The 42,832-nt window shown below is 75.2% G+C and carries 36 protein-coding genes; 7 read left to right on the top strand and 29 right to left on the bottom strand.

All coding sequences use genetic code 11. From position 1 onward, the window contains the following. The 5 genes from hisF to ACYVQV_RS17285 form a co-directional block, all read right to left on the bottom strand. Positions 1-446: imidazole glycerol phosphate synthase subunit HisF (gene hisF, locus ACYVQV_RS17305; protein WP_461024566.1), on the bottom strand; the 446-nt coding region annotated here is incomplete at its 3' end. An 89-nt stretch (positions 447-535) separates the two neighbouring features. Beyond that, positions 536-1,705 (bottom strand): barbiturase, encoded by a 1,170-nt coding sequence (gene bar, locus ACYVQV_RS17300; protein WP_461024565.1) that lies wholly within the window; start codon positions 1,703-1,705, stop codon positions 536-538. Between the two features lie 95 nt (positions 1,706-1,800). After that, positions 1,801-2,736 carry a carbamate kinase gene (locus ACYVQV_RS17295; protein ID WP_461024564.1) on the bottom strand — a complete coding sequence of 312 codons (936 nt, stop codon included), beginning with the start codon at positions 2,734-2,736 and terminating at the stop codon, positions 1,801-1,803. A gap of 110 nt (positions 2,737-2,846) precedes the next feature. Further along, complete coding sequence (locus ACYVQV_RS17290; protein ID WP_461024563.1) at positions 2,847-4,343, bottom strand: carboxyl transferase domain-containing protein; 1,497 nt, start codon at positions 4,341-4,343, stop codon at positions 2,847-2,849. Then, positions 4,340-5,551 carry a CaiB/BaiF CoA transferase family protein gene (locus tag ACYVQV_RS17285; protein WP_461024562.1) on the bottom strand — a complete coding sequence of 404 codons (1,212 nt, stop codon included), beginning with the start codon at positions 5,549-5,551 and terminating at the stop codon, positions 4,340-4,342. The genes ACYVQV_RS17290 and ACYVQV_RS17285 overlap by 4 nt, the downstream gene beginning before the upstream one ends. Positions 5,552-5,699: 148 nt before the next feature. Here ACYVQV_RS17285 and ACYVQV_RS17280 point away from each other — a divergent pair, with 148 nt between their 5' ends. Then, the gene (locus ACYVQV_RS17280) at positions 5,700-6,293 is read left to right on the top strand and encodes a nucleoside/nucleotide kinase family protein (protein ID WP_461024561.1); all 594 of its coding nucleotides are present in this window, start codon (positions 5,700-5,702) and stop codon (positions 6,291-6,293) included. 185 nt (positions 6,294-6,478) lie between these two features. On the opposite strand, the gene ACYVQV_RS17275 is transcribed toward ACYVQV_RS17280, so the two are convergent. The 3 genes from ACYVQV_RS17275 to ACYVQV_RS17265 are packed head-to-tail and all read right to left on the bottom strand — an operon-like array spanning position 6,479 to position 11,360. Next, complete coding sequence (locus tag ACYVQV_RS17275; protein WP_461024560.1) at positions 6,479-7,330, bottom strand: SDR family oxidoreductase; 852 nt, start codon at positions 7,328-7,330, stop codon at positions 6,479-6,481. After that, the gene (locus ACYVQV_RS17270) at positions 7,327-9,267 is read right to left on the bottom strand and encodes a hydantoinase B/oxoprolinase family protein (RefSeq protein WP_461024559.1); all 1,941 of its coding nucleotides are present in this window, start codon (positions 9,265-9,267) and stop codon (positions 7,327-7,329) included. The genes ACYVQV_RS17275 and ACYVQV_RS17270 overlap by 4 nt, the downstream gene beginning before the upstream one ends. After that, complete coding sequence (locus ACYVQV_RS17265) at positions 9,264-11,360, bottom strand: hydantoinase/oxoprolinase family protein (RefSeq protein ID WP_461024558.1); 2,097 nt, start codon at positions 11,358-11,360, stop codon at positions 9,264-9,266. Before ACYVQV_RS17265 ends, ACYVQV_RS17270 begins: the two co-directional genes overlap by 4 nt. A 153-nt stretch (positions 11,361-11,513) precedes the next feature. Here ACYVQV_RS17265 and ACYVQV_RS17260 point away from each other — a divergent pair, with 153 nt between their 5' ends. Beyond that, complete coding sequence (locus ACYVQV_RS17260) at positions 11,514-11,885, top strand: hypothetical protein (protein ID WP_461024557.1); 372 nt, start codon at positions 11,514-11,516, stop codon at positions 11,883-11,885. Positions 11,886-11,921: 36 nt separating this feature from the next. On the opposite strand, the gene ACYVQV_RS17255 is transcribed toward ACYVQV_RS17260, so the two are convergent. Beyond that, a complete protein-coding gene (locus tag ACYVQV_RS17255) occupies positions 11,922-12,596 on the bottom strand; it encodes a hypothetical protein (protein WP_461024556.1) in 675 nt (224 codons plus the stop codon). Between the two features lie 81 nt (positions 12,597-12,677). Here ACYVQV_RS17255 and hrpA point away from each other — a divergent pair, with 81 nt between their 5' ends. Next, positions 12,678-16,667 (top strand): ATP-dependent RNA helicase HrpA, encoded by a 3,990-nt coding sequence (gene hrpA / locus ACYVQV_RS17250; RefSeq protein WP_461024555.1) that lies wholly within the window; start codon positions 12,678-12,680, stop codon positions 16,665-16,667. A 153-nt stretch (positions 16,668-16,820) separates the two neighbouring features. Here the strand turns inward: hrpA and ACYVQV_RS17245 are convergent, their stop codons facing one another. From ACYVQV_RS17245 to ACYVQV_RS17210, 8 genes are all read right to left on the bottom strand, one after another. Next, positions 16,821-17,756, bottom strand: coding sequence for a carbon-nitrogen hydrolase family protein (locus ACYVQV_RS17245; protein ID WP_461024554.1), 936 nt, complete (start codon positions 17,754-17,756; stop codon positions 16,821-16,823). Continuing rightward, positions 17,753-18,445 (bottom strand): SRPBCC family protein, encoded by a 693-nt coding sequence (locus tag ACYVQV_RS17240; RefSeq protein WP_461024553.1) that lies wholly within the window; start codon positions 18,443-18,445, stop codon positions 17,753-17,755. The genes ACYVQV_RS17245 and ACYVQV_RS17240 overlap by 4 nt, the downstream gene beginning before the upstream one ends. Continuing rightward, positions 18,442-20,931 (bottom strand): aerobic carbon-monoxide dehydrogenase large subunit, encoded by a 2,490-nt coding sequence (cutA, locus tag ACYVQV_RS17235; RefSeq protein ID WP_461024567.1) that lies wholly within the window; start codon positions 20,929-20,931, stop codon positions 18,442-18,444. The genes ACYVQV_RS17240 and cutA overlap by 4 nt, the downstream gene beginning before the upstream one ends. Before the next feature lie 8 nt (positions 20,932-20,939). Next, a complete protein-coding gene (locus ACYVQV_RS17230; protein ID WP_461024552.1) occupies positions 20,940-21,548 on the bottom strand; it encodes a (2Fe-2S)-binding protein in 609 nt (202 codons plus the stop codon). Further along, entirely contained in the window at positions 21,545-22,426 is an 882-nt protein-coding gene (locus ACYVQV_RS17225) for an FAD binding domain-containing protein (protein WP_461024551.1), read from the bottom strand. Before ACYVQV_RS17225 ends, ACYVQV_RS17230 begins: the two co-directional genes overlap by 4 nt. Positions 22,427-22,502: 76 nt before the next feature. After that, positions 22,503-22,694, bottom strand: coding sequence for a hypothetical protein (locus ACYVQV_RS17220; protein ID WP_461024550.1), 192 nt, complete (start codon positions 22,692-22,694; stop codon positions 22,503-22,505). 68 nt (positions 22,695-22,762) lie between these two features. Then, complete coding sequence (locus ACYVQV_RS17215) at positions 22,763-24,232, bottom strand: uracil-xanthine permease family protein (RefSeq protein WP_461024549.1); 1,470 nt, start codon at positions 24,230-24,232, stop codon at positions 22,763-22,765. A gap of 268 nt (positions 24,233-24,500) precedes the next feature. After that, on the bottom strand, positions 24,501-26,288 hold the full coding sequence (locus ACYVQV_RS17210) for a PucR family transcriptional regulator (protein ID WP_461024548.1): 1,788 nt from the start codon (positions 26,286-26,288) through the stop codon (positions 24,501-24,503). Between the two features lie 35 nt (positions 26,289-26,323). Between ACYVQV_RS17210 and ACYVQV_RS17205 the strand changes: the two genes are divergently transcribed. The 4 genes from ACYVQV_RS17205 to ACYVQV_RS17190 are packed head-to-tail and all read left to right on the top strand — an operon-like array spanning position 26,324 to position 31,627. Then, positions 26,324-27,265: an oxamate carbamoyltransferase subunit AllH family protein gene (locus tag ACYVQV_RS17205; protein ID WP_461024547.1), complete on the top strand. Its 942-nt coding sequence runs from the start codon at positions 26,324-26,326 to the stop codon at positions 27,263-27,265. Then, positions 27,262-28,806, top strand: a complete 1,545-nt coding sequence (locus ACYVQV_RS17200) for an FdrA family protein (RefSeq protein ID WP_461024546.1) — start codon at positions 27,262-27,264, stop codon at positions 28,804-28,806. The genes ACYVQV_RS17205 and ACYVQV_RS17200 overlap by 4 nt, the downstream gene beginning before the upstream one ends. Positions 28,807-28,823: 17 nt before the next feature. Continuing rightward, positions 28,824-30,278 (top strand): YlbE family protein, encoded by a 1,455-nt coding sequence (locus ACYVQV_RS17195; RefSeq protein ID WP_461024545.1) that lies wholly within the window; start codon positions 28,824-28,826, stop codon positions 30,276-30,278. Positions 30,279-30,334: 56 nt separating this feature from the next. Then, positions 30,335-31,627, top strand: coding sequence for a GNAT family N-acetyltransferase (locus tag ACYVQV_RS17190; protein WP_461024544.1), 1,293 nt, complete (start codon positions 30,335-30,337; stop codon positions 31,625-31,627). Between the two features lie 13 nt (positions 31,628-31,640). Here ACYVQV_RS17190 and ACYVQV_RS17185 read toward each other — a convergent pair whose 3' ends face one another. The 12 genes from ACYVQV_RS17185 to ACYVQV_RS17130 all read right to left on the bottom strand — a co-directional run. After that, positions 31,641-32,111 carry a PH domain-containing protein gene (locus ACYVQV_RS17185; RefSeq protein ID WP_461024543.1) on the bottom strand — a complete coding sequence of 157 codons (471 nt, stop codon included), beginning with the start codon at positions 32,109-32,111 and terminating at the stop codon, positions 31,641-31,643. A gap of 1 nt (position 32,112) precedes the next feature. Beyond that, positions 32,113-32,958 (bottom strand): ATP phosphoribosyltransferase, encoded by an 846-nt coding sequence (hisG, locus tag ACYVQV_RS17180; protein ID WP_461024542.1) that lies wholly within the window; start codon positions 32,956-32,958, stop codon positions 32,113-32,115. Positions 32,959-33,031: 73 nt separating this feature from the next. After that, positions 33,032-33,295 carry a phosphoribosyl-ATP diphosphatase gene (locus ACYVQV_RS17175; protein ID WP_461024541.1) on the bottom strand — a complete coding sequence of 88 codons (264 nt, stop codon included), beginning with the start codon at positions 33,293-33,295 and terminating at the stop codon, positions 33,032-33,034. Positions 33,296-33,429: 134 nt separating this feature from the next. Continuing rightward, the gene (pnuC, locus tag ACYVQV_RS17170; protein WP_461024540.1) at positions 33,430-34,164 is read right to left on the bottom strand and encodes a nicotinamide riboside transporter PnuC; all 735 of its coding nucleotides are present in this window, start codon (positions 34,162-34,164) and stop codon (positions 33,430-33,432) included. 101 nt (positions 34,165-34,265) lie between these two features. Then, positions 34,266-34,586 carry a hypothetical protein gene (locus ACYVQV_RS17165; protein ID WP_461024539.1) on the bottom strand — a complete coding sequence of 107 codons (321 nt, stop codon included), beginning with the start codon at positions 34,584-34,586 and terminating at the stop codon, positions 34,266-34,268. 171 nt (positions 34,587-34,757) lie between these two features. Further along, complete coding sequence (gene rpe, locus ACYVQV_RS17160; RefSeq protein WP_461024538.1) at positions 34,758-35,417, bottom strand: ribulose-phosphate 3-epimerase; 660 nt, start codon at positions 35,415-35,417, stop codon at positions 34,758-34,760. Positions 35,418-35,478: 61 nt separating this feature from the next. Beyond that, the gene (locus tag ACYVQV_RS17155; protein WP_461024537.1) at positions 35,479-37,029 is read right to left on the bottom strand and encodes an RsmB/NOP family class I SAM-dependent RNA methyltransferase; all 1,551 of its coding nucleotides are present in this window, start codon (positions 37,027-37,029) and stop codon (positions 35,479-35,481) included. After that, the gene (gene fmt / locus ACYVQV_RS17150; protein ID WP_461024536.1) at positions 37,026-37,994 is read right to left on the bottom strand and encodes a methionyl-tRNA formyltransferase; all 969 of its coding nucleotides are present in this window, start codon (positions 37,992-37,994) and stop codon (positions 37,026-37,028) included. Before fmt ends, ACYVQV_RS17155 begins: the two co-directional genes overlap by 4 nt. A gap of 3 nt (positions 37,995-37,997) precedes the next feature. Next, complete coding sequence (def, locus tag ACYVQV_RS17145; RefSeq protein ID WP_461024535.1) at positions 37,998-38,543, bottom strand: peptide deformylase; 546 nt, start codon at positions 38,541-38,543, stop codon at positions 37,998-38,000. A 130-nt stretch (positions 38,544-38,673) separates the two neighbouring features. Next, the gene (locus ACYVQV_RS17140) at positions 38,674-40,809 is read right to left on the bottom strand and encodes a primosomal protein N' (RefSeq protein WP_461024534.1); all 2,136 of its coding nucleotides are present in this window, start codon (positions 40,807-40,809) and stop codon (positions 38,674-38,676) included. Positions 40,810-40,895: 86 nt separating this feature from the next. Beyond that, a complete protein-coding gene (gene metK / locus ACYVQV_RS17135; RefSeq protein ID WP_461024533.1) occupies positions 40,896-42,095 on the bottom strand; it encodes a methionine adenosyltransferase in 1,200 nt (399 codons plus the stop codon). 65 nt (positions 42,096-42,160) lie between these two features. Next, positions 42,161-42,832 (bottom strand): phosphopantothenoylcysteine decarboxylase domain-containing protein (locus ACYVQV_RS17130; protein ID WP_461024532.1); only part of this gene is annotated, 672 nt, incomplete at its 5' end.

Genomic DNA, 42,832 nt, shown 5'->3' with positions numbered 1-42,832 from the left:
GTGGTCACCTCGAACCCCGAGTCGGTGCTGGTGCCCTCCGCGCAGCGGCGCACGTCCAGGGACACGACGAGCACCTGCGCGCCGAACCGGTCGGCGACCTCGGCGACGAGCTCGGGACGGGCGATCGCCGCGGTGTTGACGCCGACCTTGTCGGCGCCGGCACGCAGCAGCCGGTCCACGTCGTCCACCGTCCGCACCCCGCCGCCGACGGTCAGCGGGATGAAGACCTGCTCCGCGGTGCGCGCCACCACGTCGTACGTCGTGTCCCGGGCGGCCGAGGACGCGGTCACGTCGAGGAAGGTCAGCTCGTCGGCACCCTCCGCGTCGTAGCGGCGCGCGAGCTCGACCGGGTCACCGGCGTCCACGAGGTTCTCGAAGTTCACGCCCTTGACGACGCGGCCCGCGTCGACGTCGAGGCAGGGGATGACGCGGACGGCGAGGCTCACGGCAGGAGCCTACGGGGGACGCGAGGCGGCCCGGTGAACCACCCTGGGGTGGTCACCGGGCCGCCTCGTGGTCCTGGTGGGGCCGCAGATCAGGCCTGCGGGGCCGCCGGGGCGCGGTAGCCGGTCGGCTCGCCCTCGCCGAGGTCGACGATGGCGGCGACGGGACCGCCGCCCTCGGGGCCCTGGTGGGCGGCGGACACCGACACGAAGACGGCCGGGTCGCCGGTCACGGACGCGGTGACCCCGCCGACGGCCGCCTTGATCTGGCGGTGCCAGTGGACGTCGGAGTCGTCCAGCATCGCGTTGCGCCGACCGCGCACGGTGCCGTCCTGGCTCGCCTCGCACTTGAGGAAGACGTTGACCAGGCGGCCGTCCAGGTCGCTGCTGCGCGGGCGCTCGGGCAGGTCGAGGCCGGCGTCCTTGATGGCCTCCCAGATGCCGTCGGCGTCCAGCGCGTCGCGCATCACCGAGTGGCCGATGCGGTAGCGGCCGCCCACGCCGGTGGCGTTGCCGACGACGACGACCTGCGCCTGGTCGAGCTCGACACCGGAGGAGCAGGAGGCCACTGCGGAGTACAGCTCGCGGTCGTGCATGACGTCCTCGTCCTTCGGCATGTCGATCTCACCGAGCGCCACGGCGATGCCCAGGGCGGTGCAGCCGTTGGACAGGTCCATCGACTCGTGGGTGTGCTCGGTCCAGACCGTCTTGCCGCGCGACTTCGCGTCGCGGATCGTGTGGATCGTCAGCAGCGGGGTCTTGGTCTGCACGTAGTGCACGTCCGCGGGGTCGGTGATCCCGGCGCGCTCCATGGCGACCTTCACGGCGTCCGCGACCTTCTCGACCATCGCGACGCGCCCGATGTCCTCCGGCGCGAGGGTGTCGCTCATCGCGAACCCGACGGTGAGGCGCTGCTCGGCCTTGCTCGCCTCGTCCACCGACGCCGGGTCGACGGTGGCGAAGACGGTGGCGTGGGGCGAGATGACGCCGTCGGTGCCGCCGGACCACACGATCGGGACCTGCTTGACCTCCTCGGCCGAGCGGGTGCCCTTCTCGACGAGCACCTCGCGGAACGCCCGGTCGGCGATGATGCGGGTGTAGTCGTTCACGCCGCCGTTGCCCTCGGTCTTGCCGATCACGGCGATGACGCGGTCCGCGTCCATGACGCCGGAGTCGATGAGCTCGGCCAGGCCCGAGGCGTCGGAGACGTTGAGGATGGGGACCTTGCGGACCTCGATCGGCTGGGGGGTGGTCTGGCTCACGTCGTTCCTCCTGTGGGGTCGTGCGGCTGTTCGTGGTCTCGGTGCGTCCGGTGGGGCCGTCGGTCGGGCTGGCGGTCGGGCTCTCAGTCGGGCTCTCAGTCGGGGTGGACGGCGGTGCCGACGTCGCCCTTCACGGCCTCGTCGATGCGGGTCAGCGACGTGATGACCGCCAGCGAGCCGCCGCCCTCGACGAAGCGGCAGACGGCATCGACCTTCGGGCCCATCGAGCCCGAGGCGAAGTGCCCTTCGTCGGCCAGACCCCGCAGCTCGGTGGGCGTGGTCCGGCCGATCGGGCGGGCGTCGGGGGTCCCCCACGACGCGACGGCGTGGTCGACGTCGGTGGCGACGACCAGCGCGTCGGCGTCGACTGCGCGGGCCAGCAGGACGGCGCCGAGGTCCTTGTCGATGACGGCCTCGACGCCGCTCAGCGACCCGTCGGCGTCACGCACCACGGGGATGCCGCCGCCACCGCCGGCGACGACGAGGAAGCCCGCCCCGAGCAGCGTCGACACCGCGGGGGCGTCGACGCACTCCAGCGGCTCGGGGCTCGCGACGACGCGCCGCCAGCCCCGCTCACCGCGGTCCTCCCAGGTCTGGCCGTGCTCGACCATGACCTTCGCCTCGGCCTCGGGCAGGTACCGGCCGATCGGCTTGGTGGGCCGGGTGAAGCCGGGGTCGGCGGCGTCGACGAGGGTGCGGCTGACGAGGGCCGCGGGCCGCTGGTCCACACCGGCCTCGCGCAGCGCGTCGTCCAGGGCGTCGAGGAGGATGAAGCCGATCGTCCCCTGCGTCTGCGCGCCGCACCAGTCGAGCGGCACGGGCGGGACGACGGCCGCGGACAGCTCGTTCTTGACGAGCAGGTTGCCGACCTGCGGCCCGTTGCCGTGGGTGAGGACCACCTCGTGGCCGGCCGCGGCGAGCCGCGCCACCTCACCGGCGGCGGCGCGGACCGCGGCCACCTGGTCCTCGGGACGGGCAGAGCCGTCGGCCGACGTCATCGCGTTGCCACCCAGGGCGATCAGGACCCGCATGGCTGCGACGCTAGGCGACCTGCACCACACCCGGCTTGGGCTGTGGTTGCCGTCGATCCCCCCGGACCTTTGGCAACCTGCGCCGCGTCGCGCGCCACGTCACCGCCGGGTCAGGACAGGCCGAGCCGCCGGTACCTGTCGATCCGGCCCCGCCACCGCTGGTCCGGGTCCGCCTGCAGGAGCAGGACCAGCTCGCGCTGCAGCACCTGGCCCACCCGGCGGCAGAACTCCTCCGGCTCGTCGGCGGCGTCGGGGTGCTCGGCCACGACGCGGTCGACGACCCCGTTGGCCAGCAGGTCCCGCGAGCGCACGCCCTGCTCCGCCGCCATCTGCGGCGCGTGCTCGGTGTCGCGGTGCACGATCGCGCTCGCCCCCTCCGGCGGCAGCGGGGACAACCAGGCGTGCTCGGCCGCCACGACGCGGTCCGCCGGGACCAGGGCGAGCGCTCCCCCGCCCGTGCCCTGGCCGACGAGCACCGACACGGTGGGCGCCTCGAGGGTGACGAGCTCGGCCAGGCAGCGCGCGATCTCCCCCGCCATGCCGCCCTCCTCGGCCTCCTTCGACAGCGCCGCGCCCGGGGTGTCGATGACCGTCACCAGGGGCAGCCGCAGCTCGCGGGCCAGGCGCATCCCGCGGCGGGCCTCGCGCAGCGCGGCCGGGCCCATCGGCTGGTCCGCGGTCTGGCCGCGGCGGTCCTGGCCCAGGACGACGCACGGCGCGCCGCCGAACCGGGCGAACGCCAGCAGCAGACCCGGGTCCGCCTCACCCTCGCCGGTGCCGTTGAGCGGCACCACGTCCGTGGCGGCGTAGCGCAGCAGCCGGCGCACCCCGGGGCGGTCGACCCGCCGGGAGATCGTGATCGACTCCCACGCCGGCACGTCGCGCAGCGGCTCCTTCGGCACCTCCGGCACGTCCGGCAGGCCCTCGGTCGGGGCGAGCAGGACGTTCAGGGCCCGGTGCACGACCTCGGCGAGCGCCTCGGGCGGCAGGACGGCGTCCACGAGGCCCTTGGCGTGCAGGTTCTCGGCGACCTGCACGCCCTCGGGGAACGGCTGGCCGTGGAGCATCTCGTACACGCGCGGGCCGAGGAACCCGATGAGCGCACCCGGCTCGGCGACGGTGACGTGCCCGAGGGACCCCCACGACGCGAGCACCCCACCGGTCGTGGGGTGGCGCAGGTACACCAGGTAGGGCAGCCCGGCCGCCTTGTGCGCGGCGACCGCCGCGGAGATCTTCACCATCTGCAGGAAGGCGACGGTGCCCTCCTGCATCCTCGTGCCACCGGAGACCGGGGCGGCCAGCAGCGGCAGGCCCTCGGCCGTTGCGCGCTCGACCGCGGACACCAGCCGCTCGGCCGCGGCGACGCCGATCGACCCGGCGAGGAAACCGAACTCGCAGGCGACCACGGCCACCCGGCGGCCCCGGATGCGGCCCTCACCGGTGACCACGGACTCGTCCAGGCCCGTCTTCTCGCGTGCGGCGGCGAGCTCGGCGGCGTACCGCTCACCCGCCGGCACCTGCACCGGCGGTTCGTCCCAGGAGCGGAACGAGCCGTCGTCCAGGCACAGGTCGAGCAGGTCGGTGGCCGACAGCCGGGTGCCGCTCACGCGTCACCACCGTCCTGCGCGAGCCAACGGCGCACGGCGTCGGCGTCGGCGTCCAGCAGCGGCGGTGCGGTGTGCGCCGTCCTCGTGGTCTCCTGCTCGCCGTCCGGACCCGCGTCGAAGAACCGCAGCGGCGGGCCGGGCAGCTGGATGCGCCCGAGGGTGGGGTGCTCCACGTCGACCAGCAGACCCTGCGACCGGGTCTGGTCCCACGCGTACACCTCGTCGAGGGTGCGGACCTTGCCGGCCGGGATGCCGACCTCCGCGAGCCGGGCCAGCAGCGGCTCGGCGTCGTGGGCGGCGAACGCCTGCTCGACGACCTCGATCACCCGCTCCCGGGCGGCGACCCGCTCCCGGTTGGTCGCCAGGCCCGGGGTCTGCGGGTCGACCCCGAACGCCGCGCAGAACCGCTGCCACAGCGACTCGCTGCCCACGGAGATCTGCACCGCGCCGTCGCGGCAGCGGAACAGCCCGTACGGGGCGATCGACGGGTGGTGGTTGCCCTGGGCGCGAGGCACCTCGTTCGCCACGGTCCACCGCGTCCCCTGGAAGGCGTGGACACCGACGATCGCCGCCAGCAGCGACGTCCGCACGACCTGCCCCCGGCCGGTCCGCTCCCGCTCCAGCAGCGCGGCGAGGACGCCGTACGCGCCGTACATGCCGGCGAGCAGGTCGCCGATCGGGACGCCGACGCGCTGCGGGTCGTCCGGCCCGGACCCGGTCAGGGACATCAGGCCCGCCTCGCCCTGGGCGATCTGGTCGTACCCGGGCCGCCCGCCCTCCGGGCCGTCGTGCCCGAAGCCGCTGACGGACAGCACGACCAGGCGCGGGTTCAGCTCGGCCAGGCGGGCCGTGGAGAAGCCCAGCCGGTCCATCACGCCGGTGCGGAAGTTCTCCATCAGCACGTCCGCGCGGCGCACCAGCGCCTCCAGGGTGGCGCGGCCCTGGTCGGACTTGAGGTCCAGGGCGACGGACTCCTTGTTGCGGTTGCACGACAGGAAGTACGTCGCGACCGCCTCGGCGTCGTCGGCGCCCTCGGGGGTGACGAAGGGCGGTCCCCAGCCGCGGGTGTCGTCGCCGGTGCCGGGGGTCTCGACCTTGATCACGCGGGCGCCGAGGTCGGCGAGCATCATCCCGGCGTGCGGACCCGCGAGGGCCCGGGTCAGGTCGACGACGACGGTTCCGGCGAGGGGGCCTGCGCTGTGCGACATGGGGTGATCCTCCGACGGGGCGCGGACGCGATCACCGGCAGGGTTCGCCGGTGCTCGGCCGCCCAGCCTGGCAGACCCTTCCGTGCGAGCCGGTCCTCGCGCCGCCACCGTCGCCGGTCGCCGCCGCCCGGCCCGTAGGCTCCTGCCCGTGCTGGACGTCGGTCCCCCGGGGACGGAGCTGGACCTCGACGTCCTGCTGGGCGGCGCGGCGCGCACCCACCCGCGCGCGGGGCGGACGCGGGTCGTGGCCGTCGACGGTCGCAGCGGGGCCGGGAAGACGACGCTCGCCCTGGAGCTGGCCCGGCGCGCAGGGGCCCCGCTGGTGCGGATGGACGAGCTGTACCCGGGCTGGGACGGCCTGGACGCGGCCGTGCCGCTGCTGGTCGACGGCGTGCTGGAGCCCCTGCGCACCGGACGCACCCCCGCGTTCAGGCGCTGGGACTGGGCCCGCGACGTGCCGGGCGAGGTGCGCACGGTGCCGGTGGGCGACGTCCTCGTCGTCGAGGGGGTCGGGTGCGGCGCGGCGGCCTGCCGGCCGTACCTGACGACGCTGCTCTGGCTGACGGCGCCGACCGCCGTCCGCCACCGCCGGGCGATGGACCGCGACGGCGACGGCTACCGGCCGCACTGGGACCGTTGGGCGGCCCAGGAGGAGCGGTACCTCGCCACCGAGCACCCGGCCGAGCACGCCGACGTCCGGGTCGACACCGGCACCGACGGCCGGCGGCTCCTCCTGCCCTGAGTCCTCGCCCGACCAGCCCGGCCCGCCACATCCCGACCTCCCGACCTCCCGACCAGCACAAGATCGTCAGACGTTCGTGGTCGTGATCACGACCACGAACGTCTGACGATCTTGGTGGATGCGGGGCGGCGGGGCGGCGGGGCGGCGGGGCGGCACGGAGGGCGAGGAGCGCGGCGAGCCGCGGGTCAGGCGAGCTCGCGGACCAGGACGTCGCGGACGTCGGTCCCGGGACGCTCCAGCAGGGCGGTCAGCACCCGGGAGCCCGCGGGCAGGCCGTACCGGTCGTAGTGGGCGAACATCGCCAGCAGCCGCCGACGCGCGTCGTCGGGCAGGGCCGCGCCGGGACCCTGCGCCCACGCCGTGGGGTCGATGCGACGCGCCCGGACGCGGCGGCCGAGGACCTGGGCGGCGGCGTCCGCGACGTCCGCGACGGAGACGAGCCGCGGACCCCCGAGCTCGTAGGTCGCCCCGTGGTGGCCCGGCCGCGTGAGCGCCTGGACGGCGACCTCGGCGACGTCCAGGAGGTCCACCAGCCCGAACGGGGTCGTCACGTCGTACGGGACGGCGAGCTCGGGCTCCTCACCGCGCAGCGGCTCCACGAGGTTCTGGGCGTACGCGCACGGCTGCAGGACCGTCCAGCCCAGGCCCGACCGGCGCACGAGGTCCTCGCTAGCGGCCTTGTCCACGTGGTGCGGCATGGACGGCGCGTACGGCTGCGCGACCGAGTGGTAGACGACGCGCCGCACCCCCGCGGCCGTGGCGGCCTCCAGCGCGCGGCGGACCATCCCCGGCTCGTCCGGTGCCACGTTCGGCGCGAGCAGGTAGAGCGCATCGGCCCCGGCAAGGGCGGTCCGGAGCCCCTCCCCCGTGGCCAGGTCGGCAGGCGCGGGGGTGACGCCGTCGTCACCACCGCGCGCCGCGCCGCTGCGGGACGGGTCCCGGGACACGGCCCGGACGGTGACACCCGCGCGCCGCAGCGCCGCGGTGACCGCGCGACCGGTCTTGCCGGTCGCGCCGGTCACCGCGACGACGGTCACAGCCAGTCCACCTCGGCGGCCGCGCGGCCCTCCGCGAGCCGGGCGTACCCCGGACCGCGGTCGAAGAACGGCTCGTCCGGGCGCTCGGCGCGCAGGCGCTCGCGCAGCTCGTCCGACGCGGCCTCGTCGACGACGGGCTCGTCCGCGGAGCCGGTGACGACGACGCCGTAGTCCGCACGGGCCCCGTCGACGCTCACCTTCCCCCAGCGCACGTCCCGGGCGACCTCGTCGTACGGACGCTCGAGCGGGTCGCCCCAGCCGCCGCCACCGGTGGTGCGGATGCGGATCACCTCGCCGGCCCTGACCGGCTCGTCGTCCGCCAGCGCCTCGACGTCCCGCTCGTTCGGGCCGCCCGGGTCGATGGTGACGCTGAACGGCTTGCCGGCCTTGCCGCCCTTGACGCCCCAGCACGCGAGGATCGAGCGGTCGGCGATGGACATGAAGCTGGCGTCCTTGAGCATCCGGATCCGCTTCTCGTAGCCGCAGCCGCCGCGGTAGCGGCCGGCACCACCGGAGTCGACCGCCAGGCCGAGGGACTCGACGACGAACGGGAAGCGGCCCTCGGTGAACTCGGTCGGCAGGTTCCGCGAGTCCGGGACGACGTGGATGGTGTCCTCGCCGTCGGCGTAGTACCGGCCGCCGGAACCGCCGCCGAGCACCTCGCGCATCAGGTACGGCTGGCCGTCGAGGTCCTCGCCGTACACGCCGGTGTACCGGATCGTCTCCTGGTCGGCGGGCATGTTGCCGTCGACCGCCTTGGCCACCACCCCGGCGAGGACGCCGAGCAGGCGCAGGATGACGAACGTCCGCGCGTTCGTCGGCGCCGGGAAGATCGGGGTGAGCAGCGTCCCCTTCTCCGGGAACCGCATCTCGATCAGCGGCACGATCCCCTCGTTGACGTCGAGCTCGGCCATCCGCTCGGGGGTGTCGGCGAGATTGCGCAGGATCGGCGCCAGCCACTTCTTGAGGAAGTTGCCGTCCGCGTAGTCACCGCAGTGGTTGATCGGCCCCTTCGCCTGCGGACCCGTCCCGGTGAAGTCGATGACGAGCCGCTCGCCGCCCTCGTCCTCGGCCGTGGTGCGGGTGAGGGTGATCCGCTGCGTGTGCAGCATCGGGTCGTCCACGCCGTCGTGCTCGGCGTAGTCCTCCCACACGTACGTGCCCGGCGGGATCTTCGACAGGATCTCGCGCCGGTACGTGGCGGTGGTGTTGTCGATGATCGCGTCGAAGCAGGACTCGACGGTGTCGACGCCGTACCGGTCGAACAGCTCGCCGAGCCGCCGCGCCCCCATCAGGCAGGCCGAGCACTCGGCGTCCAGGTCGGCCGCGAGCGAGTCCGGCATCCGCGAGTTGCGCGTCATGATCTTCAGCGCCGACTCGTTCGGGACGCCGGCGTCCCACAGCCGGATCGGCGGGACCATCAGGCCCTCCTCGTACACGCTGGTCGCGTGCGAGGGCATCGAGCCCGGGACGGCGCCGCCGATGTCGTCGTGGTGGCCGAACGCCTGGACGAACGCCACGACGGACGGCTCGTCGTCACCGGGGCGCGTCGCGAAGACGGGCACCGTGACGCACAGGTCCGGCAGGTGACCGATGCCGCCCTCGGACAGGTAGACGTCGTTGTGGAAGAACACGTCGCCCGGCCTCATCGTCTCCAGCGGGTAGTCCCGGGCGACGGGGTGCACCAGCGCCGAGTAGGAGCGGCCGGTGAGCTTGCGCAGGTTGCGGTCGTGGATGCCGGCGCGGAAGTCGTGCGCGTCGCGGATCATCGGCGAGCGGGACGTGCGCGCGATGGCGGTCTCGACCTCCATCTCGACGCTGGCCAGGTAGCCCTCGATGATCTCGACGAGCACCGGGTCCGGCGCGGCGCCACCCTCGTCCGTCAGGCGGAAGCCCTTGGGGCGGAAGCCCACGGGGGTGTCGGCGGTCGCGGTCATCGGGTCCCTCCGGTGGTGCGAGTCAGGCGGACGTTGCCGTGGTCGTCGACCCGGGCGGTGAAGCCGGGGTGGACGGGGATGGTGGAGCCGAACTCCTCGAGGACGGCGGGGCCCTCGACGACGTCCCCGGCGCCGAGCGAGGCGCGGTCGACGACCGTCGCCTCGACCCACGCGTCGCCGAAGTACGCGCGACGGGTGCCCCGGACGGCGTCCCGGCCGCCGGTACCGGCGTCGATCGTGCGCAGCTCGGGCTTGCGGATCGGTCCGACGCCGGTGACGCGGAGGTTGACCCACTCGACGTGCTGGGTGTCGTCGTCGGAGAAGTCGTAGCCGTACAGCTCGCGGTGCATCCGGTGGAAGCGGTCCGACACCTCGCGGACGAGGTCGGCGTCGACCGGCCCGGTGCCGACGTCCACGCGGACCTCGAACGCCTGGCCGACGTAGCGCAGGTCGGCGGTGCGCACGTACCGCCGCTCCTGCGGGCCGAAGCCCTCACGGGCCAGGGCCTGGTCGGCCTCGGCGGTCAGCTCGTCGAGCACCTTCTGGGCGGCGGTCAGGTCGAGCCGGTCGGCGCGGGCGACGTGCGTGCGGACGTAGTCGTTGCGCACGTCGACCGTCAGCAGCCCGAACGCCGACAGGTTGCCCGGGTTCGGCGGCACCAGCACGCCCTGCAGGCCGAGCACGTCGACGAGGCGGCACGCCAGCAGGGAGCCGGAGCCGCCGAACGTCACGAGGGTGAAGTCGCGGACGTCGAGGCCCCGCTTCACGCTGATCTGGCGCAGCGCGTTCGCCTGGTTCCACGCGGAGATCTCCAGGATCCCGGCGGCGCACTCCTCCAGGCCCATGCCGAGCCGCTCGGCGAGCTCGCCGACGCCGCGACGGGCCGCGTCGACGTCCAGGGGGATCTCACCGCCGAGCAGGTGCGGGGGGATGCGGCCGAGGAGCACGTGCGCGTCGGTGATCGTCGGCTCGGTCCCACCCTGGCCGTAGCAGATCGGTCCGGGGTCCGCGCCGGCCGACTGCGGGCCGACCTTGAGGGTGCCCTCGGGGGTGACCCAGGCGATCGAGCCGCCGCCCGCGCCGACGGTGACGACGTCGATCATGGGGATCTTGCTGGGGTACGCGCCGACGCTGCCCTCGGTGGTCAGGGCGGGCTGGCCGTCCACGACGACGGTCACGTCGGTCGACGTGCCCCCGCCGTCGCAGGTCAGCACCTTGTCCACGCCCGCAGCGGAGGCGACCAGGCCGGCGCCGAGCGCACCGGCCGCGGGGCCGGACAGCACCGTGGTGATGGGCTGGTGGACGACCTCGGTCGCGGACAGGACGCCGCCGTTGGACTTCATGACGTAGAAGGGGACGTCGCGCGGGGACCCGTCGCTGCCGGCGAACTCGGCGAGCCGCCGGGCGATGTTCTCCACGTAGCGGCGGATGTTCGGCTTCACCGCGGCGTCGACCAGGGTCGTGACGCTGCGCTCGTACTCGCGGTACTCGCGCAAGACGTCGCTGGAGATGCTGACGGTCGCCTCGGGGTGCTCCTCCTCGAGGACCCGGCGCATCGCCTGCTCGTGCTCGGGGTTGGCGTACGCGTGCAGGAAGCAGACGCCGATCGTCGAGATGCCCTGGTCCCTGAAGAAGCGTGCGGCCGCCCGGGCGCTCTCCTCGTCGAACGGGCGGATCTCGCTGCCGTCGACGGCGAGGCGACCACCGACGGTCTTGACGCGGTCGGCGGGCACGATCCGGTCGGGCTTGACCCAGAAGTAGGAGTTGCCGTAGCCGTCGGGCACCGACTGGCGGGCGATCTCCAGCACGTGCCGGTAGCCCTCGGTGGTGATGAAGCCGAGGTTCTCGACCTTGCCCTCGAGCAGCTTGTTCGTGGCGACGGTGGTGCCGTGGCTGACGGCGGTGACGGACTCGCCGCCCAGGCCGAGCCGGCCGAGCACCTTGTCGATGCCGGCGAGGAACCCCTCGGCGGGGTCGGACGGCGTCGACGGGGTCTTGGTCGTCACCACCTCGCCGCTGTCCTCGTCGACGGCGACGACGTCGGTGAACGTGCCTCCGGTGTCGATGCCGATCCTGATGCGCGCCTGCGTCACCGCGTCCTCCTGGTGCTCGGGGATCCCCCTGACGGAACCTCCTCGATTCCACCCCGGCGGGCACCGCGAAGCCTCGTCACGTCCTGCCAACCAATCAGGTGGTTTTTCGGGATCCGGCCCCCGCGGCTTGGCAGGTAGCGCCAGAATGCGGGCGTGAGGAGCCCTCTCGAGCCGGGTGACGACGCTCCGGGTGCGGACGCCGTGCGGGCGGGCGCCGTCGCCCCGGGCGGGACGGACGGCGGTGGCCGCGCGGGGGGCAGGCTGGCCGAGGTGGGGGCGGTGCTGCTCGCCGTCGCGTCGGCCGCGGTGCACCTGGTCGCGGGCTTCTTCTACCTCACGTCCGGCCTGCTGGCGCCGCTGTGGGCCGTGGCGGGACTGCTCGTGGTGTGGGCCGCGCTGGGCGCGTGGCTGGTGGTGCTCGCCCGGCGGCGGTCGTGGTGGACGCCGGTGGTCCCGCTCGTGGCCGTCGTCACCTGGTTCGCCGTGCTGTCGGTGGGCGAGCAGGCGCTCGGCTGGACGCCCTGACCGTCCCGCGGGAGTGCGGACCCCGAGGCGCCCGCCTCAGCCGCTGGTGCTGATGCGCACGTTGGCGGACAGCTCCTGCATCGTCGGGTCCACCGCCGCCGCGGGCGGGTCGTCGGGCAGCAGCAGGGACTCCACCACGACGGGTGGTCGCGCCGTCCCCGACCGCACCCCGTGGACCGCGAAGTGGGTCACCGGCACGCACGCCGTGCTCGTGACCCAGTCGACCCCGGTGAGCAGCGTGACGAGGCAGACGTTGCCCTCGGGGTCCAGCCCGGCCCAGTGACGCACCTGCTCCGTCGCGGCGACCAGCCGCGCGGACTCCGGCACCACGACGACGCTCTCGTCCCCCGCACCCGCGGACAGCACCTCCGGGGGCAGGACGTCGTCCGGTCCCGCCGGCCGGGCCAACGCGGTGAGCAGGACGAGCGGGTCGTCCGAGGGCGGCTCGGACGGCGACGGCGTGGGCACCGACGGCGTCGTGGCGGCCGGCGGCGGCACGGGCCGTCCCTCGTCGGGGGGCCGCGTCACGACGAACGCGGCCACCGCCGCTGCGGCCACCGCGGCGAGCACGCCGAGGACGACCAGCCGGCGTCGACGCCGGCGCGCGGGGGCTGCCCGCAGGTCGGCACGCCGGTCGGCACGCCGGTCGGCACGGCGCCCCGGCGGTGAGGTCGGGCCCGGGTCGCCCGGCGGCGTCGTGGTGGTCGGCACGGGCGCATTGTGCCGTCACCGGCCGACCGGCGGGGGCGAACCACGGCGGGCCGGCGACGGGGGGCCACCTATCCTGGCCGCGTGAGCCAGCAGGGCCGGACCAGGACGCGCGGGGGCCAGGACCCCGACCTGGAGGACCTGCGCCGGGCCCTCACGACGGTGGGGGTGGCGGACGGCCGACGGCTGCTCCGGGACCTCGACCGGCTGCGCGGCACCCGTGACCCGAAGCAGCGGGGACGTCGGCTCGAGCGCCTGCGTCAGGACCTCGACGCCGCCCGCGAGCGGCTCGCCGCCCGCGCCGCCGCGGTGCCCGCGATCACCTACCCCGAGGAGCTGCCGGTCAGCGCCCGCCGGCAGGACATCCTGGAGGCGATCCGCGACCACCAGGTGGTCGTCGTCGCCGGCGAGACCGGGTCCGGCAAGACGACCCAGCTCCCGAAGATCTGCCTGGAGCTCGGTCGTGGCGTCGCGGGCACGATCGGCCACACCCAGCCGCGCCGGATCGCGGCCCGGTCCGTGGCCGAGCGCGTCGCCGAGGAGCTGGGCACCCCCCTCGGGGACGTCGTCGGCTACACCGTCCGCTTCACCGACCAGGTCGGCGACCGGACGCTGGTCAAGCTGATGACGGACGGCATCCTGCTGGCGGAGATCCAACGGGACAGGACGCTGTCCCGCTACGACACGATCATCATCGACGAGGCGCACGAGCGGAGCCTCAACGTCGACTTCATCCTGGGCTACCTCAAGCAGCTGCTCCCCCGGCGGCCCGACCTCAAGGTCGTCATCACCTCCGCGACGATCGACCCGCAGCGGTTCTCCGACCACTTCGACGGGGCCCCGGTCGTGGAGGTCTCCGGGCGCACCTACCCCGTCGAGGTCCGCTACCGGCCGCTGGTCCCCGACGCGCTCGGGGACGACGAGGACAGCGCTGACGGCGGGGACGGCGGGGCGGGCGGTGACGACACCGAGCCGCGCGACCAGGTCTCCGGCGTCGTGGACGCCGTCCGCGAGCTCTGCGACGCCGGACCCGGCGACGTCCTGGTCTTCCTGTCCGGAGAGCGGGAGATCCGTGACACCGCGGACGCGCTGCGCGGCGCGCTGGCCGGCCGCCGCGGCCCGCCGGTCGAGGTGCTCCCCCTGTACGCGCGGCTGTCGGCCGCCGAGCAGCACCGCGTCTTCGCCCCGCACACCGGGCGCCGGGTGGTGCTGGCGACGAACGTCGCCGAGACCTCGCTGACCGTGCCGGGCGTCCGGTACGTCGTCGACACCGGGACGGCCCGGATCTCCCGGTACAGCCACCGCCTGAAGGTGCAGCGGCTGCCGATCGAGGCGGTCTCGCAGGCGTCCGCGCGCCAGCGGGCCGGGCGGTGCGGCCGGGTCGCCGACGGGATCTGCATCCGGCTGTACTCCGAGGACGACCTGCTGGCCCGTCCGGAGTTCACCGACCCGGAGATCCTGCGGACGAACCTGGCCTCGGTCATCCTGCAGATGACCGCCCTCGGGCTCGGCGACGTCGCGGCGTTCCCCTTCGTCGAGCCGCCGGACCGCCGGCAGGTGCGCGACGGCGTCCAGCTGCTCGAGGAGCTCGGCGCCCTCGAGCGGGGCCAGGCCGACGAGCGCAGGCGGCTGACCGACGTCGGCCGCAAGCTCGCCCAGCTGCCGGTCGACCCGCGGATCGCCCGGATGGTGCTGGCGGGGGACGAGCTCGGGTGCCTGCGAGAGGTCCTGGTCATCGCGGCGGCGCTGTCCATCCAGGACCCCCGCGAGCGTCCCGCCGACCACCAGCAGGCCGCCGACGAGATGCACCGCCGCTTCGCCGACCCGACGTCGGACTTCCTGGCGTACCTCAACCTGTGGAACCACGTCCGGGAGCAGCAGAAGGAGCTGTCCTCCAGCCAGTTCCGCCGGCTGCTCAAGCGCGAGTTCCTGTCCTACCTGCGGGTGCGGGAGTGGCAGGACCTGCACTCCCAGCTGCGCCGGGTCGCCGCCGACCTCGGACTGCGCTCGTCCACCGCCACGGCCGACCCGGCCGTCGTCCACCAGGCCCTGCTGTCGGGCCTGCTGTCGCACGTCGGGCTGCGCGACGAGCGCAAGCGGGACTACCAGGGCGCCCGCGGGGCGCGCTTCGCCGTGTTCCCCGGGTCGTCGCTGCACAGGAAGCAGCCGGACTGGGTGGTGGCCGCCGAGCTCGTCGAGACGTCCCGGCTGTGGGGGCGGACCGTCGCCAAGGTCGAGCCGGCGTGGATCGAGGCACGCGCCGGTCACCTCGTGAAGCGGTCCTACAGCGAGCCGCACTGGGAGAAGAAGCGCGGCGCCGTGGTCGCCTACGAGAAGGTCACGCTCTACGGCGTCCCGGTCGTCGCGTCCCGCAAGGTCGGCTACGCGCAGGTGGACCCGGTGCTGGCCCGCGAGCTGTTCGTCCGGCACGCGCTCGTCGAGGGCGACTGGCGCACCGACCACCGATTCTTCCACGCCAACCGGGCGCTGCTCGCCGACGTCGAGGAGCTCGAGGCACGCACCCGCCGCCGGGACATCGTCGTCGACGACGAGACGCTGTTCGCGTTCTACGACGCGCGGGTCCCGGCGGACGTGGTGTCGGGGCGGCACTTCGACGCGTGGTGGAAGACGGCGCGGCGCGAGGACCCTGAGCTGCTGACGTTCACCGAGGACCTGCTGATCTCCGCCGGGGCCGACCCGGTCGACGCCGCCGACTTCCCGACGACGTGGCACGTCGACGGGCACGACCTGGCCGTCACCTACCAGTTCGAGCCCGGTGCCGCGGCTGACGGCGTCACGGTGCACGTGCCCCTCGACGTGCTCAACCAGGTGCAGCCCGAGCCGTTCGCCTGGCAGATCCCCGGGCTGCGCGCGGAGCTCGTCACCGCCCTGCTCCGCTCGCTGCCCAAGCACCTGCGCCGCGAGCTGGTCCCCGCCCCGGACACGGCGGCCGACGCGCTGCGCCGGATCGACCCGCAGGACGGTCCGCTGCTGCCCGTCCTGGCCGACGAGCTGCACGCCTCGCGCGGCGTCGACGTGCGCGAGGAGGACTTCGACGTCTCGCGCGTGCCACCGCACCTCACGGTGACGTTCCGGGTGGAGGACGGCGGCCGGGTGCTGGGCGAGGGCAAGGACCTCGACGACCTGCGCGCCCGGCTCGCCCCCACCGTGCAGAAGGCGATCTCGCGCGCCGCGGACGACGTCGAGCGCAGCGGCCTGACGGACTGGCCGGAGGGCGGGGTGCCCCGGCAGTTCGAGCGCCGCGTCGGCGGTCAGGACGTGCGCGGGTACCCGGCGCTCGTCGACGAGGGGACGACCGTGGCGCTACGGGTGCTCGGCTCCCCCGACGAGCAGGCCCAGGCGATGCGCGCGGGGGTGCGCCGGCTGCTGCTCGCTCGGGTCCCGTCGGTCGCCAAGCAGCAGGCGTCGAGGCTGTCGAACGCCGACAAGCTCGCCCTGGCGGCCGCGCCGCACGCCTCCACCGCCGACCTGCTCCAGGACTGCACCGCGGCCGCCGTCGACGCCGTCGTCGAGGACGGCGGTGGGCCGCCCTGGAACGCCGAGGCGTACGCAACCCTGGCCCGGGCGGTGGAGCTGCGGGTGGACGACGAGGTCGCGCGCGTCGTCGCCGTCGTGGTCCGGGTGCTGGCCTCGGCGCGTGAGGTGGACCGCAGGCTGAAGGGCACCTCGAGCCTCGCGCTGCTGCCGGCGCTGACCGACCTGCGGACCCAGCTCGACGCCCTGGTGCACCCGGGCTTCGTCACGGCGACCGGGGCGCGCCGGCTGCCGGACCTGCTGCGGTACCTGCAGGCCATGCTGCGTCGGCTCGACCGGTTGCCGGAGGACCCCGGCCGCGACTCCGGGCGGATGCACCAGGTCCACGCGCTGGAGGAGGCCTACGAGCGGTTGCTGGCCGAGCAGCCCCGGTCACGCGCCGTCCCGACGGCCGTGGCCGACGTCCGGTGGATGCTGCAGGAGCTGCGCGTCAGCCTGTTCGCCAACCAGCTGGGCACCGCCCACCCGGTCTCGCCGCAGCGGATCGAGAAGGCGATGGCCGCCGCCCGCGCCGCCTGACCTGACCTTCCCCGCTGGGTCCCCCCGACACCGCACCTTTCCACCAACCTGCAGCGCCCACGGCCCCCGAGACCGCACCTTTCCAGCAACCTGCGGCCCAATGCCCGTTCGGGAGCGCAGGTCGGTGGAAAGGTGCGACGGGGGGCCGCGCGGTCAGGGGCGGTCGGCGACGCCGGCGCGGGACTCGCTGCGGCCCAGCGGGAACGACGTGGCCGCGGGACGGACCAGGTCGTCGGCGTACCGGGCGATGAGGTCGAGGTTGCGGTCGGCCAGGTGGTCGAACGCCTGCGGGACGCTGGAACCCGGCGTCAGCGACGCCATCGCCTCGGCGGGGTCGAGCCGCGCGCTGACCCAGCACTCGTGGGACGCCGCGCGCGCCACCGTGTGCGACGTCGGCGTCACGACGTGGGAGTTGCCGAAGTAGTGGACGCCGGCCGGGTCGGTCCCGGTCGCGTTGGACGCGATGACGTAGACGTGGTTGTCGTAGGCGCGGGCCCGGCTGGTCATCTCGGCGATGTCGGCCGAGCGCAGCAGCGCCGAGGGCCGCACGATGACCTCCGCCCCCTGCACGGCCTGGATCCGCCACAGCTCCGGGTAGTCACCGTCGAAGCAGATGGCCATGCCGATCCGGCCGAGGTCGGTGTCGACGACGCACACCTCGTCGCCGGGCGTCACCCAGCCGCCGCGGGAGCGGATCTCGGTGCAGAACGGGTGGGTCTTGCGGTACACCCCGGCCACCTCGCCGTCCGGGGTGATGAGCACCGACGAGTTGTAGACGACGCCGCGCTCGGGACCTCGCTCGTACGTGCCCCACACGACGTGCGCCCCCGTGTCGCGGGCGGCGTCCTGCAGCGCCTCGGTGACGTGGCCGGGGACCTCGCTGACGAGGTCCCACAGCTCCTCCGGCGAGCACCCGGGGGTGAAGCCGGTGGACGCCGACTCGGGCAGGACGACGAGCTCGGCCCCGGTCGCGGCGACGCAGCGCCGGACCCAGTCGGCGGCCGTGGTGCAGTTCGCCTTGATCGTCCCCGGCGTCAGCGCCTCCGCGAGGGGGGCCAGCTGGATCGCGGCGGCGGTGAAGGCCCTCACCGCTCGCCCCGGCGGGCGACCAGCCAGCCGACGAGGACGCCGGCCAGCGCCCACACGGCGCCCGAACCGACGCCGGCGAGCACGATCCAGAACGGCACCTTCAGGTCGTCCGTCGCCGAGCGCGCGGCGGCGGGCGCCCGGAAGACGGGACCGGCCTCCGCGGCGGCCTCGGCCGGGACCCCCTGGGCGCCGGCGGGCGCGGGCTGCGCGGCGACGGCCTCACCGGCGGCGGGGGCGGCCGGTGCGGGCACCCCGCCGGCCAGCACCGCGTCCACGGCGCCGAAGAACTGGCCGGCCATCTTCTTCGACACCCCGGTGAGCATCCGCTGGCCGACGCCGCCGACCATGCCGCCGACGACGGCGTCCGCGTCGTAGGTCAGCGTCGTCCCGCCGCCGTCCTCCTCCAGGCTGACCTTGACGGTGGCGTCGACGGTGCCGGGGGCGCCGGCGCCCTTGGCCTTGAGCACGAACGAGTGCGGCGGCTGCTGGTCGGACAGCGTCACCTCGCCGTCGTAGGAGCCCTTGATGGAGGCGACCCCGGCGACGACGGTCATCCGGTACCGGTCGCCCTCGACCTGCTCGAGCGACTGCACGCCGGGGATGGTGGCGACGAGGACGTTCGGGTCGTTGAGGGCCTCGAAGACCTTCGCGGGCGGTGCGCTCAGGCTGGCGGTGCCGGTGACCTTCATGCTGGCTCCTTCTCGGTTCGGTTCGCGCCCGGCCGCTCGGTGGCGGTGCCGGACCGGCGCAGCGAGGGGACCTCGCCCCGGGCGTGCGCCTCGCGCAGGTGGAACAGCTCGGACGGGGAGATGGGCATCGAGCGGATGACGAAGCCCTCGGCGTCCTCGACGGCCGACGCGACGAGCGCCGCGGACGGGATGACGCCGGCCTCGCCGGCGCCCTTGATGCCCAACGGGTTCAGCGGTGAGGGCGTCTCGAGGTGGTCGACCTCGATCCGCTCGGGCACCTCGGTGGCGTACGGCATGAGGAAGTCCATGAACGAGGCGTTGAGGAGCTGCCCGTGCTCGTCGTAGACCATCCGCTCGTACAGCGCGCCGCCGACGCCCTGGGCCACGCCGCCGTGGATCTGCCCCTCGACGATGCGCGGGTTGATGAGGTTGCCGCAGTCGTGGACGACGCAGTACCGCAGGATCCTGATCTCGGCGGTGTCCGGGTCGGTCTCCACCACGACGGCGTGCATGCCGGAGGCGAAGGTGGAGCGCGGGGGTGAGTGGTAGCCGGTGGCCTCCAGCCCCGGCTCGTCGCCCTCGGGCACCGGCGGCTTGCTGGTGTCGCCGACCGCGAACTGGGTGGCGGCCTTGGACGCCTCGTCGAAGGCGTACCGCAGCGGGTTGGACAGCACCGCGATGGTCGACAGCGGCAGGGACGCGCCCACCGCGCCCTCGGGGGTGCCCTTGACGCGGGCGTGGCCGTCGACGAGCTCGAGGTCGTCGACGTCCACCTCGAGGGCCTCCGCGGCGATCCGCAGGGCCTTGTCGCGGACCTTGCCGGCGGCCACGTGCATCGCCGACCCGCTCATCACCGCGGCGCGGGACGCGAACGTCCCGACCGCGTAGCGGAAGCGCCGGGTGTCGCCGGTGACGACCTCGACGTCGGAGACGTCGACCCCGAGCTGGTCGGCGACGACCTGGGCGAACGCCGTCTGGTGCCCTTGGCCCTGGGTGGTCAGTCCCGTGGCGACCTTGACCTTGCCGGAGGTCTCGACGATGACGTGCGCGCCCTCGTACGGCCCGGGGCCGGTGCCCTCGACGTAGCAGGCGAGCCCGAGGCCGACCCGTCGGCCCTCCGCCCGCGCCTCGTCGCGCAGCTTCTCGAAGTCGTCCCACCCGACGAGCGCCTTGATCTTCTCCAGGGACGTCGGGTAGTCGCCGGAGTCGTAGACCAGCGGCCGGCCGTCCTGGAAGGTCAGCTGGTGGTCGTACGGCATCTCATCGGGTTGGATGAAGTTCACCGCGCGGACCTCGGTGCGGTCCCGGCCGAGGTGGTCGGCGATGGCGTCCATGGTCCGCTCCATCGCGAACACGCCCTGCGGGCGACCGGCGCCGCGGTACGGGGTCACGATGACGGTGTTGGTGTACATCGAGAAGAACTCGCACCGGTACGCCGCCGGCTTGTACGGCCCGAGCACCTGGGTGCTGGTGACGATCGGGACGATGATCCCGTACGGCGTGTACGCGCCGTTGTCGTGCCAGAACGTCCAGTCGAACGCCAGCAGGCGGCCCTCGTCGTCGAAGCCCACGCGGACCTGCTGCAGCTGGGCGCGCTCGTGGGCGCTGGAGACGAAGTGCTCGCGCCGGTCCTCGGTCCACTTCACCTCGCGGCCGACACCGGCGGCGCCGAGGCGGCGCGCCGCCCACGGGATGAGGATCTCCTCCGGCCACGGGTGCACGATCTTGACGCCGAACCCGCCCCCGACGTCCGGGGCGACGCACTCCACCTTGTTCAGGGCCAGGCCCAGGGTCGCGGCGACGGCGGCGCGTACGGACGTCGCCGCCTGGGTGGACGTGTAGACGCGCAGCGACTGCTCGTCTGTGTCCCACCGGGCGTAGACGCCCTTGCCCTCCATCGGCATGCACGCGGACCGCTCGACCTGCAGGTCGAGGGTCAGGGTGTTCGGGGCCTTCGCCATCGCGGCGTCGACGTCCCCGACCGTCTGCACGAGGTGCGCGGCGACGTTGTCGTCGACGTCGGCGTGCACCGCCGAGCCGGCCGCGCGCGAGGCCTCCAGGCCGACGACGGGCGTCAGCGGCTCGTACTCGACGACGATGCGCTGGCAGGCGTCCTCGGCGACGTAGCGGTCGCGGGCGACGACCATGACGACGGCCTCGCCGACGTGGTTGACCTCGTCCTTGGCCAGCGGGTACCCGGTCCGCGGCGCGTGCAGCGCGGGGTGCGGGATGAGCAGCGGCAGCGGCTGGGAGACGTTGGAGCCGTGCGCGGCGTCGTCGTCCGCGAGGTCGTCGTAGGTGTAGACGGCCACGACGCCGTCGACCTCGAGGGCTCCGGTGACGTCGACGTCCAGGACGCGGGCGTGCGCGTGCGGGGAGCGCACGAACGCCGCGACGAGGGCGTCGCGGCCGAGGTCGTCGAGGTAGCGGCCCTCGCCGCGCAGCAGCCGGGGGTCCTCGACCCGCTTGACCGGGGAGCCGAACATGCGTGTCGTCACGGGCGGGCCTCCTTGTCGTCCAGGCTCCTGTCAGCCGGGGCGCCGTCAGCCGGGCCTCCCTCGACCGTGCCGCCGTCGCCCCGCTTCAGCTCGGCCGCCCGCAGCACGGCCGCCTTGATGTTCTGGTAGCCGGTGCACCGGCACAGGTTGCCGGCGATCGCCTCGGTGGCGTCCTCCGGCGTCGGGTCGGGGTTCTCCTCCAGGTACGCGGCGATGGTGGTGACGAAGCCCGGGGTGCAGAACCCGCACTGCAGCCCGTGGCAGTCGACGAACGCCTGCTGCACGGGGTGCAGCTCGCCGCCCGGGCCGCTCAGCCCCTCCACGGTGGTCAGCTCGTGACCGTCGACGGAGACCGCGAGCAGCAGGCACGCGCGCACCGGGTCGCCGTCCAGCAGCACGGTGCACGCGCCGCAGACCCCGTGCTCGCACCCGACGTGGGTGCCCGTGAGCCCGAGGTCCTGGCGCAGCGCGTCCGACAGCAGCCGGCGCGCCGGCACGCGGACCTCGCGCCACGTGCCGTTGACCCGGACCCGGACGTCGTGGAGCTCCTCGGTGGCCTCGTCGTGCACCGTGTCCTGCACTGCGCCTCCCAGCGTCTCGCTCATCGGTTCGCGCCCGTCGCGTCGGCCAGCGCCGCCTCGACCGCCCGCCGGGTCAGCACCTGCACCAGCTGCGAGCGGTACGCCGCCGTCGCGTGGATGTCCGCCTCGGTCTCGACCAGCTCGCGGGCCCGCTCGCCGAGCGTGCGGACGTCCACCTCGCCCGGCTCACGGCCCGTGACGCCGTCCGACAGGTCGACGACGGCGCCGTCCCCGGCGGAGACGTACGCGGCCTCCAGGGACCGCACGACCCCGTCGGTGACCACGGCCCTGGCCACGACACCCACGACGGCGTAGTCGCCGTGGCGGCGGGCGATCTCGACCAGGGCGGTGCCCTCCCCCGGACGCGCGACCGGGACCTCGATGGCGACGGCCAGCTCGTCCGGTCGCAGCTCGGACTCCAGCGGTCCGAGGAAGAAGTCCGACGCCGCGATCCGCCGCTCCGCCGGCTGCCCGGGCGTCGCGCTGCGGGCGACGACGTGCCCGCGCAGGAGCGTCATCACGGCGGGCATCTCGGCGCTGGGGTCGGCGTGGGCCACGGACCCGACCGTCGTCCCGCGGTTGCGGATGGTGGGGTGGGCGACGTGCTCGAGGGCGCGACGCAGCAGCGGCTGGGCCGCGTGCGCGCCGTCGTGCCGCTCCAGCGCGCGGTGGCGCACCAGGGCCCCGACCCGGACGACGTCGTCGGTGACCTCCACGGCGTCCAGGCCGGGGACGGCGTTGACGTCGACGAGCACGGGTGGGGCCGCCAGCCGCATGGACATCAGCGGGACCAGCGACTGGCCCCCGGCGAGGACCTTCCCCTCGTCCCCGAGGCCGGCGAGGACCTCGAGCGCCTGCGGCAGCGACGTCGGCCGGTGGTACCTCAGCGGCGACGGCTTCATGCCCCGATCCTGCCTGCCGAGTACCGGCGGCGCCTTGTGAGGTCCTGCCAAACACCCCCGGTCGGTGTCGTGCAGGTCACGTGCGCGCCGTGGCCGCCCCGGCGTCGGCAGCGGCGTCGGCGTCGGCGTCGGCGACGGCATCGACGGCCGTCGGGTCCGACGGACGCGCCGTCGTGCCGGCGCGCCCGACGGCGTGTTCGTCCGACTCGCGGGTGGGAAGCCAGTGGTGGGTGGGCGGGTAACGGGTGGACAGGCGGGTGGGGAGCACGACGCCCCGCCCCCGGGTGACCGGGGACGGGGCGTGGCGACCGCGCGGAGCGAACGGGACCGTGGAGGTCAGCGGTGCGGACCCGACTCGTCCGGTGCCTGGTGCTCACGGGCCCGCGGGTCGCCGCCGGTGTAGCCGCCCGGGGAGTCGAACACCAGGGTGCTGCCGCGGCCCCGCTCTCGCAGGTGCTCCGGTGCCAGGGCCCACGCCAGGTGGTAGCCGACGATCGTGACGATCGTGCCGAGGGCGATCCCGGAGAGCACGAACTCGTCGGTGACCTGCAGGCTGGTGTCGCCGATCGCGATGATGATGCCGGCGGCGACGGGCACGAGGTTCAGCGGGTTGCCGAAGTCGACGTTGTTCTCGCGCCAGATCTTCGCGCCGAGCAGGCCGATCATCCCGTAGAGGACGACGGTGATGCCGCCGAGGACGCCGCCGGGGGTCGCGGAGATGACGGCACCGAACTTCGGCGAGAAGCCGAAGAGGATCGCGAAGAACGCGGCGGCGTAGTAGGCCGCGGTGCTGTAGACCCGAGTGGCGGCCATGACGCCGATGTTCTCGGCGTACGTGGTCGTCGGGGAGCCACCGACGGACGTCGCCAGGACGGTGCCGACGCCGTCCGCGGCGATCGCGCGGCCCATCACCGGGTCGAGGTCCTTGCCGGTCATCTCGGCGACGGCCTTGACGTGGCCGGCGTTCTCCGCGATCAGGGCGATGACGGCCGGGATGACGAGCAGGATGAACGCCGCGTTGAAGCTCGGCAGGTGCCAGCCGACCACCTCGCTGCCGTCCGCGGCGATCTTCGTCGCCTGCGGGAAGCCCAGCAGCGGCGCCTCCTGCACCTGCTCCCAGTTGACCCGGAAGCGGGTGGTGACCTCGCCGGCGCCGGCGTCGTAGGACGTGATCTGCCCGAACACCCGGTCGAACACCCACGACAGGACGTAGCCGAGGATCAGGCCGAGGAAGATCGAGATGCGGCCGATGAAGCCGCGCAGGCCGACGCTCATCGCGATCACGGCGAGCATGACGATCAGCGCGATCCACTGGTCCTGCGGCCAGTACACGTTCGCCACGACCGGCGCGAGGTTGAACCCGATGAGCATGACGACCGCACCCGTGACGACGGGCGGCAGCACGCGGTGCAGCATCCGCGCGCCGAGGAAGTGGATGGCCACACCGGCCAGGGCGAGGATCACCCCGGCGATGAGGATCGCGCCGGTGACCTCCTGGGAGGTGCCGCCCTGGGTGCGGATGGCCACGACACCGCCCACGAACGCGGCCGAGGTGCCCAGGTAGCTGGGGACCTTCCCCTTGACGATGAGCAGGAAGACGATCGTCGCCAGGCCGCTCATCATGATCGCGAGCTGCGGGTTCAGGCCCATGATGATCGGGAACACGAACGTCGCGCCGAACATCGCGACCACGTGCTGGGCGCCCAGGCCGGCGGTGCGCCCCCACGACAGCCGCTCGTCGGGTGCGACCACGTCCCCCTGCTTCAGCGACTTGCCGTCGCCGTGCAGCTTCCATCCCAGTGCCATGTCGTGCCTCTCGTGTCGAGGAGTCGGGCGTGACCGCGATCACGTCACGACCAGGTTGGCGGCACGCTATGCCCGCGGGTGGGCAGCGACACGGGCGTTTGTTGCCAGGTCACCGGGTTGGGTGCTCGGCAAGGCGCGCCGACGCGCGCAGGCCCTGACTCCCGGCCGTGACGACGTGAAGCCGGACGTAGTCGGCGAAGCCGGACGAGCCGGGCCCCCGCGCAGCGGCCGGTCAGCCGACCGGTCAGCCGACCGGTCAGCCGACCGGTCAGCGCAGACCGCGCATGGCCACCACCCGCAGGGCCAGCGCCAGGTCCAGCCGCAGAGTGGCGTCCTGCGTGAAGTCCCCGAGCAGCCGCTCGAGCTTGCCGATCCGGTAGCGCAGGGTGTTGTAGTGGAAGTGCAGGCGCCGCGCGGTCTCGGCGACGTTGAGGTTCGTCTCCAGCAGCACCTCCAGCGTGCGCCGCAGGTCGACGTCGTCGGGTTCGTCGCCCGCGAGCGGCCCGAGCACCTCCGTGGCGAACGCCCGCAGCTCCCCCTGGTCCGGGACCAGGGACAGCAGCCGGTACACCCCCAGGTCGTCGAACCGGGTCACGGCCGACTCGCCGTGGACCTGCCGGCCGACGCGGACGGCAGTGCGCGCCTGCTCGTACCCCGCCGGCAGGTCGCCCACGCCGCGGCAGAGCCGGCTGACCCCCACGCTGAACGGACGCCGGCCCCCACCGCCCTCGCCGCGGACGGCGGCGACCACCTGGCGCACCGTGCGGTGCGCCTCCTCGGCCGAGGAGGCGCCCAGCAGCGCGACCGCCTCGGTGCTGAAGCCGCAGACGGCAGCGGCGGCGTCCCGGGGCTGCACCGCACCGGACAGGGCCTTGGTCTGGCGCTCCAGCACGGTCCGGGTGCCCGCGGGCCGCCCCGGCCCGCCGTCCTCGCCCGGCTCGTCGGGCTGCAGCACGAGCACGACCAGCGGCCGGTCGACGTCCCACCCGTACGACCCGGCCTGCAGCCGCGCCTGCTCGGCCGACTCGGTCCGGCCGAGCAGCAGGTCGCGCAGGAAGTCGGCCTTGTACTTGTCCTCCACGGCGGCGACCGCCTGGTCGCGGGTCACCACCAGGGCGCACACGGTGGCGGCCCGCTCCAGGGCGTGCAGGTCCTCCTCCGCGAGCACCCGGCGCCGGCTGAAGGCGGCGATCCGGCCGTGGTCGGCCGAGCCGGCGGCGATCGTCACGACCGCGACGCCCGTCGAGGAGCCCCCGCCCTCGACCGCGGGCCGCCCCGTGCCGGAACCGTGCAGCCCCACGGCGACGGCGACGTCCTCGGTGCGCAGCCGGCCGGTGGCGTCCACCCACGGCCCCGCCAGCACCGCCTCCAGGTCCTCGGCCCGGCCGCCGCTCGCCTGGACCCGTCCGTCCGGCGTCGTCACCAGCACGACCACGTCCAGGGCGGCCGCCAGCCCCTCGGCCACGGTCGCGAGCCCGCCGCCGCCCAGGACGAGGTCGACCAGGCGGCGGTGCACCTGCTCCGCGCGGGCCAGGGTCCGCGCCTGCCGGTTGACCAGGTCCGTGAGCACCTCGGTCAGCACGTCGTCGAAGGACACGTGCTGGGGCACGGCCACCACGGGGAAGCCCAGCCGGTCGGCCTCGTCGAGCGCCTCGCGCGGCACCTCGTCCAGGTACCGGCCGACCTTGACGGCGAGCGCTGCGGCGCCCCGCTCGTGCAGGGAGCGCACCAGGTCGGTCAGCTGCTCGGGGGCGTCCCGCAGGGGGTACCCGGTCGTCAGCAGCAGCTCACCCGGGCGCACCCAGGGCGTGATGTCGGGGACCTCCATGACGTTGAGGCGCCGGACGCGGCGTCCGGTGCCGGTCGCCCCGCCCAGCACGACGCACCCGCCGAGGACGCGGGCGCGCAGCACGTCGCGGACGGGGACACCCACCTCGGGCGGCTCCGCGCCGGCCCCGGCGGGGCCGGTCGGCGCTGCGTTCTCGGCGTTCCCGCCCGCGGCTGACGTCGTCAACTGCGGGTCGAAACGCGCCGGATCGTTGGCAGGATTTTCCATGTGGGGACGGTACCTGGCCGCCTAGCGTCCTGGGGGTGCCCTCCGCCCCGACCGTGCCCGTCGCCGCCTCCACGGCGCTCGGCGAGCTGCTCGACGGGCCCCTCCAAGCGCTGACCGTCGTGGTCGCCGGCCGGCTGGCGTCCTACGCGGCCGCGGGTGACGGCCGGGTCGTGGCCGTCGTGGCCCCCGACGCCCTCGCACCGCCCTGCGCGCTGGTGCTGCCCGCCGGTGCGCGCCCGCAGGCGCTGCTGCCGACCGGTGCGCGCGTCCTGGTGGGCCGGCGTCCCGGGCACGTGGGCGCCCCGGCGCTGCAGGTGGTGGGCGGGCCGGAGCTGGCGGTCCGGCGGTGGTGGCCGGCGGACGACGTCACGTCCACCGGCCGGTCGGGACCGTCGCCGTCGTGGGGGGACCGCGGAGACCGTTCCCGGCGCGACCGGCTCCGTGTGCTGCTGGCCCTCTCCGGCCGGGCCGACCCCGCCTCGGCGCGGGCACGGCAGGCCGCCCCGGACGCCGCCCGGGCCGTGGCCTCCGGGGACGCCGCCGGTGCGGCGCAGGTGCTCGCGGGCGTCCTCGGCCTCGGGCCGGGGCTGACGCCGAGCGGTGACGACGTCGCGGCGGGGGTCCTGCTCGTCGCCCGCGCCGCGGCCGCGCTCGGGAGGGCCCCCTCCCCCGTGGTCGACGACCTCGCCGACCGGGTGGTGCACGCCGCCGCGGCCCGCACCACCGTGGTGTCCTGCGCCCTGCTGGCCGAGGCCGCCCGCGGTCGGGCGGCGCGCCCGGTCGTCGCGGCGGTCCGGACCCTGGTCCACCCGACCGGCCGCGCCGTCGCCGACGACGGGGCGCCCGACCCCAACGGCACCTTCGAGCGCCTGCTCGCCGTCGGCCACCACTCCGGCGCCGACCTCGCCACGGGGGCGCTGGCCACCGCCGACGCCCTCGCCGACCACCGACCCCACACCTCCCGGAGGAGCGCATGACGACCCAGCACGTCGAGGTCCGCCACGGGCAGTACCACGACTCCGTCACCCTGCTGTCGGTGAGCCGCACCGTCGGCGCCGTCGACGGCGTCGACGCCGCCCAGGTGGCCATGGCCACCCCCCTGAACGTCGACGTCCTGACGTCGATGGGCTTCGAGCTGCCGCACCTGGCGCCGGACGACCTGGTGGTGGCCCTGCGCTTCGTCGACGGCCTGGACGACGCGGCCCGCGACGCCGCCCGGTCCGAGGCCCTCGCCACCCTGGAGCAGGCGCTCGTGCGGCGGGAGTCCCCCGGCGCGGTCGAGGAGGAGCCGGCTCGCACCACCGGCGCGGCGCTGGCACGCCACGGCGCGCCGCTGGTCCTGGTCTCGACCCCCGGCGCGAGCGCCGGCGTCGAGGCGTGGGACGCCTTGCAGGCCGGCGCGTCGGTGATGGTGTTCAGCGACAACGTCGACGTCGCCACCGAGGTGGCGCTCAAGCAGGAGGCCGCCCGCCGCGGGCTGCTCGTGATGGGCCCGGACTGCGGCACCGCCGTCGTCGGCGGGGTCGGACTGGGCTTCGCCAACGTGGTGCGCCCCGGCCCCGTGTCGCTGGTCGCGGCGTCCGGGACCGGCGCCCAGCACCTCATGGCGCTGCTGGACGCCGCCGGCGTCGGCGTCCGGCACTGCCTCGGTCTGGGCGGCCGCGACCTGTCCGCCCAGGTCGGTGGCCTCGCGGCCGAGCAGGCCCTGCGGCTGCTGGCGCAGGACGAGGGCACCGAGCTGGTGGTGCTCGTGTCCAAGCCCGCCGACGCCGGCGTCGTCAGCCGCCTCGAGCAGGTGGCCGCGTCCCTCGGCCTGCAGGTCGAGTGGGCGGTGCTCGGGGCGGACCAGCCGGACCTCACGCAGGCCGCCGAGCGGATCTGCGCCCGCCTGGGCGGGCAGGCGCCTGCATGGCCGACGTGGCAGGCCGACGCCGGCGCCGGGGGCGGCCAGCACGCCGCCGGCGGCGAGCGGCTGCTGCGCGGGCTGTTCGCCGGGGGGACCCTGTGCGACGAGGCGATGGCCGTCGCCGCCGCCGAGCTGGGCCCGGTCGCCTCGAACATCCCCCTGTCGCCGGACTGGCCCCGGCTGGACGCCTCCGGCCCCTCCGCCCTGCGCGAGGCGTTCGCAGCCGCAGGGCACGCCTTCGTCGACCTCGGTGACGACACCCTCACGGTCGGCCGGGCGCACCCGATGATCGACCCGGGTCTGCGGCTCGAGGCCCTGGAGGCCGCCGCGCAGGACCCCCGCGTCGGCGTGGTGCTGCTGGACGTCGTCCTCGGCCACGGGGCCCAGGACGACCCCGCCGCCGACTACGCCCCCGCGGTCCGCGCGGCCGTCGAGCGCGCCGCCGCGGACGGCCGGCGGCTGGACGTCGTCGTGTCGCTGACCGCGACGTCCGGCGACCCGCAGGGCCGTGACGCCACCGCCGCCGCGCTGGCCGCCGCCGGGGCGACCGTGCACCTGTCCAACGCGGCCGCCACCCGCGCCGCCGTCGCCCTGACCGGCACCCGCCAGTGAGAACCGAGGGAGCAGACGTGAGCACGCAGCACGCAGGCGCCGAGAGCGCCCGGACCGTCCTGTCGGCCCCCGAGCGGGTCGTCACCGTCGGCGTCGACCTGTTCGCCGACGCGCTCGCCGCCCAGTCGGTGACCGTCGACCGCGTCGAGTGGCGCCCACCGCTCGGCGGCCACGACGACGCCGTGATGCGGGTGCTGGCCGACCCGCGCCGCGAGGAGGCGAACCGGCTGGCGCTCAGCCGGGTGCTCGCCACCGGCGCCGTGCTGGTGGACGTGCGCCCGGCGTCCGAGGCCCTCGGCCTGGAGCCGGGGACGTTCCTGCACGCCGGCCCCCCGCTGACCTGGGAGCGCGCCTCGGGGCCGATGCGCGGTGCGCTCATCGGCGCGATGCTCTTCGAGGGCCTGGCCGATACCCCCGAGGAGGCCGAGCGGCTGCTGGCCGACGGCCAGCTGCGGGACGGCACCTCGATCACCCTCGACCCGTGCCACCACCACGCGGCGGTCGGGCCGATGGCCGGTGTGGTCAGCCCGAGCATGTGGGTCTTCCAGGTCAGCGACCCCGCCAGCGGCCGGTCCACGTACTGCTCGCTGAACGAGGGCCTGGGCAAGGTGCTGCGCTACGGCGCGTACGGCCCCGAGGTCGTGGAGCGGCTGCACTGGATGTCCCGCGTCCTCGGGCCCCTGCTGCAGCAGGCGGTGCGACGTCGCGCCGCCTCGGACGCCGGTCCGATCGACATCCGCTCGATCACCGCCCAGATGCTGCAGATGGGCGACGAGGGCCACAACCGCAACCGCGCCGGCACCATGATGCTCGTCCGCGAGCTGGTGCCCGAGCTGCTGGAGCTCGGCGCCGACGCCGGCGACGTCGCCGACGTCGTCCGGTTCTGCAACGGCAACGACCACTTCTACCTGAATCTGGTCATGCCCGCCTGCAAGCTGATGCTGGACGCCGGCCGCGACGTGCCCGGCTCGACGCTGGTCACCGTGATGGCCCGCAACGGCACCGACTTCGGCATCCAGGTCTCCGGCACGGGCGACCGGTGGTTCACCGGTCCGGCCCAGGTGCCGGACGGGCTGTTCCTCGGCGACTACGGACCGGACGACGCCAACCCCGACATCGGCGACTCCGCGATCACCGAGACCGCGGGCATCGGCGGCTTCTCGATGGCGGCCGCTCCCGCCATCGTCGCTTTCGTCGGCGGTGACTCGACGACGGCGATGAGCACCACGCGGCGCATGTACGAGATCACCCTGGGCGAGCACCCGGTGTTCCAGATCCCGATCCTCGGCTTCCGCGGTTCGCCCGTCGGCATCGACGTCGTCCAGGTCGTGCGCACCGGCGTGCTGCCCCAGATCAACACCGGCATGGCCGGTAAGGTCGCCGGCACCGGCCAGGTCGGCGCGGGGCTCGTGAACCCGCCCGCCGAGTGCTTCGCCGAGGCGGTCCGGGCGTTGGCGGAGGCCGCCGGCTGACGCACCGCCCGCGCCCGCTCGGGTGCGGGCACGACGACACGAGGGGACGAGCGACGGTGACGACGGCCGCACCAGCACCGGGAGCGGACGACGCGCTGCCGCTCGTCCCCGTCGACGTCTCCGACGAGGCCGCGATGACGGCCTGGGCGACGGCGGCGACGCGCGTGTTCCTGAAGCCGGCACCGACCCCCGAGTCGGTGCGCCAGCGTCAGGAGCGGATGGCCGACCACCGGCTGTGGGCCGTCCACGACCGGGGCCGCACCGTGGCCACGTTCCGGTCCTTCGACAGCGACCTGTCGCTGCCGGGCCGCGACGACCCGTGGGACGTCAACGCGATCAGCTCGGTGACCGTGCTCCCGACGCACCGCCGGCGCGGCCTGCTGAGCCGGTGGATGACCGGCGAGCTCGACCGGGCACGCGACGCCGGTCACGCCGCGAGCATCCTCATCGCCTCCGAGGCACCGATCTACGGGCGGTTCGGCTTCGGGGTCGCCACCCGGGCGTGCAGGTGGACGCTCGACGCGCTGCGCGCCCGCTTCACCGTGCCGGTGTCCGGTTCCGTCGAGCTCGTCGGCAGGGAGGAGTTCGTCGACCTCGCCGACGACCTCTACGACCGGGCGCGGTGGCGCTCGCCGGGGACGATCCGCCGCCCGCGGCTGCGCTGGCAGGGCATCGCGCAGACCGTCCCGGCCGGCGGTGAGGAGGACCGGCTGCGTCAGCTCGCCGTGCACCGCTCCGCGGACGGGACCGTCGACGGCGTCCTGGTCTACTCGGTCAAGGACGAGGACACCGACCGGGTGCCCAGCGCCCGGCTGACCGTCACCGACCTGTGGGCCGCGGACGACGCGGCGTACGCGGACCTGTGGCGCTTCTGCGCCGACGTCGACTTCGTCAGCACCGTGGTCGCCGACGACCGCTCCCCCGCCGAGCCGCTGCCGTTGCTGCTGGCCGACCCGCGCGCGGCGCGCGACGGCGCGGTGTCGGACTTCCTGTGGCTGCGCCTGCACGACGTGCCCGCGGCGCTGTCCGCGCGGCGGTACCCGGTGGCCGGGACCCTGGTGCTCGACGTGGCGGACCCGCTGGGGCAGGTCGACGGGCGCTACCGGCTCGAGGTCGACGACTCCGGGACGGGCCGCTGCGAGCGGGTCGGGGACGCGCGGACGACGCAGACCACGTCGGCCGACGTCACCGTGGGCGCCGGCACACTGGCCTCGCTGCTCCTCGGCGACGGGGACGTCGGCGCGCTCGCCCGGGTCGGTCGGCTGCTGTCCGCCGACTCCCAGGCCCTCGGACGTGCGGGCGCGCTGCTCGGCTGGCCGGACGACGCCTGGTGCGGCACCTGGTTCTAGCGGGCGACCCCGGTCAGTCGTCCCGCTCGGTGCGGCTGCCGTGGGCGACGAGCGTGGCCAGGCGCCGGGCCTCGGCGTCGGCGCGCTCGCCGTCGGCGCGCTGGATCGCCATCACCGACAACGTGTCCCCGTCGGCCAGGTCCAGCTCGGCCCACGTGCGGTCCGGGCCGAAACGCACCGACACCACCTGGGCCCACTCGAGCTCGCGGCCGAGGAAGAGGTTCCGGACGACGAGCCCGCGCTCGGAGGGGACCGCGCGCACGGACGCCTGCCGGTAGCAGAACCACGCGATGAGCAGCCCGGTGGCGACGAAACCGGCCCGGTCGTACCAGGCGTACGTCCCGGGCAGGGTGATCCCGACGACGGACAGCACCACGACGGAGAAGACCGCGACGAACAGCGCCACCCGGCGGGCGCGGACCGGACGGAACGGCCGGTACGGGTCCGGGTGCGGCTGGGGGTGCCCTGCGTGGTCGGCCGTCACATCAGATCCTGCAGGCGTGGATGGTGGTCACGAGGATGGCCCGCGCGCCGATGTCGTACAGCTCGTCCATCACGTGGTTGACCTGCTGGCGGCGGACCATCGAGCGCACCGCGACCCAACCGCGGTCGTGCAGCGGGGACACCGTCGGCGACTCCAGGCCCGGCGTCACCTCGATCGCCTTCTCGACCAGCTCCACCCGCACGTCGTAGTCGACCATGACGTACTGGCGGGCGACGAGGACGCCCTGCAGCCGGCGGACCAGGACGTCGAGGCGCTGCGGGTCCTCGCCCTCCGCCCGGCGGATCAGCACCGCCTCGGAGCGCAGGATCGGCTCACCGAAGACCTCCAGACCGGCCGCCCGCAGGGTGGAGCCGGTCTCGACGACGTCGGCGATGACGTCGGCCACCCCGAGCTGCACCGCGGTCTCCACGGCGCCGTCGAGCCGCACCACGTCGGCCTCGACGCCGTGCTCGGCGAGGTGGCGACGCACCAGGCCGGGGTAGCTGGTGGCGACGCGGCGCCCGTCGACGTCGGCGACCGTCGTGAGCTGCCCCGCGCGCGAGGCGTAGCGGAACGTGGAGCCCCCGAACCCGAGGGGCATCACCTCGCTGGCCGAGGCGCCGGAGTCCAGCAGCAGGTCGCGGCCGGTGATGCCGACGTCCAGGGTCCCGCCGCCGACGTAGACGGCGATGTCACGGGGCCGCAGGAAGAAGAACTCGACCTCGTTGTCGGGGTCCTGGAGGACGAGCTGCTTGCTGTCGGACCGGGTGGCGTACCCGGCCTCGCGCAGCATCTCCGCGGCGGGCTCGGACAGCGAGCCCTTGTTCGGCAGGGCGATCCTCAGCATGCGGGTCCTCGGCTCCTGGCGGGCTGGTGACGGGGTGGCGGCAGGGTGGGCGGCGAGAGCGGCGGCGGGCGCTTCAGAGGTGGCGGTACACGTCGGCCGGGGTGAGCCCGCGCGCCAGCATGAGCACCTGGAGGTGGTAGAGCAGCTGCGAGATCTCCTCGGCGGCCCGGTCGGCGCCCTCGTGCTCCGCGGCCATCCACACCTCGGCCGCCTCCTCGACGACCTTCTTGCCGATGGCGTGCACCCCGGCGTCGAGCGCCGCGACGGTGCCGGACCCCTCGGGGCGGGTCTCGGCCTTGCTGGCGAGCTCGTCGAACAGCTCGTCGAACGTCTTCACGGCCCCAGGCTAGTGCGCGCCGCCGGTCGGACCGCCGCCCCCCTTGTCACCTGCGACATGACACATCGTGAGAGCCTCTTGACAGAGATGCCGCACAACGCTTTGGATAGGCGTCATCACCCCGGGTGACCGCATCATCCGAGTGACGTGGGTGCCGGCGACGGCGGCTCCTCCGCTGGGGAGGGGGAGCCGCCGTCCGTCGTCCCCGGGGTGGCCCGCTCGCGGCGCTGGGCGCGCACCCACACCGCGAAGCCCCACAGGACGAACGCGCCGTACACGAGGTACAGGACGGCCGAGGGGTAGAAGCCGGCGGACAGCAGCAGCGGGACGCCGACGACGTCCACCCCGATCCAGATCAGCCAGAACTCCGTCCACCCGCGCGCCATCCCGTACGTGGCCAGGACGGAGCCGGTGAAGATCCACGCGTCGGCCCAGCGCCCCCACGAGCCGAGCGCCCCGAAGACCTGCGCGAACACCACGGTGCCCACCACCGCGGCGGCCAGCAGCAGGAGCCGCTCGTTGGTCGTCGCCCACCGGGGCACGACCGCGTGGCCCCGGTCGTCACCGCCACCGTGGCGGCTGACCTGCCGCCAGCGCAGCCACCCGTACACGCTCACGGCGATGAAGAAGACCTGCCGGCCGGCCTGTCCGTAGAGGTCGACCGCCTGCGGGGTGTCGAAGACCCCGCCCAGGAACACCGTCAGGAGCAGCAGGTTGCCGACGACGCCGACGGGCCACGCCCACACCCGCCGCCGCATGCCGCCGACCGCGGACGCCAGCCCGAAGACGTTGCCGACGACCTCCCGCCACAGGACGTAGGAGTCCCCGATGCGCAGCCGGGCGTCCAGGAGCTCCACCAGCAGGTCCATGGCGGGTGAGTCTGGCACCGCGCCCACGGCGACCGGCTCTCAGGTGCCGTAGCTCACGCGCGGACCGGCCGACGACCGTCGGGGGCGGGCGACCGGAGAGGTCACCCGGCGAGCCGGCTGTCCCCGCTGAGCGTCGCGGCCTGGTGGCGCTGAGCGACCTCGACGGCCTGCCCACCGGGGACGAACCCGGTGTCCTGCGCGCAGTCGTGGCACACCACGACCGCGCGGCTGCCGAGGTGCACGACCTCGACCTCGTGCGGGTGGCACCCGGTGCCCGGGACGACGTGCCGGTGGTCCCGCCGGTGCACCGCGGTGGTCGTGCACGCCGCGACGGCGGAGACGGGGTCGAGGGCCACGACCTGCTCCCGCGACCGTCCCTGCGCCGGCACCGCCACCTGCCCGGTCGGCTGTCCTCGACCCATCACCCTCACCGCCCTCCGGGACCGGTGCGGTCCCGACGTCGATGCGACGCACCCGTGGTGCTCGTGGATCCAGGGAACCTCGCAGCACCGACAGGTGCGGGCAGGACGCGCCGAGATACCGCGAACGGCCGAGCGTCGGCCGAACGGCCCGAGGCGCCCGAGCGTGCGGTGTCAGCAGGCTCCGGCGGCCAGCCGGCGCAGCTCGGCGACGGCACCGGCGGCGTCGTCGGCCCCGTAGACGGCGGAGCCGGCGACGAACACGTCGGCGCCCGCCTCGGCGCAGCGCTCGACGGTCTCGGCGGACACCCCGCCGTCCACCTGCACCCAGACGTCCAGTCCGGCCGCCCGGACGGCCTCGCGGGCCCGCCGCACCTTCGGCAGGCACACGTCCAGGAACGCCTGACCGCCGAAACCCGGTTCCACGGTCATCACCAGGAGCATGTCGAGCTCCGGCAGGAGGTCGACGAACGGCTCCACCGGGGTGGCCGGCCTCAGCGCCAGGCCCGCGCGCGCGTCGAGGCGGCGCAGCTCGCGCGCCAGCCGCACCGGCGCGGCGGCCGCCTCGGCGTGGAACGTCACGCTCTTCGCGCCGGCCTCGGCGTACCCGGGCGCCCAGCGGTCCGGGTCCTCGATCATCAGGTGGCAGTCCACGGGCACCGGGCTGACCTCGACGATCCGCTCCACGACGGGCAGCCCGAGCGTCAGGTTGGGCACGAAGTGCCCGTCCATGACGTCGACGTGGGCCCAGTCGGCGTCGGCGATGCGCCCGAGCTCCCCCGTCAGGTCGGCGAAGTCGCAGGACAGGATGCTCGGGGAGATCTGCACGCTCACGCGCGGCAGGCTACCGGCCGCGCGAGCGACCCCGATCCGCTCACCGCGCGCACGGTGCCGGTCACGCGACCGCGTGGCGTCGCAGCAGCGCCACGAACATCGCGTCGGTCCCGTGCAGGTCCGGCCACAGCTGCACGCACCGAGGACCCGCGTCGTCCCCGGTGCCCGTCCCGCGCCCGCGCGAGGCGGCGTCGGCGAGCACCGCGCCGGCGGCACCGGGGACGGGCCGGCCGGCGGCGGTCTCGAGCCACTCGGGCGCGTCGAGCACCTCGACGTCGTCGCGGCGGCGCAGCACGTCCTGCACCACCGTGGTGGTCTCGGCCACGTGCGGCGAGCAGGTCACGTAGGCGACCACACCCCCCGGGCGGACGGCGTCCAGCGCCGAGGCGAGGAGGTCGCGTTGCAGCGGGCCCAGACCGGCGAGGTCCTGCGGGGTGCGGCGCCACCGCGCCTCGGGGCGCCGCCGCAGGGCGCCCAGCCCGGTGCAGGGGACGTCGACGAGGACCCGGTCGAAGGCGGCCGGATGGTCCTGCCCGACGTCGCGCCCGTCGCCGACCCGCACCCGGGGGTCACCCGGCACGTCCGCCAGCGCCGACCGCACCAGCCCCGCCCGGTGCGGCTGGACCTCGACCGCGGTCAGCCGGGCGCCCCGCCCCGCGGCCACCGCCGCGAGCAGGGCGGCCTTGCCACCGGGGCCGGCGCACAGGTCCAGCCACGCCGCGTCCCGGCCCTCGACCGGGGCGGCGGCGAGCGCCAGGGCGGCGAGCTGGCTGCCCTCGTCCTGGACCCGCGCCCGGCCGCGGCGGACGGCCTCCAGCGCGCCCGGGTCGCCACCGGCCAGGACGACGGACACCGGCGACCACCGCCCCGGGCGGTCGGTGGCGGACGGCTGACCGTCCGCCACGGCGCGGTCGTCGGCCGCCTCACCGGCCGCGCCGGCGGCGAGCTCGTCGGGGTCGGCCAGACCGGGCAGCGCCGCCAGGGTCACCCGCGGCGGGAGGTTGTTCGCCTCCAGGACGGCGGCGGTCTCCCCGGGCGACCGGCCGTGGGCGACGAGCGCCCCGCGCACCGCCCGCACGACCCAGTCCGGGTGGCTGGTCCGCACGCCGAGGGCGGTCGTCTCGTCGCCGTCCCCGGCCAGCTCCTCCAGCCAGCCCGCGCGGTCGCGCGCCGCCACGCGGCGCAGGACCGCGTTGACGAACCCACCCGCGCCGCCGCCCGCGACCGACCGCGCGAGGGCCACCGACTGGTCGACGGCAGCGTGCGCCGGGACGCGCGTGGCGAGCAGCTGGTGCACGCCGAGCCGCAGCACGTCGAGCAGCCGCGGGTCGACCGCGTCCAGCGGCCGGTCCACGCAGACCGCGAGCACCGCGTCGTACAGGCCCCGGCCCCGCAGGGTGCCGTAGGTCAGCTCGGTCGCCAGCGCCGCGTCCCGCCCGGAGAGCCGCTCGCGCCGCAGGGCGGCGGGCAGGACGAGGTTCGCGTAGGCGTCGTCCTCGGCGACGGCGCGCAGCACCTCGTAGGCGGTGCGGCGGACCGGGTCGGCCGCCCGGGAGCGCGCCGCAGGCGCGGTCACCGACCGCCGGCGCGGACCCGACCGGCGCTCGCTCACGGCTCCTCCCCCAGCCGCTCGCCGGCCTGCGGGCGCACACCCCGGGCCCAGTCGGCCGCCGGCATCATCCGGCGTCCGGCCGGGCGCACGTCGCCGAGCACGACGGGGGTGGACCCGGTGCCGACCAGCACGTCCGAGCGGCGCACGGCCAGCTCGCCGGGCGCCAGGTCGGGCAGCGTGCCGCTCACGCCGTCCGCTCCACCCCCGCCCCCGGCCGCCGGTGCGAGCGGTCCCAGCTTCAGCCGCTCACCACGCCACCAGGTCCACGCACCCGGTGCCGGGGTGCAGCCACGGACGCGACGGTCCACCGCCAGCGCCGGGTCACCCCAGCGCACGCTCGCGTCCTCCGGGGTGAGCTTGGGTGCCAGGGTGACGCCCTCGGCCGGCTGCGGCACCGCGTCCAGCGCACCGGCGGCGAGGCCGTCCACGGTGGCGCGCAGCAGCCCGGCGCCCGCGACCGAGAGCCGCTCGAGCAGGTCACCCGCGGTGTCCCGGGGCCGGACGGGCTCGGTGAGCCGGCCGTACACCGGCCCGGTGTCCAGGCCCTCCTCCAGCGCGAACGTCGTCGCCCCGGTCACCTCGTCACCGGCGATCACGGCGTGCTGCACCGGCGCGGCCCCGCGCCAGGCGGGCAGGAGGGAGAAGTGCAGGTTCACCCAGCCGTGGGCCGGGACCACCAGCAGGGAGGCCGGGACGAGCCCGCCGTAGGCGACCACCGGGCAGCAGTCGGGTGCCAGCTCCTGCAGGCGCTCGCGCAGCGCCGGGTCGCGGGTACTCGCCGGCTGCAGGACCTCCAGGCCGTGCTCCTGCGCCACCTGCTTGACCGGGCTGACGGCCGCCCGCCGCCCGCGCCCGGACCGCGCGTCGGGCCGGGTCAGCACGGCGACGACGTCGTGGTCGGAGTCCAGCAGCGCCCGCAGCGACGGGACGGCGGCCTCGGGCGTGCCCGCGAAGACCAACCGCACGCGTCAGAGCGCCTTGCCGAAGGTGGCGTGCGGGCTGACCTTCACCTGCGGCGCCGGCTGCCCCGCCCACTCCGCCTGCCGGACGGCCTTCATCGCCAGCTTGCGCTGCTGGGGGTCGAGGCGGTCGATGAACAGGATGCCGTCGAGGTGGTCCGTCTCGTGCTGGATGGCCCGGGCGAGCATCTCGCTGCCCTCGATCAGGACGGGCTCGCCGTGCATGTCCTGCCCGCGGGCGACCACGCGCAGCGCACGGCGGGTGTCGGCGTAGATGCCGGGGAAGGACAGGCACCCCTCCTCACCGTCCTGGCACTCCTCGGACAGGTCGAGGACCGGGTTGACGAGGTGGCCGAGGACGTCGTCGACGTAGTAGGTGAACACGCGCAGGCCGACACCGATCTGCGGGGCCGCCAGACCCGCGCCCGGGGCGTCCATCATCGTGTCCTCGAGGTCCTTGACGAGCTGGCGCAGCTCCTTGTCGAAGTCCACGACCTCGACGGCGCGCTCACGCAGCACCGGGTCGCCGAACAGCCGGATCTCCTGGATGGCCACTGGTCCTCGTCTCGTGTCGACTGCGGGTGGGCGGGCCCGGGTCGCGCACCCGCCGCCGTGCCCAGTCTAGGTGTGCGGCGGTCGACCCCGGAGCGGCCCGGTCGGTGGCCGGCGGCCCGCCGTCCGGTCCTCAGCCGACGTCCCGCGGGTCGACCCTCACGCGCGGGACCGGCGCGGACCGGGCCGCGGACACCACCGCCCGGGCCGCCTGCAGGGCCTGGCCGAGCGCCTCGGTCGCCTCACGCGGGGCGCGCACCAGGGCGCGGACCGTCTCCGGCGCCGGACCGGCGGCCCCCTGGGACGCGGGGCCCTCCACGCGGACCGGGCCGAGCACGTCGGCACCGGGCGGGAGCCGCAGGGCCGCCAGCAGCACCCGGACGCCCTGCGGCGTGCCGGTCACCTCGGCCAGGACGACGGCGGGCGGCAGGCGCAGCTGCGTGCGCTCCGCGAGCTCTCGCGCCGCGTGCCCGGGACCGTCCCAGCGGACCAGGGCCTGCAGGGGTGCGAGTGCGGCCTCGCCCACCACCACGACCCTGCCGCCGTCCTGCGCACCGCGCACGAGCGAGGCCGCGGACAGCCAGCGGCGCAGCGCCTCCTCCCCCGCCCTCAGGTCGGGTCGGCCCAGCAGGTCCCAGGTGTCCAGCAGGAGGGCGGCCGCGTAGCCCCCGTCGGCCACCGGCTCGGCGCCGGGGGTGGCCACGACGAGCCGCGGCCGGTCGTCGAGCACGGGCACGACCGGGACCGGGCCACCGGAGGACCGGACCGTGGTCCCGGGGAAGGACCTGCCGAGCTCCTCGGCGGTGCGGGCGGCGCCGACGACGACGGAGCGCAGCGTGGTGGCGTGGCAGTCGGCGCACGACCAGCCGGCCGCGACCGCGCCGCACCACCGGCAGGTCGGCCGGCCCTGGCGTCCCGCGAGCCCCAGCGGTCCGGAGCAGGTGCCGCAGCGCGCCGCCCGCCGGCAGCGCCCGCAGGCCAGCACCGGGACGTACCCGGCGCGAGGCACCTGGACGAGAACGGGCCCGTGCGCGAGCGCCTCGCGGGCGGTGCGCAACGCCAGGCTCGGCACCCGGGCGCTGCGCGCCGCCGGGTCACGCAGCTCGTCGTCGCCGCTGACGACGACCCGGGGGGCACGCCGCCGGACCGTGCCTCGGTCGGCGACGAGCTCGCGCGCCCACCCCGACGCGACGAGCTGCTGCGCCTCGGCGGTGCGCGACGCCGACCCGACGAGGAAGGCCGCCCCCGCCTGCTGCGACCGCAGGGCCAGCACCTCCCTGGCGTGCGGGTAGGGGGCCCGCGGCTCGGCCAGCAGCTCGTCGCCGTCGTCCCAGCAGACCGCCAGCCCGAGGTCGCGCACCGGCGCGAAGGCCGCCGCACGGGTCCCGACGACGACGCGAGCGTGCCCGCGCAGCACCCGCAGGAACGCCTCGTAGCGGGCGGCCGGGCCGCTGTCGGCCGTCAGCCGCACGTGCCGGCCGGGGCCGAGGACGCAGGTCAGCGCGGCGTCGAGGCGGTCGACGTCCTTGTGGTCGGGGACGACGAGGAGGCTGCCCCGGCCTCCCGCCGAGGTCGCCGAGGCCGCCACCGCCAGCGCGTGCGGCCAGTCGTCCTGCCCCCGACCCGGCAGCGCCGTCCACACCGCCCGTGGGGCGTCGCGGTCGCGCAGGCGCTGCAGGAACGCCACCCCGCCCCGGTACGCGGCCCACGGCCCGGGGTCCACCGGTACGGCGGCCTGGTGGCCGAGTCGTGGGTCCCCGGCGTCCCCGGCGTCACCGGCGTCACCGCCGTCGGCGGCCTCACCGCCGTCGGCGACGTCCGCGACCGGACCCGGGACGGCCGCCTCGGTGGCCGCGTGGCGCGGGGGGACGGCGAGGCGCAGCACGTCCGCCAGCGACCCGGCGCACCGCTGCGCGACCGCGCGGCACAGGTCGAGGACGTCCGCGGTCAGGACGGGCTCGGCGGAGACGACGCGCCGCAGCGGTGTCAGCCGCCCTGGGTGCTCCGACTGCGCCAGCCGGGCCAGGACGAAGCCGTCGGCGTCCTGACCGGCGAAGCGCACCGAGACCCGGGCGCCGGGCACGGCCGCCTCCGCCATCGTCGCGGGCACCGTGTAGTCGAACGGCCGGTCCAGGTGCGGCAGGGGGACGTCCAGGGCGACGGACGCGACGGGGTCCCGCTCCGCCGGCGGCGCCGGGGCGCGCGGACGCCGGCCGCGCACGGTGGCACGCAGCAGCTCCAGCTGCTCGCCGGCGTCCTGGCTCGTCACGGCGTCATCCCAGCAGACGGGACCGTCACCCCGTGGACCGCCCGGCGGGCCCGCCGGGCGATCCGCCCGGCGACCCCGCGACGGCGTCAGCCGATCGCGTCCTGCAGGGCGCCCACGCGGTCGGTGCGCTCCCAGGTGAAGGAGTCGCCCTCGCGGCCGAAGTGGCCGTACGCGGCGGTGGGCGCGTAGATCGGCCGCAGCAGGTCCAGGTCGCGCACGATCGCGGCGGGGCGCAGGTCGAAGACCTCCTTGATGGCCTGGACGATCCGCGGCAGCGGCGCCCGCTCGGTCCCGAAGCACTCGACGTACAGGCCGACGGGGTGCGCCTTGCCGATGGCGTAGGCGACCTGCACCTCGCACCGCGACGCCAGCCCCGCGGCGACGACGTTCTTGGCCACCCAGCGCATGGCGTACGCGGCGGAGCGGTCGACCTTCGACGGGTCCTTGCCGGAGAAGGCGCCACCACCGTGACGGGCCATGCCGCCGTAGGTGTCGACGATGATCTTGCGGCCGGTCAGGCCGGCGTCGCCCATCGGGCCGCCGATCTCGAACCGCCCGGTCGGGTTGACCAGCAGCCGCACGTCGGAGGAGTCGAGCTCGACGGTCTCCAGCACGGGCTTGATCACGTGCTCGGTGATGTCCGGCGTCAGCATCGTCTCCAGCGAGACGTCCCCGGCGTGCTGGGTCGACAGGACCACCGTCTGCAGCTGGACGGGCTTGTCGCCGTCGTAGCCGATGGTGACCTGGGTCTTGCCGTCGGGACGCAGGTAGGGCACGACACCCTCCTTGCGGACGGCCGTGAGGCGCTCGGACAGCCGGTGCGCCAACCAGATCGGCAGCGGCATCAGCTCGGGGGTGTCCTCGCACGCGTAGCCGAACATCAGGCCCTGGTCACCGGCGCCCTGGACGTCCAGCGGGTCCTGGCCGGCCTCCACGCGCGCCTCGTAGGCCTGGTCGACACCGGCCGCGATGTCCGGGGACTGCGCGCCGATCGACACCGAGACGCCGCAGGAGGCGCCGTCGAAGCCCTTCGTCGAGGAGTCGTAGCCGATGTCCAGGATCTTCTGCCGCACCAGGCGCGGGATCTCGGCGTACCCGGTGGTGCTGACCTCACCGGCGACGTGCACCAGGCCGGTGGTGACCATCGTCTCCACGGCGACGCGGGCCCGCGGGTCCTGCTCCAGCAGGGCGTCGAGGATCGTGTCGCTGATCTGGTCGCAGATCTTGTCGGGGTGCCCCTCGGTCACCGACTCGGACGTGAACAGGCGCAGGTCGTTCGTACTCAAGGGGTTCTCTCCTGGTGTGCAGCGGCTGCTGGCGGACGGACCGGGCGCTGGGGACCGGCCGGCGGTCACTCTAGTCGGGACACCACGGCGTCCCAGACGCGTTCGGCGATCTCGGACTTGCCGGCGGGGCCGTGGCTCGTCGCCGTGCCGTCCGCGCCGAGGACGACGACGGTGTTGTCCTCGGTGCCGAAGGCCTTGCCCTCGCCGACCTCGTTCACCACGAGCAGGTCGCAGCCCTTGCGGGCGAGCTTGGCGCGGCCGTGCTCCAGCACGTCACCGTACTCGTCACCGGTCTCGGCGGCGAAGCCCACGACCACCTGCCCCGGTGGCCGGTGGGCGGACAGCTCGGCCAGGACGTCGGGGTTGCGCACCAGCCGCACCACCAGCCCCTCGTCACCGTCGGGGGACTTCTTGATCTTGGCGGCGGCGACCTGCTCGGGCCGGTAGTCGGCGACGGCCGCGGCCATGACCACGACGTCGGCGCCCCCGGCGGCCGACATGACGGCCTCGCGCAGCTCCAGGGCCGTCCCCACGCGCACGACGTCGACGCCCTCGGGGACGGCGACGTCCAGCGCCGCGGCGACGAGCGTCACGTCCGCACCCCGGGCGGCGGCGGTGGCCGCGAGCGCGACGCCCTGGCGATGCCCGCACGCTACGACCGGCGGCACGGCCGGGCCCGGGCAGGCGCCTAGATTGGGAGCGTGGACCCCCGGCGCGCGACACCCGCGACGGGCCGG

The organism is Thalassiella azotivora, assembly GCF_054781695.1.
This window is presented reverse-complemented; position numbering and strand designations above follow the sequence as displayed.

Excerpts from the sequence above, each read along its gene's own strand:
- ACYVQV_RS17295 (WP_461024564.1), bottom strand. The coding sequence starts at position 2,736 with ATGCGGGTCCTGATCGCCCTGGGTGGCAACGCGATGACGTCGGCCGAC.
- ACYVQV_RS17285 (WP_461024562.1), bottom strand. The coding sequence starts at position 5,551 with ATGTCGCACAGCGCAGGCCCCCTCGCCGGAACCGTCGTCGTCGACCTG.
- ACYVQV_RS17270 (WP_461024559.1), bottom strand. The coding sequence starts at position 9,267 with ATGACCGCGACCGCCGACACCCCCGTGGGCTTCCGCCCCAAGGGCTTC.
- ACYVQV_RS17240 (WP_461024553.1), bottom strand. The coding sequence starts at position 18,445 with ATGAAGGTCACCGGCACCGCCAGCCTGAGCGCACCGCCCGCGAAGGTC.
- cutA (WP_461024567.1), bottom strand. The coding sequence starts at position 20,931 with ATGTTCGGCTCCCCGGTCAAGCGGGTCGAGGACCCCCGGCTGCTGCGC.
- ACYVQV_RS17230 (WP_461024552.1), bottom strand. The coding sequence starts at position 21,548 with ATGAGCGAGACGCTGGGAGGCGCAGTGCAGGACACGGTGCACGACGAG.
- ACYVQV_RS17225 (WP_461024551.1), bottom strand. The coding sequence starts at position 22,426 with ATGAAGCCGTCGCCGCTGAGGTACCACCGGCCGACGTCGCTGCCGCAG.
- ACYVQV_RS17215 (WP_461024549.1), bottom strand. The coding sequence starts at position 24,232 with ATGGCACTGGGATGGAAGCTGCACGGCGACGGCAAGTCGCTGAAGCAG.
- ACYVQV_RS17210 (WP_461024548.1), bottom strand. The coding sequence starts at position 26,288 with ATGGAAAATCCTGCCAACGATCCGGCGCGTTTCGACCCGCAGTTGACG.
- ACYVQV_RS17200 (WP_461024546.1), top strand. The coding sequence starts at position 27,262 with ATGACGACCCAGCACGTCGAGGTCCGCCACGGGCAGTACCACGACTCC.
- hisG (WP_461024542.1), bottom strand. The coding sequence starts at position 32,958 with ATGCTGAGGATCGCCCTGCCGAACAAGGGCTCGCTGTCCGAGCCCGCC.
- pnuC (WP_461024540.1), bottom strand. The coding sequence starts at position 34,164 with ATGGACCTGCTGGTGGAGCTCCTGGACGCCCGGCTGCGCATCGGGGAC.
- ACYVQV_RS17165 (WP_461024539.1), bottom strand. The coding sequence starts at position 34,586 with ATGGGTCGAGGACAGCCGACCGGGCAGGTGGCGGTGCCGGCGCAGGGA.